30 protein-coding genes (1 of these 30 running past the window's edge) are annotated in these 42,065 nt (G+C 43.9%); 22 read left to right on the top strand and 8 right to left on the bottom strand.

The window, feature by feature from the left end; translation table 11 throughout:
* On the bottom strand, positions 1-1,474 hold a 1,474-nt coding region (locus KO501_RS03125), incomplete at its 3' end, for an Ig-like domain-containing protein (protein WP_216028167.1).
* Positions 1,475-1,724: 250 nt separating this feature from the next.
* Here KO501_RS03125 and KO501_RS03120 point away from each other — a divergent pair.
* The 8 genes from KO501_RS03120 to KO501_RS03085 all read left to right on the top strand — a co-directional run bounded on the left by KO501_RS03120 (position 1,725) and on the right by KO501_RS03085 (position 15,158).
* Positions 1,725-3,656 (top strand): TolC family outer membrane protein, encoded by a 1,932-nt coding sequence (locus KO501_RS03120; RefSeq protein ID WP_216028166.1) that lies wholly within the window; start codon positions 1,725-1,727, stop codon positions 3,654-3,656.
* Between the two features lie 26 nt (positions 3,657-3,682).
* The gene (locus KO501_RS03115) at positions 3,683-5,848 is read left to right on the top strand and encodes a type I secretion system permease/ATPase (RefSeq protein WP_252728070.1); all 2,166 of its coding nucleotides are present in this window, start codon (positions 3,683-3,685) and stop codon (positions 5,846-5,848) included.
* A gap of 3 nt (positions 5,849-5,851) precedes the next feature.
* On the top strand, positions 5,852-7,195 hold the full coding sequence (locus KO501_RS03110; protein WP_216028165.1) for an HlyD family type I secretion periplasmic adaptor subunit: 1,344 nt from the start codon (positions 5,852-5,854) through the stop codon (positions 7,193-7,195).
* Positions 7,196-7,197: 2 nt separating this feature from the next.
* The gene (locus KO501_RS03105) at positions 7,198-7,785 is read left to right on the top strand and encodes a response regulator transcription factor (RefSeq protein ID WP_216028164.1); all 588 of its coding nucleotides are present in this window, start codon (positions 7,198-7,200) and stop codon (positions 7,783-7,785) included.
* A gap of 295 nt (positions 7,786-8,080) precedes the next feature.
* A complete protein-coding gene (locus KO501_RS03100) occupies positions 8,081-9,670 on the top strand; it encodes a hypothetical protein (RefSeq protein ID WP_216028163.1) in 1,590 nt (529 codons plus the stop codon).
* Between the two features lie 68 nt (positions 9,671-9,738).
* A complete protein-coding gene (locus KO501_RS03095) occupies positions 9,739-12,414 on the top strand; it encodes a TonB-dependent receptor (RefSeq protein WP_216028162.1) in 2,676 nt (891 codons plus the stop codon).
* Positions 12,415-12,869: 455 nt separating this feature from the next.
* Positions 12,870-14,486 (top strand): DNA recombination protein RmuC, encoded by a 1,617-nt coding sequence (gene rmuC, locus KO501_RS18525; protein ID WP_216028161.1) that lies wholly within the window; start codon positions 12,870-12,872, stop codon positions 14,484-14,486.
* 330 nt (positions 14,487-14,816) lie between these two features.
* Complete coding sequence (locus tag KO501_RS03085; RefSeq protein WP_216028160.1) at positions 14,817-15,158, top strand: DUF3718 domain-containing protein; 342 nt, start codon at positions 14,817-14,819, stop codon at positions 15,156-15,158.
* Between the two features lie 105 nt (positions 15,159-15,263).
* Here KO501_RS03085 and KO501_RS03080 read toward each other — a convergent pair whose 3' ends face one another.
* Positions 15,264-15,809, bottom strand: coding sequence for a diguanylate cyclase (locus KO501_RS03080; RefSeq protein WP_216028159.1), 546 nt, complete (start codon positions 15,807-15,809; stop codon positions 15,264-15,266).
* 268 nt (positions 15,810-16,077) lie between these two features.
* On the opposite strand from KO501_RS03080, the gene KO501_RS03075 reads away from it, so the two are divergent.
* The 5 genes from KO501_RS03075 to KO501_RS03055 all read left to right on the top strand — a co-directional run bounded on the left by KO501_RS03075 (position 16,078) and on the right by KO501_RS03055 (position 24,157).
* Positions 16,078-16,347 (top strand): Rho termination factor N-terminal domain-containing protein, encoded by a 270-nt coding sequence (locus KO501_RS03075; RefSeq protein ID WP_216028158.1) that lies wholly within the window; start codon positions 16,078-16,080, stop codon positions 16,345-16,347.
* Positions 16,348-16,576: 229 nt separating this feature from the next.
* Positions 16,577-17,848 carry an aminotransferase class I/II-fold pyridoxal phosphate-dependent enzyme gene (locus tag KO501_RS03070; protein ID WP_216028157.1) on the top strand — a complete coding sequence of 424 codons (1,272 nt, stop codon included), beginning with the start codon at positions 16,577-16,579 and terminating at the stop codon, positions 17,846-17,848.
* Between the two features lie 154 nt (positions 17,849-18,002).
* Entirely contained in the window at positions 18,003-18,992 is a 990-nt protein-coding gene (locus KO501_RS03065) for a polysaccharide lyase family 7 protein (protein ID WP_354667803.1), read from the top strand.
* Between the two features lie 430 nt (positions 18,993-19,422).
* Positions 19,423-22,476, top strand: a complete 3,054-nt coding sequence (locus tag KO501_RS03060) for a TonB-dependent receptor (RefSeq protein WP_216028156.1) — start codon at positions 19,423-19,425, stop codon at positions 22,474-22,476.
* A gap of 385 nt (positions 22,477-22,861) precedes the next feature.
* Positions 22,862-24,157, top strand: coding sequence for a porin (locus KO501_RS03055; protein WP_216028155.1), 1,296 nt, complete (start codon positions 22,862-22,864; stop codon positions 24,155-24,157).
* A 49-nt stretch (positions 24,158-24,206) separates the two neighbouring features.
* On the opposite strand, the gene KO501_RS03050 is transcribed toward KO501_RS03055, so the two are convergent.
* The gene (locus tag KO501_RS03050) at positions 24,207-25,352 is read right to left on the bottom strand and encodes an AGE family epimerase/isomerase (protein ID WP_216028154.1); all 1,146 of its coding nucleotides are present in this window, start codon (positions 25,350-25,352) and stop codon (positions 24,207-24,209) included.
* A 630-nt stretch (positions 25,353-25,982) separates the two neighbouring features.
* On the opposite strand from KO501_RS03050, the gene KO501_RS03045 reads away from it, so the two are divergent.
* A complete protein-coding gene (locus KO501_RS03045; protein WP_216028153.1) occupies positions 25,983-26,498 on the top strand; it encodes a DUF3365 domain-containing protein in 516 nt (171 codons plus the stop codon).
* A 102-nt stretch (positions 26,499-26,600) separates the two neighbouring features.
* Here the strand turns inward: KO501_RS03045 and KO501_RS03040 are convergent, their stop codons facing one another.
* A complete protein-coding gene (locus KO501_RS03040) occupies positions 26,601-29,312 on the bottom strand; it encodes a M14 family metallopeptidase (RefSeq protein WP_216028152.1) in 2,712 nt (903 codons plus the stop codon).
* Between the two features lie 201 nt (positions 29,313-29,513).
* On the opposite strand from KO501_RS03040, the gene KO501_RS03035 reads away from it, so the two are divergent.
* The gene (locus KO501_RS03035; protein WP_216028151.1) at positions 29,514-32,366 is read left to right on the top strand and encodes a response regulator; all 2,853 of its coding nucleotides are present in this window, start codon (positions 29,514-29,516) and stop codon (positions 32,364-32,366) included.
* A 1-nt stretch (position 32,367) separates the two neighbouring features.
* On the opposite strand, the gene KO501_RS03030 is transcribed toward KO501_RS03035, so the two are convergent.
* Genes KO501_RS03030 through KO501_RS03020 form a run of 3 tightly spaced genes read right to left on the bottom strand, consistent with a single transcriptional unit; the run spans position 32,368 to position 36,067 of the window.
* The gene (locus KO501_RS03030) at positions 32,368-32,910 is read right to left on the bottom strand and encodes a response regulator (protein WP_216028150.1); all 543 of its coding nucleotides are present in this window, start codon (positions 32,908-32,910) and stop codon (positions 32,368-32,370) included.
* On the bottom strand, positions 32,907-33,968 hold the full coding sequence (locus tag KO501_RS03025) for a hypothetical protein (RefSeq protein ID WP_216028149.1): 1,062 nt from the start codon (positions 33,966-33,968) through the stop codon (positions 32,907-32,909). The genes KO501_RS03030 and KO501_RS03025 overlap by 4 nt, the downstream gene beginning before the upstream one ends.
* 26 nt (positions 33,969-33,994) lie before the next feature.
* Positions 33,995-36,067 (bottom strand): TonB-dependent receptor, encoded by a 2,073-nt coding sequence (locus KO501_RS03020; protein WP_354667802.1) that lies wholly within the window; start codon positions 36,065-36,067, stop codon positions 33,995-33,997.
* A 242-nt stretch (positions 36,068-36,309) separates the two neighbouring features.
* On the opposite strand from KO501_RS03020, the gene KO501_RS03015 reads away from it, so the two are divergent.
* On the top strand, positions 36,310-36,849 hold the full coding sequence (locus tag KO501_RS03015; RefSeq protein WP_216028148.1) for a hypothetical protein: 540 nt from the start codon (positions 36,310-36,312) through the stop codon (positions 36,847-36,849).
* A 415-nt stretch (positions 36,850-37,264) separates the two neighbouring features.
* Positions 37,265-37,648 carry a response regulator gene (locus KO501_RS03010; RefSeq protein WP_216028147.1) on the top strand — a complete coding sequence of 128 codons (384 nt, stop codon included), beginning with the start codon at positions 37,265-37,267 and terminating at the stop codon, positions 37,646-37,648.
* Positions 37,649-37,735: 87 nt separating this feature from the next.
* Here the strand turns inward: KO501_RS03010 and KO501_RS03005 are convergent, their stop codons facing one another.
* Positions 37,736-38,710 (bottom strand): endonuclease/exonuclease/phosphatase family protein, encoded by a 975-nt coding sequence (locus KO501_RS03005; protein WP_216028146.1) that lies wholly within the window; start codon positions 38,708-38,710, stop codon positions 37,736-37,738.
* 266 nt (positions 38,711-38,976) lie between these two features.
* On the opposite strand from KO501_RS03005, the gene KO501_RS03000 reads away from it, so the two are divergent.
* The 5 genes from KO501_RS03000 to KO501_RS02980 form a co-directional block, all read left to right on the top strand.
* Positions 38,977-39,603 carry a BON domain-containing protein gene (locus tag KO501_RS03000; RefSeq protein ID WP_216028145.1) on the top strand — a complete coding sequence of 209 codons (627 nt, stop codon included), beginning with the start codon at positions 38,977-38,979 and terminating at the stop codon, positions 39,601-39,603.
* 137 nt (positions 39,604-39,740) lie between these two features.
* On the top strand, positions 39,741-39,902 hold the full coding sequence (locus tag KO501_RS02995) for a hypothetical protein (protein WP_216028144.1): 162 nt from the start codon (positions 39,741-39,743) through the stop codon (positions 39,900-39,902).
* Between the two features lie 144 nt (positions 39,903-40,046).
* On the top strand, positions 40,047-40,466 hold the full coding sequence (locus KO501_RS02990; protein ID WP_216028143.1) for a hypothetical protein: 420 nt from the start codon (positions 40,047-40,049) through the stop codon (positions 40,464-40,466).
* Complete coding sequence (locus KO501_RS02985) at positions 40,444-41,331, top strand: VacJ family lipoprotein (protein WP_216028142.1); 888 nt, start codon at positions 40,444-40,446, stop codon at positions 41,329-41,331. Before KO501_RS02990 ends, KO501_RS02985 begins: the two co-directional genes overlap by 23 nt.
* Positions 41,291-42,065: the 5' end (the start) of an MMPL family transporter gene (locus KO501_RS02980; protein WP_354667801.1), read on the top strand. It continues 1,691 nt past the right edge of the window; the window shows 775 of its 2,466 coding nt (coding positions 1-775); it begins with the start codon at positions 41,291-41,293; the stop codon falls past the right edge of the window. The genes KO501_RS02985 and KO501_RS02980 overlap by 41 nt, the downstream gene beginning before the upstream one ends.

The following is a 42,065-nucleotide window of genomic DNA, read 5'->3' as shown; positions in this document are numbered from 1 at the left end:
CATCAGTCACGCTGATGGATACCGTTTCACCTGTGGTTAAATTGGTATCGCCAGATATCGTAGGCGTATTATTCGTGGGATCACCTACATTAGTTAAAGTAATTGACGCTTCATTAGTGACGGTGCCCGTTTGGGATATGACGTTTATATTACCCGCATCATCGGTTACCGAGATGTCGGCGATAAAGTCACCCTGAGCCAGATTACTAGGTATTGCAGTGCTAAAAGTACCGTTATCTTGAACTTGAGTGGTAATCGTCTGATTGTTACCTAGTGCATCGGTTAAACTTATGGTAACGATGTCTCCTGAAGGTAAATCTGTATTCCCAGAAATTATTTGAGTGCTTTCATCAGTCGTAGTGACATTATCTACCGTTAATGTCGGCAGAGTTAAGTCAATGGTACCGGTTGCCGTAATGGTGGTGGTGTTTCCAGCCGTATCCGTTGCTGATACGGTTATTGTATAATCTCCTTCAACCATTTCCGATAAAGGGGATGCAGAGAAACTGCCATCATCCGCAACAGGTATAATGATTGTTTGCGCATTTCCGCCAGCATCGGTTATTACAATGGTTACTTCACTTCCCGCTGTAAGGTCAGTTTCACCCGATATTTCAGGAAAGGCGGAGTCTGTCGCGCCAAGTTCATTGACTAAAATAGTGGGGAAAGTCGTATCAATAATTAGTGTGTCGGATACTTCGACTACGTCGCCATTTGGTGCAGGGGCGGAAACCACTAGGTTAAATCTACCATCTTCAAGTGGATCTATCTGAGTTGAAAAAGAACCATCCTCTTGTACTGAGATAACCGTAATCGCCTCGTTCCCTTGGTCATCGGTGATTGTTATAGTAATAGGTGTGCCATTACTGAGATCGGATTCCCCTGAAATGATTGGGGTAGCAGTGTTTGATTCGCCTAGAGGTTGTAGCGTAATTGTACCGCTACCTGCTTCGATGGCATTGCTAGCAAAATCGGTGGTTGGCCTAACTGGAGATGTGGTTTCATAGGCAAATTCCGGTGCTCCAATATTTTCTACAACACGAATAATTTGCACAAAGGAGGAACCGGTATTTTGAACCGTATTATCGGTTTGCTGTAAATCTATCGAAGTTTCCACAAAAACATCTGAAGAACGCTCGCTAAGCGGAACGGGGTCTTGAGTGAATGTGTCTATTGAGGGCAATAGATCTGCATTTTCCAACTGTTGGCCCAACGTGGCCAGACTGTCATCATAAACTATAAATTCGCCGCCCTCGGTAGCGCTTTCTTCCGGTAATGTCGACGCCAAAATAGTTGAACTGTCTGGAGGGATGGATGCTACTTTGCCGTCTGTTGTAACAATGTTAGCAGCCCCATTTTGCGCGTACAGCTGCGCATTATCAGGAATTGAATCCCCTGATTGAACTTGCACAATTTCACCATTTTCATTTTGATAGAATAACTCACCTGACACCGCAGCTAATTGTAAGGCCACAATAAATCTCCACTTAATCGACTATTAATAAACGTAGTCGATAATTATTAGTTCGCTATCGTACTTAAGTCCGATATTGCTAATAAAAGGCTGATTTACAAAAATAAAAATATAGATTTTTTTTACTTTCTGTTTATTTGCGCAATTAAAGATCTGGGTCTAGGCTTGAAATGAAATTTAAATATTCCTTATGTTGGGAGTGCCTATCTTGGTTCGGAAGAGCAGTTTTTCTTTAATAGTAAGTTTCCGATTGTTTTCTTTACTGACGTGTGTGTTAGTAGGTGGTGTAGCTGCAAAAAATGCGTATTCTGCGCCAAGTGATCTCCAGTATGTCCTGAGTCACGCTATAGATAATAATCCTGATGTGCAGCGCAGTTGGCGCGAGTTTATGATTGCTGGAGAAGATAAAAAACAAGTGGAAGCCGGTTGGCGACCATCGGTTGACGTGTCCGCTGGTATCAATTATATCAAACGTAATTATGGCACTGACCGTGGATACGCGTTTAACGATGCGCAAATAACGGTTTCACAATTATTGTTCGACGGTTTTTTTACCTCGAGCGAAATCCAACGCTTTAATGAGGCGAGAAAAGTACGATATTTTGAATTACTCGCAACTATTGAAAATACTGCATATGAAGTTGTGGCCACTTACACAGATGTACAGCAGTTTCGTGAATTGCTTACTATCGCGGAAGAAAACTTGCGCACTCATGTTAGTGTCTATAAACAGATAGAAGAAAGTGTTAACGCTGGTGTAGCTCGGCGTGCTGATCTTGAACAAATCAAAGGGCGTTTATCCTTAGCCGAATCAAATGTGATGACTGCCCAGGCTAATCTTCATGATGTTTCTGCAAGATTTTTACGACTTGTGGGTATGATACCGCCGGAACGTCTTGCGCCACTTAACGTATTCCGTCCTGTAGGCATAGTTGAAGAACCGCTAAAAACTATTATCTTCAAAGCTTACGAGCGAAACCCAACCTTCTTGGCTGCCTATTTCGACATTAATGCGCAACAATACTCGGTCACCGCAGCGCGAAGTAATTATTATCCTAAGGTCAATGTAGTAGCCAGTTATGGTAGTCAAAATAGGGATGATGATGGTTTAGACAATCGCTTGACAGAAGGGAGTATAGGGTTACAACTAACTTACAACCTTTATAATGGCGGAAGCGATAGGTCTCGGATCCGTGCTGCATTATTCGAGGTAGATAGAGCCAAAGATGTCCGTGAAACTGTATGTCGCGATATACGGCAGAGTTTGCAAATCTCTTACAACGAAATACAAAATCTTGAAACCCGTTTACCCGCGTTGAATGAGCATCGCCTTTCATCCCATCGAGTTCGTACCGCTTATCTTGATCAATTTAAAATTGGGCAAAGAACATTGCTTGATTTACTTGATGCTGAAAATGAAGCTTATGAAGCTAGCAGAGCATATAGAGAAGCTGTTTTTACAGAACTTAAAGCGTATTTTTCTATACTTTCCATACAAGGGGATTTGACTCGCACTTTAAATGTGAAGTACCAATTTGCTAAAGATCAACAACAAGAAATTGCTGAAATTGATCCTGCTCCTCGGTATTTTGATCCGGAATTTGTTTGTCCTGCATTAAGCATTAATGCGGCTACTTCCCAGCAAAATATCTTAACCCGAGATTCTGACAATGACGGTATCACAGACCTCTGGGATGAGTGTGCAAATACGCCGACTGGTTACGTTACGGGCGATGATGGCTGTCACCAAACTGAATCCTCTCAAAGCACTTCAACACTATCCAAAAGATCGTACCAACAACAGACTGCACTACAAAAAATTACCATTAGTGTGCCATTTGCTCCCAATTCATCGGTTATTGAACCCTCTTATGAAGCGTTGTTTTTACCTATTATAGAGGCCCTTGAACGTAACCCTGAAGCCGGTGTGATCATTGAAGGGCACGCCTCCTTGGATGGAAGTGCTGCATATAATAAAAAACTGTCTACGCGACGAGCACTTAGCGTTGTTACTTGGTTAGTGGATTACATGGGGGTATCTCCTCACCGGATTACAGGCCGAGGAATGGGAGAAGCACATCCATTGCAAGAAGGAACCGACGTTGCAGCAAATACAATGAATCGGCGCATTGAAGCTCTTATTGTTAATTTAGATGATCATGCTGACATGTTTGAACGCTAAGCATTTTACTATAAGGGTCATACTTTATGTCCAACCATCCTATGGATGAAACTGGCCATCATAGTGGCGGTGTACTTATGGATTGCCTTGGCGTGATTTGTAAGTACCATAAAATACCGATGTCTCGGGATGCGGTGTTAGCAGGTTTGCCTATGAAAAGTGGAACGCTTTCACCTTCCGCACTCGGGAGGGCGGCCACCCGATTGGGATTAACATCGAAAACCACCAAGCGTGAATTAAATCAAATTAATCCCGCTTTGCTGCCGGCTATTTTGATTTTAAAAAATGAAAAAGCCTGTGTTCTGCATGCCTATAATGCCGCCACCCATATGGCTGAGGTGGTGTTTCCTGATTCCAGTGATTCGGTTGAAGAAATTGAGTTAACAACACTTGAATCGGACTTTACACAATATGTGATATTTGTTCGACCTGCCCATCGGACACACCATAAACAAAGTATTTCCGCACGTATTGATAGAACCAATTGGTTTTGGGGCGTCATAAAAGATGTTTCACCACTTTATAAAGACGTAATTTTAGCGTCAGTATTTATTAGTTTTTTATCCATCGCATTACCCCTGTTTGTAATGAATGTATACGACCGGGTGGTGCCAAATGCAGCGATTGAAACCCTTTGGGTGCTTGTGATCGGGGTGTTGCTTGCGCTGATGGCCGACTTTTTTCTTAGAATGCTTCGTCATTTTTTCGTGGAATTGGCCGCCAGTCGTATCGATGTGACGTTATCGTCAGCAATTCTTCAGCAAGTGCTAGGGTTTAAATTAAAAGAACGCCCAAAATCATCTGGTGCTTTCGTTAATCGGGTCCAATCTTTTGATGCCATTAAAGGGTTTCTTAACTCTGTAACATTAGTCTCGGTTGTTGACCTGCCTTTTGCCTTACTTTTCTTAGCGATTATCTGTTTTGTTGACATGTATTTGGCTATTCCAATAGTACTTGGCGGCACATTACTTATTTTATACGGATTATATGTTCAGAAAACCCTAGAAGGGCTTTCAAACGCCATGAGTGATATCACCGCAACGAAACACGGTTTACTTACCGAAGCGATGAATGCGTTTGAGGATGTTAAATACACTGGTGTCCAACATCACCTGCAGTTTGAATGGGAAAAGCAATCAATTTACCTGGCAAAAACCAACGCAAAGCTACGTTTGGCGGCCACTTCAGTGAGCAATTTAGCGTTATATGTGCAGCAATCTGTGGGTGTGGTGATCATGTTGATTGGCGTGTATTTAATTATTGAAGGTCAAATTACGCAAGGAGGGCTAATCGCTGCCTATTTGTTATCAAGTCGGGCCATGGGGCCCTTATCAATGGCTGCAAGTTTACTGGCTCAATATCATCAAGCGAAAACGGCATTAGAAAACCTAGACGATTTGATGATACGAGAACAAGATATTAACCCAGAAAAAAAATGGACTGCGCATCAACCGCTAAATAATGAAATAGAATTTAAACATGTATCCTTTACCTATCCAGAACAACGAATTCCAGCGGTGAAGCAGCTCTCATTAACAATCAAAGCTGGCGAGCATGTTGCCATATTGGGTAAAAATGGTTCAGGTAAAACCAGTATCAATACTCTGTTGATGAAAGGGTATAGTGTGGATAGCGGGTTGATTACCCTAGATGGTATTGATATCGAGCAATATGAGCCGATGGCTCTACGTAAAGCCATCGGCTATATGCCTCAGCAGTTTAATTTATTATCTGGCACGCTAAAAGAGAACATTACCGCATTTGATGATGATGTGGATGAAGCCGTTATCTGGGAAACCTTGGACGCTTGTGGAATGACCGACTTTGTTAATAATCATCCTGACGGACTGAATATGCAAATAGGTGAAAACGGACAATATTTGTCGGGCGGCAGACGACAAGCCGTAGCGTTGGCACGGGCCATGGTACGAAATCCTTCTCTTTATCTTCTCGATGAGCCAACAGCAGCAATGGATTCGGCGACAGAAAAGCAAGTCTGTGCACTTATGAAGCGAAAAATAGCGCATAAAACCCTGATCCTTGTCACTCATCGACAAGCACTCTTATCGCTAGTTGATCGCATTATCGTTGTTGATAAAGGGTGCTGTATCGCTGATGGCGCCAGAGATGAGATATTAGCAAAGTTAACCTCACTGGCTTCGCGGCAAGAACCAACTAAGCAGCGGGCGTAGATTATGGCGAACAAATTACAACGATTGTTTAGAAATTGGATGGCACCACCGCCTGGTCATGATTGGGTGCTTGAGGCTGAGTGGGCACGCATTCAACAGAAGCCGTTAAAAGCAAAGGCGATGTTATATTGCACCGCTTTTTTCCTATTGATGTTGCTCGTTTGGGCTTACTTTGCACCTATCGATGAGGTTGCGCGGGGGGAAGGAAAGGTTATTCCTGCAAGCAAGTTGCAGGTTGTACAGTCATTCGATGGTGGTATTGTTCAGTCAATCTTAGTGAAAGAAGGGCAAGTGGTAGAGGAAGGTGACGTATTACTGAAAATTGATCCCACCCGGTTTTTGTCAAATTTGCAGGAAAACAGTACCCAATACAACGCGGTTGCAGCAAAAGTACAGCGTTTAACCGCGTTACTGCAAGATTTGCCTTTGACGTTTCCTGACCAACTTGCCAGCGACGCATTTACCATTGTAGAAAACGAAAAACGGCTATATGAATCAAGTAAAAATGAATTAAGAGAAGTTATGCGTGGCTTTGACAATCGCATCGCACAGCGCAAACAGGAAGTCGCGGGTACTTCTGCGGAACTTGCGCAATATAAAGAGGCGCTATTGCTGACTCGACAAGAACTTGATGTGACCAAGCCGCTGTTAAGTTCTGGTGCCGTTTCTCAGATGGATATTCTACGTATCGACAGACAGGTGGTGGAATTATCTGGCTCTGTACAGCGTACACTCGCCGTGTTAGCGAGCACCAAGGCCGCATTAAAAGAAGAGATTAATAGTAAAGAAGAAAGTCGCTTGCGGTTCACAAGTAAGTGGAATCAGGAACTGGCGGAATCCCTAGCGAAACTGGCAGGGTTAAAAGAGTCGCAAGCTAGTTTAAGCGATGTGGTTGAGCAAGCGGCACTGCGCTCGCCGGTGAAAGGGACGGTACAGCGATTGCTGGTGAATACAATTGGTGGCGTGGTGACACCCGGTAGCCAAGTAGCCGAGATTATTCCCTATGATGATCAACTGATAGTGGAAGCTAAAATTTCACCGAAAGACATTGCGTTTATTCGAATTGGCCAAAAAGCCATTTTAAAATTCAGTGCCTACGATTACGCAATATTTGGGGGAATGGAGGCACAAGTTGAGCATATTAGTGCAGATACAATCACTGATGAACAAGATAACACCTACTATATTATTCGGCTTCACACGGTTAAAGCCATTTCTGACACCACCATAGATATCATTCCCGGAATGACCGTACAAGTCGATGTCATTACTGGCAAACGAACCGTTTTACAGTTTATTTTGAAGCCGTTGCTCAGGGTAACGTCTTCAGCATTTCAGGAGCGATAGCCATGGAACACAAGTTGATAGCAAATCAAGCGCTAGATCATTGTTCTCTATTAGCCATGGGCGCACATGTTTACCATGATATGGATGAATCCACTGATAGTCATGATGACGTTTTTTACTGGGTGCATACGAGCTCAAACCACTGGCTGGAACAGGTCAACCGCTGCGTTGCTACAGGAAAAGTGGTTATTCTGATGACTGCAAATCTTACGTTAGAAGAGTTACAGCTTGCCATGCAAGCTGGCGCACGAGGATATTGCGCAGACAATATTCCACTAAATGAAATTATTGATTTGATTAGTGCGGTAGAACAAGGCGGAATTTGGATCCCTGGGGGGATGTTAGGCTCGTTAATCGCATTGTTATCTCAACATCCCGCATATTCCCGCGTTGAGGAACACATGTTGCCTTTGTCAGACAGAGAGAAGCAGGTTGTCAACGAAGTGCTTACCGGGGCCTCAAACCTTACTATAGCTAATAATCTTTCTATTACGGTTAGAACGGTAAAAGACCATATGGCGTCGATATTTAAGAAGCTCGCGGTGAAAGATAGAGTACAACTGCTTTTGAAATTAGGGCAGTTTAGATAACTGAAACCTTATTTTGTGTGAAAAAAGGTTTTAAAAGGAGTCCATTTTCCCTCATTGCGCCGAGTGGCGGCCATCCTTTGCCACATTCAAGTAAATCAATAAATTTGTTGATACCTCAAAAAGTCTAGCTAAAACAGTATTTTTTAGCCTTTCTTATGATCCTTCGAAATGGTTCACGATTTTTATATTAAAGTTTTGTGACAGTGAAAAGCTGTAACAAATGTGTCATTTGCCTGCGGTAGCCTACACGCGTTTTCAAATAAAGATTCCAGACTACAGTCTATTGGAGAAGCACATGACACTTAAAGGTTTATTCAACGTATCTACCATCGCTTTAGCTTTATCGCTAGCGGGTTGTGGCGGTGATATTAATGTCACACCAACTACTATTGATAACAGCACGACAACAACGACAAACACAACAGGTTCCTCAGATTCCTCAGATGACGATACTAACCTGTGTGCATCTTATGAAAGCGACGGTGATACGTTACAAGGAGCGTATGATAGCAGTAACGATATCTGCACCTATGATACTAGTTTTGCCAGTGCTTCGAATGCCATCACTGAAGACATTACACTTTCCAATGAAGTCGTACACTATTTCAAAAGCTCACTGGTTATGGGTGAGAGCTGTGATACATCACAGGGATGTTCCATTGAAGTCGATGGCCCGACATTGACTGTGGAAGCTGGAACAACCATCGTTTTTGATAATTCCTCGTCACGAGTTCAAATTAACCGTGGTGCCAATATTGAAGCTGAAGGTTCTTACGACGCGCCAATTACTTTCACCTCGGCAAACACAATTGACGCCCTCGACTCTGTGGGTGCAGGTCCTTCTCCACAAGATTGGGGCGGAATCATGATTGATGGGTTTGGTATTACTGACCAGTGTACAGATGCAGAGCGAGCTGCCGAAAATTGTAATGCAGAATCTGAAGGTGCGGTAACTTACTATGGTGGTTCTGATAACACCGACGACAGCGGTACGCTGAAGTTTGTAAAAATTCACTATGCCGGCGGTTTGCCAGCGGGTGCGGAAACCGGTAACGACCTTAACTCTTTAAGTTTATTTGCCGTTGGCTCTGCTACTGATATTGATTATATCGATATTTATGCAGGTTACGATGACGGCATCGAGTTATTCGGTGGTGCGGTGAACCTGAAGCACATTGTTGTTACCGATACCCAAGATGACTCTATTGATATTGATGCAGGCTGGCAAGGAAATGCGCAGTACTTGTTCATCAAACACGGTACGGTTGTGAACTCTAGTGGTGAAACGATTGCGATGGGTAACGGCGGGTTTGAATCTGACGGTGAAAAAGGTGATACCTCTGCTGAAGCACCCGCTTCCGCTCCTCAGATTGCGAATGTGACGGTGATCACCACGGATGACATCTCTGTTCGTGATAGCGATCCTTCAATTGGTATTAAATTGGACGACGCAATTTCCGCCACCTGGTATAACACTATTCTTCAGAAAGTAGCGGCGACACAAACCTGGTGTATCAATTATTCCAGTGATGCTGCTGATAACATTGTTACTAATACCACAGCCATGAAGACTTCTTATGCAGCCTGTGCTCAGTTGGCCGCCACGGGTAACGAAACCGTTTCTACAGATAGCGGATCGGTTACCATTGAAGGCTGGTTTACTGAAGATGGTACAAGTGTTGTCGGAAACGGTTCTGATACCGTGCTAGCAGACAATGGGTTTTCTACGTCATCTGAATTGGCCATCACTCCTACAGACATGACAACCATTGATGCGGACTTCTTTGAGACTACAGACTTTATCGGTGCTGTTTCACCAACAGACACTTCTTCAGATTGGTACAACTGGGTGAGCGATGCGTTCGCCAACGCAGACGACGAGTAACCAATTTGAATCGAATTAAATAGGCGCCCAGTTGCGCCTTTTTATTCATTAGTGTGTGGGTATGAAAGATGAAGACTCCTTTTAGAGCGAATAAAATTGCAATGGCCATCGGCACCTGCTTGCTCTCTAGTTCTATGCTAGTGCAAGCTCAGGAAGACGAGGTAATTGAAGAAGTTGTTGCCACAGGGACACGTCTGCAAGGTACAGCTGCAGCTGTTATTGAAGAGCGCAAAAATCAGGCATTCGTTGCGGATATTCTCGGTGCCGAGCAAATTTCCCGAACCGGCGATAGCGATGCGGCTTCCGCTTTACGTCGAGTGACTGGTTTAACCTTGGTCGACGGCAAGTTTATCTACGTGCGTGGGTTAGGTGAACGATATTCAAGTGCTCGCTTAAATGGCGCGAGTATCCCAAGTCCAGATTTAACCCGCAACGTTATTCCGTTAGATATTTTCCCATCTAACGTCATTGAAAGTTTGGCGGTCCAAAAAGCGTATTCACCTGATATGCCAGCGGCATTTGGTGGTGGTAATGTAGATATCCGCACCAAATCCATTCCCAGCCAATTTGTTGCTGGGTTTCAATTAGGCATTGAGGGTGATAGCAATAATTCTGATGGCTATACCTATAACCGAAATGATGACGGTCAGCCCCAAGCATTATCCAATGCAATAGTGCATTACCAAGGTGATTTCTCACTGCGAAATATTATCGAACGTGATGCATTAGTGACTAACGAACTTGGTACATCGGCAGAGCAAGCCACTGCCATTAATAATAGCCTGTTACAAAGCCTGCCGCGAAACATCAGCCTTTCTAACGAATCGTTAGATCCTAACTATTCAGCGCAGGCTTACATTGGGAATAGTTTTGATGACGATTATTTCGGTGGCACATTCGGCTTTCTTGCTTCTGTAGCTTATGACAACCGTTGGACTTATACCGACCGTCGTAATGCGGTAATCAGTGCAGATCTTATCGACAACTGTTCTGAACAGTTAGATGACGCTGGCGATGTAATAAATAGTTGTTTTGATAGCTTGGTCGATTCTGAAGTGACCAACCAAAATGAGCGATACAATGGCATGTTTACGGCGGGCTACCGCTGGAAAACCCATAGCATTAGCTACAGTAAAATTTATATTCAAGATAACGAAGACGAGTCTGAAATTTTAGTCTCGCAAAACCCGTCGCAAAACGTGACCATTGCTCAAGATAACACGGCTGAGTATGAACAGCAGTTTACCTTTGAAAAGCGTAACCTTGATGTAGACCAGTTCAGTGGCCAGCATACATTCCTCGACTACTGGGGGATAGGCGTTGACTGGCAGTATACCGAATCGCAAGTAGAAACGGATATCCCTTTAGACGCCACCTATAGCTTTAACAATAATTACGATGGCAACGGTAATTTCGTAAGCTCGGATATCAACGGCGGGAATGGTCAAGCGGAATATACCTTCGTGCAAATGGATGACTTCATGAAGAGCTACGGTGGTAATGTCACTTTGCCCTTTACCGTGGGTCGTTTTGAGGTAGAACTGAAAGGGGGCTGGGACTTTATGGACCGAGCCCGGTATTACACCACCTCCAGTTTCTTTGTAAACAATAACGGCGCCTCTATTGAAGTTATCAATGGTGAAGACGATTTACTTAATGCCGCCTCTTACCTGACCGATAGTTTTATTGATGACAATAACTTACTGATCACCTTCAATGAACCAGAAGCACCTGAAGCGGATGACTATACGGCGGCACAGAAAATTGAAGCAGGTTATGGCGCTTTTGATATTTTCTACGACAATACGTGGCGTATCAGTGGTGGTTTAAGGTATGAATCGTTTAAACAGGTTGCGCTAGAATCTTCCAGTTTGATTTTCGACGCGGATGATCTTGAAACTTTCTACAACGCACAAGACATTGTCGATAGAACCATCAACGATGACGATATCTACACCTCTCTTAGTTTGACTTACATTGGCGGTGAAGATTATCAACTTCGTTTTGGTTATGGTGAAACGGTTGTACGCCCTGATTTACGTGAAGTTGTGCCCGTAGGCTATTTCGATCCGCTGACTGATATCCGTACCACCGGAAGTATTACTCTTCAATCAAGTCAATTAAAGAACTATGACATTCGTTATGAATTGTATGGTGATAATGGGGATAACCTAGCACTGTCCTTATTTTACAAAGACATCACTAATCCAATTGAAACCGTATTGAGCGTAGGTGATTCATCGTACACCGCAAGCTTTACCAACGGAACTTCGGCCGAATTGTACGGTTTAGAAGCAGAATGGTTATATGACTTAGGTTGGTTAGCAAGTGGCTTCTTTACCTCTGGAAACATTACGTTAAGTGATTCTGAGGTTACCATCGAAGCTGCTGATGCAGGAAACTTGACCAATACCGTTAAGCGCTTAAATGGGCATTCACAGTATGTGGCTAACTTGCAGTTGAACTATGATTCAGCCAATGGCGAGCACAGTGCCTCTGTGGTTTACAACGTATTTGGTGAGCGTATTTTGGCATCAGGGATAAATGGCCGTGAAGATGCTTTTGAGCAACCCTTCCATTCATTAGATGTCGTTTACTCTTACTATCCTGATTTCAATAGTACCATTAAGGTTCGTCTAAGAAACATACTTGGTGAAGATCAAGAAGTCACACAAAATGACATCATTGTGCGAAGTCGTACCATAGGAACAACCCTTAAGTTGTCTTATCAATACGAGTTCTAGCATGTATCTAGGTAAGCTCTTAAAACATCCGGTGTGCATGAAACCATCGGATGTTTTTGTTTTACTTACACTGCCATTTCTCTATTAATAGCTTTTGATGCTTGTTGGTTACCTATACCAAAATAATCCATAAAATAGCCGGCATTCAATTTGTCTTGCCATACAACCACAATTTCAAGCAATCGATAACGTTGCAGCAAACCATATCTAAATGGTCATTTCTTTACATACCTGTAGTCTGTGACGATACATTCTGTGCTAATAGAAACACAAAAGGACACGTAAACCATTAATTCTGGCAGGGTTATGTATTGTTACGCGACATGTATATTTTTACAGTTGTTTAAGTGTCGTTATTGGCCACATATAGTAATATGCAAAGAAATAATACATTGTCGTTTTAATAAGTGCGGTGGAAATCACTACATGGAACGGCTTGAAGGAGTGAGTAAATTGTGGATACCAACCTGATTATAATGGTGTTGATTGGTATAGGGTGTGTAGCAACATTGGTATGCATGGGCGCAATAGCAAAGCTATTTTCCTTGAAATCTGCCCATGCGCTGGCGATGCAGTCATTACAGGCAGAGTTAAACACAGTCGCGAGTGCGCTAACCGCCAGTGAGGTCAAAAACACGGAATATGAGCAACAAATCGTCTCGTTGCAGCAAAGTGAAGCCGCTTTAGCCCAAGCGAATATCGTTATTGCAGCACGGAAAGCGGAATTTGAAGCGACGGAAAAAAACCTATTTACTGCCATGGAAGAGCTGAGTGTGGCGAAAGCTAAAATCGCACAGCAAGAGGTATCGTTAACCGAATTCGCTCGTGTAGAAAAAGCACTGCAACTGCAGTTAGAAACCAATACTGACCTACAAGCATCGGTTAAAACAAAAGAGTCACGTATCGAGTCCCTAATTGCAGAGCTTCGAGAGCAAGAACAAAAAGCGTCTAAACTACGTACTCAGCTTGAAAAACAGGCTGAACATAATGAGCAGGTTGTCCGTGACCTTAAAGATACCAAAGCACTGATGTTGCAGGAGTTTAAAGCGTTGGCCAGCGACGTACTTGAACAAAAAGGAAAAGATTTCCGTTCTCAGCATCAGGAGTCATTGGAAAAAATACTGTCGCCATTTAAATCTGAAATCGGCGAGTTTAAACGTCAAGTGGAAGCAAGCCAGAAAGAGGAACTCGTTCATCGCAGTAAACTGGGCGAAGAACTAAAACAGTTGCGCCTGTTAAACCAAAAAATCACCGATGACGCTGATAATTTAACCAAAGCGCTTAAAGGGGAAAAAAAGCTTCAAGGGAATTGGGGAGAAATACAGCTAGAGCGTATTTTAGAGTCCAGTGGCCTAGTTAAGGGGCAAGAGTACGAGCGTGAAGCGAATTTTAAAACCGAAGAAGGGAAAAACCAGCGTCCAGATTTCATCGTTAAGTTACCCGAAGGGAAACACTTGATCATCGATTCAAAAGTGTCGCTAAATGCCTTTTTAAATTACTGCCAAGCGGAAACAGTAGAGGCGCAGGAATTATCGTTAAAACAGCATGTTGGGGCAATGAAACAACATGTAAGAACGCTGAACGAAAAAGATTATCCTTCGCTAACTGGCTTACAATCCCCCGATTTTGTTTTTATGTTTGTGCCCATTGAGCCCGCATTTAACGTAGCACTACAGGCTGACTTTGGCATGTTCGAAGAGGCGTTTGCTAAGCACATTGTGATTGTTACCCCCACCACTTTGCTGGCTACCCTAAAGACCGTAGCAAGCATTTGGACCATTGAAAAACAAAATAAGAAAGCGGCAGAGCTGGCAGAAAGAGCAGGGCATGTGTACGACAAATTACGAGGTTTCCTAGAAAAGATGGAAAAACTCGGAGGACAGTTACATGCAGCCAGAGATTCTTATGATGACGCCATGAAAACCCTTAGAACTGGCAGTGGTAATTTAGTGCGCCAAGCGGAACAGTTTAAAGCACTGGGAGTACGGGTAAAAAAAGACATTCCAGAGGTGATCTTAGCAAAATCCGATATAGCGGATTCACTCACCATGGAGTCAGATGTAGAGTCGTGATTTAAGCGCGGTGACGCTGTTGGCATTTACCGGTTAGTTTGCGCTGTGATAATAACTAAGCGAGAACCGGCTTTTTTCCATTATCGTTATCTAACGGTTAGCCTCCACGAGGTAAAAATGGTGGCCCAACTAGTGTGTGTTAACAATGTGACCATTATTTGGTTATTTACACCATTGGTGGTGGCGAATTTTACCTTCAGTTTGCGCTGGTACGCGTTAGGATTTTCTATGCGACTGATTTAATTGATTATTTAAACTTGGCATCAGGGTTGCCTTATCAATGATGAACGCAACGTTAAACATCTTCATTAATTGATAAAGGAAATAATCATGAACGTAATGACTCGGTCTATGGCTGTTATTGGTGTGACTTTTGGTTTGGTTGGTTTCGCTAACGCTAACACTAACGCTGAATTAGTGGCGGCTGATGGCTCTGCGACATCCAACATTTGTGTGTCAGCTGCTCAGGGTAGTAAATACAAATTAAAAAGTGCAATGGAAACGGCACGGGTCGACAAGGAATACGTTCTTGAAAAACTAAGTTGTAACGGAATGCCGATTGAAGCATTTGTGGAACAATACAGCGAAAACCCAAAAAGTATTATGACGTATATTACAAATGGCCGTTACCGCAGTGATGAATACATTGCACGCATGAATACTAATCTGTAGCGCTACTTTGAATTACTCGAACCCTGCCATGATTTGCTCACATGTTAATTAGTGTGCTGTCATGGAGGGTTTCATTGTATGGGAGAGTTAGCGCCCGCCGCGAAGCTATTTTTTACCTGCCTTATAACACCGATAAAACTCCTCCCCATAAGGCAAAATAGCCACCACACAAACCGCGAACAGTACGGTAAAGATATAACTTGTTGGTAGCGCTGGATCTTTTAGTTCCAGTACCAACGAAGCCTGTGTATTTCCTATTCCGAACAAAGATAAAAACGAGTTCCAATGAGTGGCAATTACCAATATCAGCGCCATAAGCGGGATCATTTCTAAAAAACTATGTACGTGCTGCTCTATGGGGGAAACGTAGCGTTTTTCACTGGCATAACTAACATCCCAGAGGGCCGTCAGCTCGTGGACAATAAACAGCGTTGCAGTAACAAGGATCACCAATGCGTTAACCTCAAAAAAAAGCACCATCAACAAGGGGATCCCTACTTCTGCAAACATCAAAATGTGGATCGCCGATTCTTTTAACCCTGAGGTGGTAGCGATGTGACTGTTGCGATGACAAAGCCAGTCAGCAAACCCCGCAAGCAGCCACACAGGCATAATAAAGTACATAAGAATAATCTGGGTAGGGTCGAGCATAGCAAAGCCTTCATTTTGTGGGTCGTGCTTATTACTACCAACGCCACCGAAAATGGATTACTGCATATTCTTAGACACAAAAGAGGAGGGGTCATTCTCTAGGTCAATCACTCAGGATTACACGTATTTTTGTAATTATTTCATCAAGACTGACCCTTGTTAGGGGCGAATAACCCGGCAGTTACTGGCTTGTACGAAATGGCCTGAGCATTGCTGCTGTGTAAGATAGCAGCATTACTTTGCAATTAATGACTAAAGGAGCCAAGGCATGACTACAAATCATGGTAATCAGATTAAAGATGACAATATGTATGAAACACTGCGTGAAAAAGGATACAGCAAAGAAAAGGCAGCGAGGATAGCAAACGCCCAGAGTGATCCTAGTCAGCATCCAGCGGAAAAAGGCGGACATGGAAAAAAATATGAAAAAAGAACCAAACATGCCCTTTATGAAAAGGCGAAAGAGATAGGCATAGCGGGTCGTTCGAAAATGAATAAAGCAGAACTTATTGATGCCCTTCGAAATCATGGATTTTAAAAGGTTAGTGCGCAAATTTATCATATATGCTTTTTCGTTATCACAGAAGGTAAGAAACACATAGATATTCTCTTTATACTTGATCAATAATGTTAAAAAATTGTAGAAAAACAATCGTCTATGCCACCTTCAATATAGGGTTAAACTGTGTTTTTAAAACGTAACTTCGCAGCCATATCGCTAATACAAGGTGACGACTTAAAGCATGTTGTTCATTTAGAGAATTATTATGAAATTAGAATCTATAGCGTTGCATGAAGGATATAAATCAGAAGAAACCACGAAAGCGGCTGCTGTTCCTATTTATCAGACCACGTCTTACACATTCGATGATACACAGCACGGTGCCGATTTATTTAACCTTGCAGTTCCAGGCAACATCTACACCCGTATTATGAACCCCACGACCGATGTATTAGAAAAACGGGTGGCTGCTATGGAGGGAGGGATTGCGGCCCTGGCCGTGGCTTCAGGGATGTCGGCGATCACCTATGCCATACAGTGCATCACGCAAATGGGCGATAATATTGTCAGTACCAGTCAACTTTACGGTGGAACATACAACCTATTTGCTCATTCGTTACCACGCCAAGGTGTAGAGGTTCGTATGGTCTCTCACGACGACTTTGCGGGGTTTGAAGCGGCAATTGATGACAACACAAAAGCCATTTTTTGTGAGTCCATTGGCAACCCTGCGGGCAATATTGTTGATATTACTCGCTTGGCAGAGATTGCTCATAAGCATGGTATTCCTGTCATTGTTGATAATACCGTTGCCACGCCGTTTTTATGTCGACCTTTCGAGTTGGGAGCGGACATTGTGGTGCACTCTTTAACAAAATATATTGGCGGTCACGGTACATCCATTGGTGGTGCTATTGTAGATTCGGGTAAATTCGACTGGGTGGCGAATAAGAAACGCTTTCCTATGCTCAATGAGCCAGACCCGTCATACCATGACGTGGTTTACACCGAAGCTTTAGGCGAAGCGGCTTATATAGGGCGTTGTCGAGTGGTCCCATTGAGAAACACCGGCGCTGCGATTTCACCAATGAACGCGTTTCAAATTATGCAAGGACTCGAAACACTGGGACTACGCATGGAAAGACATTGTGCAAATGCCGAAAAACTGGCTAATTACCTAAATGATCATCCCAAGGTCGAGTGGGTAAATTATGCCGCATTACCTGCGAGTCCGTATAATGAAACCTGCAAAAAAATCACGAAGGGTAAAGCGTCCGGCATCTTAAGCTTCGGCATTACGGGAGGTTTACCTGCCTGCACACGCTTCATTGATGCGTTACAGATGATTTTAAGACTGGTCAATATTGGCGACGCAAAATCATTGGCATGTCATCCGGCATCAACAACACACCGCCAACTTAATGCTGAAGAATTGGCAAAAGCCGGCGTTAGTGAAGATTTAGTTAGGATCTCGGTTGGTATCGAGCACATAGACGACATTATTGCTGATGTGGCTCAAGCCTTGGATAAAGCTTAATTAAACATACAAGAGGAGCATGTCCATTAACGCTGGCCTGCTCCTTTTTCTGATCAACAAAGGCATACTGGCTTCTGCATAAAAAAAGATTGTGATACGAACATCATTAAGGTAAAACAAATTCGTTTTATTTGTTAACCAATTGAGGTGACCAGTGTCTAAGCGCACACAGTATCATGGATTATTTTGTTTAGTTTTTTGTTTGCTAATGGCCAACCCTGTGTTGTGTTATGGGAAAGTGAGTGCCGAAGCAATTCCAAGTAGTCATCTGGAGCTTACAGATGGTGTGCTGTTAGGCAATGAGAATAGGCTTATTTCGAACGTCCCTCCCTCTTATAACTTTGATCTAAATGATTGGAGTTTGTCCTTACCTATTGATTCAAATAACGACGAAAAAGCCGATCTCATTTACGAAAACGTCCTTTCTGACAGCTTTCAATTAACGCCATTTTTTTATACAGCAAAGGATGGTGGAATGGTGTTTACCTCGCCGAATCATGGGGCAAAAACATCAAAAAATACTAAATACACTCGAACCGAACTAAGAGAAATGCTTCGCCGTGGCAATGTGAAGATTAAAACCCAAGGGGTAACCGAAAACAATTGGGTATTTGATGTCGCTGATCGCGCCACTAAACAAAAAGCAGGAGCCGTAGAAGGCAGTTTAGAAGCAACTTTGGCGGTGAATCATGTGTCGGTGTCTGGCGATAAAAGCAAAGTAGGGCGAGTCATTATTGGCCAAATACACGCTACCGATGATGAGCCCATTCGGTTGTATTATCGCAAACTTCCTCATAACAGGAAGGGCGCAGTTTATTTTGCCCATGAGATCAACGGCGGCGATGATATATGGGTTAATTTAGTCGGCTCACGGCGCAATGGCGCATCAAACCCTGAAGAGGGCATTGCACTGGATGAAAAGTTTAGCTACAAAATAAGTGTTGTTAATTCCACGTTGATGGTCACGCTTATTCGCGAAGGTAAAAAAAATATTACTCGCGCGTTAACGATGCATAAAAGTGGCTATGAAAAACGTGATCAATACATGTACTTTAAAGCTGGGGTCTATAACCAAAATAATAGTGGTGATAAGGATGATTATGTTCAGGCCACTTTCTATTACCTCAATAATATCCATCGCTAACGAGAGTATTTTTATTCATTGAGTAACGCCATGTTCGCCAAGCGCTAAGCCTGGCTTGCTGCCTCCCGTAGGCTTTTGCATCCCTGTATGTAAGCTTGCAACCTTTCTTTCCTATCTACCGCGTTTTAATCAAGTCACAGGGTTGCGTTAACACTTTGTGTCATTCCTTTATTATGTATTGGTAATAAGGTCGTACCTCTTTACAAGGTGAAAATTACATAATTCATGTGAACCAATTGTTACCATAAGATATAAAATTGGTGGAAAATGTTACTTCTTTATGTTTATATACTCCGCAGGTTAACAAAGCTGTCTTAATAATAAGAAAAATTGGTAATACGATTAGGCTTTATTGGTTATGGGTGAAGGACACCTTGGATCGCAAGAAAGCCGTTATCTGAAGGGAAAGACCATAATGGAGATTTTTCACATGTTGTTTAACGTAAAAAATAATAATTCCTTAACAAATAGGAATGCCCGTCGTCCAACGTTTCCGCTAAATCCTGCTGCAAGATGGGTAAAAGCGGCAGTACTAGCTGGTATGGCAGGGTCAACTGCTTTTTCTGTAAATGCCCAGCAAGCGCAGGATGCACAAATTAGCGAGCAAGAAGATGATGGCGTTGAAGTTATTAACGTTGTAGGGACACGTAAAACAATTCAAGACCAAATCGCGATTAAACGTGAGTCGACGACTGTTGTTGATGGTCTCTCTGCAGAAGATATCGGTGATTTGCCTGCGTTATCTATCGGTGAAGCCCTTGAGTCTATTACGGGCGCAGCCTCGCACCGGGAAAACGGTGGTGCCACCGAAATTACCATTCGTGGCTTAGGTCCGTTTTTGAGTGCTACCCATATCAATGGACGAGAAGCCACCAACGGCAGTGGCGACCGTTCGGTTAACTTTTCTCAATTCCCTTCAGAGTTAATGAAGAAGGTGGCCATTTATAAAACCCAAGATGCCTCAATGATTGAAGGTGGTGTTGCGGGTGTAATTTCATTAGAAACAATTCAACCGTTAGATTACGGAAAACAACGTTTCCAAGCTGAGGTCAAAGGTAACTACAACCCTGATGAAGGGAATGTAGAGAACTCTTTACAAGGTGACTTAGGGTATCGCGGTACAATAAGCTATGTAGATCAGTTCGAGTTTGATAACGGCCAGTCTTTAGGGATCTCTGTCGGGTTCCAACGTCAAGACATTAGCCAACCTGAAGCCGAGTATCGTAGCTCAAGCCCTACTGGCTCTTCATTATGGGCGTGTTTAAATGATCCGTCTGTCACTAACGAAGGCTTTTACAAAACGTCGGCTGGCGACTGTGAAGATCAGATTGGCGACAACGCATCTTCTAACCAAGGCTATAACACAACCATCGATCCAGAAACGGGTGAAGCCATTAGTGCAGGCATTCCTTATGCGTGGACGGGCAGTAGCCGTAGTTATCGTCAGAACGAAACCTCTGATGAACGGGATGCATTGTTTGTTGCTGCACAGTTTCAACCATCAGAATATTGGGATGTGAATGTTGACGCCCAATTTTCCAGTCGGACACAAGCGGAATCACGACACGATCTTATCTTCTTGCAAAAGCGTGCCATACCCGGTTTAACTGGCCCTACGTTGGTTACCAATGATGTAGGCGGTATTTTGCACTGGGAAGGACAAGATCGTATTGAATCCTCAGGTGAAGAATTTTCTCGTGAAGAAGATTATCAAGCCTTTGGTATCAACATTGAGCATTTTGCAACAGATAACCTCACTTTGAATTTTGATTTGGGCTATTCAAAAACAGAACGTGAAGAGTTTCAAATATCAAACCGAGCTCGTACGGTGGATCGCCAGTCATTTTCTTGGGACATGGGCGAGAATATTCCTCATTTCACCGTTACTGATCTTGATTTGACAGATATTTCTAACTTCACTGATAGTTTACGTACCCGTATTGACCATGAAAATGCCAGAGATAATGTGGTTAAGTCGGCAAGAGTTGATTTCGATTACCTACTAGATAGCGATGTTTTCGTCAGTATCGAAGGTGGCTTACGTGCTTCAGAGTTAACTTTCGTACAATACGGTGGCTCTCAAGGCAACGGCTCGCGTACAGAGTACAACCTCGATACATCGAATACTGATGCATTAGATGTTCTACAAAACTGTGAAAAAGACTTCCCAGAAAGCGGATTTTTATCCAGTGTTTCAGACGGTAACCTGATAACCAACACGGATAGCAGCGGAAATGTCATTGAAAGTGGTACAGGATCATCTTGGGCCACTTATGACAACGTCTGTTTCTCTCAAGCGGTAGCAGCTTCTAATGGCGGCGCATTTGAATACCCTGAACTGGAATATGTTAACGCCGGTACTATTGATGTAACGGAAAGAACCTACGCGGCGTATCTGATGGCTAACTACGATACTGAGATGATGGGACGTTATATTCGCGGTAATTTCGGTTTAAGGGTAGTAGATACTGATGTTACCTCCATTGGCTTTAGAAATTCCTTTGAAGTCACCGTAGACGAGTTAGGCATACTGACACTCGTGTCAGATGATGCTTTAGAGCGCATTGAAGGTGGCGGTGGATACACCGAATTACTGCCTAGCTTTAACTTCGTGATGGACTACAGCGACGACATTTTATTACGGGCTGGTATCTATCGTGGTATGTCTCGGGCCGATCCTTCTGATTTAGGCTATAGCCGTACCTTCCAAACGGATGATGAAGTGGCACCTACATCAGTGGCTGATCTTATTGTTGGGGTGAACGGGTCTGGTAACCCAGATACTAAACCATTGATGTCTTGGAACTATGATGCTGCCATCGAGTGGTATCCTAACGAAGATTCTATCTTTGCATTCGGTGTATACTTCAAACAGTTTAATGGTGGGTTCCAGCAACAAACAGTACTGGAAGATTTCGTCATTGATGGCGACACCTATGCTCTGCCTATTACTAATTCGGTAACAACAGATAAAAGCAGTAATATTCTGGGGATTGAAACCTCGGTGGCTTATCGTTGGGATAACGGATTAGGCATTAAACTTGGTTACAACTATGCTGACACTGACTTTGAATTTGAAGACAGTAATTATGGTAATACGTACGTAACGGGTTTAGACGGAGAGCTGACGCAACTAACCCAGGGCATTATTCCTGCCGCTTCAGTACCTGGTTTCTCGAAGCATGTATTTAGTTCGCAACTTTATTATCAAATTGGCGATTTAGATGCAGCGGTTATTTACAAATACCGTAGTGAGTACTTCCAGCCATACACCAGTAACGGAACGCGGTTACGTTATGTTGATGCTGTAGGTGTATGGGAAGCCCGTGCATCTTATAAAATTAACGAGCACGTACGTGTGAAGGTTGAAGCCATTAACTTGTTTAGTGCGCCAAAATCTCAAGATTATTACGTACAAGGTAACTTAGGCGAAGTGAATGACTACGGTCCTCGTTTATTCGCAGGTGTTAGCTTTAAATATTAATCTTTATTAAAAATAGAAAAGACGAGAAGGTATTTCTCGTCTTTTTTGTTTTCATTACCGTGCAATCCTGCGGTGATATTTCTTTATTCTTATTCGGGCTATCGCGCTTTTTGTGTAACAGGCAAGGGCGGCGTTTTAGTCGTATTCACCTAGTTTTTGCTGGCATATTCAAGAAGTTGATTGATAATCATGGGTGTGGATATCCCCATTCAATTAAAAAACGAATAATGTTTTTAAATTTGCTTAAATAAACGAGCAAAATTTATCTAATTTAGCGGTTAATTGTTCTTAATTGTTCTAAATATGCGCAAATAAGCGTATTTAGGTTGAACCTTGATGCCCATCAATTTAGTATGCTGGCCGAATTTTTAACCATGAGTTTTTTATGAAGCAACGATTATTTGTACGCACTTCCTTAGCGGTCACATTAACCGGTCTTTTTTCTTCTTCTGTATTTGCAGCAGGATTTCAAGTTAATGAACACAGTGCTAATGGATTAGGTCGAGCCATGGCGGGGCAGGCGGCTTTGCCTGAAAATGCCACTATCCTTGCTACCAACCCCGCCGCGATTACTGCGTTTCGTACTTCCCAGTTTAGTGCTCAAGTAAGCTATTTGGATCCAGAAATTGATATTCGCGGTGAGATGAGCACCAACATCAGTGAACCTGTAGATGCAAGTGAAGAAAATATCGCTGAGTCAGCCATTATTCCTTCATTATTTTATACTTCGGTGATTAACGACAAACTTTCTTGGGGGCTCGGGTTATTCACTAGCTACGGTTTGGCCACAGATTATAGCGATAGCTACAATGCATTGAACTACGCTGATGAAGCTGAGATATTTTCATTCACGGTGAACCCTGCAATCGCCTATAAAGTAACCGACACTTTAAGTCTTGGACTTGGTCTTAATATTACTTATGCCGATGCTAAAATCAGCACCTCTATCCCTCAAGTCTTTGGCACGGCAATAGGTAACGCTGAGCTTGGTAACTTAACTATTGTGGAAATGTCCGGTGACGATATTGGTTACGGCTGGAATGTTGGCGTATTTTGGGAGCCTACCCGTGATACCAACGTCGGTTTAAGCTACCGCGCTGAAACTCAATTAGAGTTGGAAGGCGAGATAAAATCAGATCTCGGTGTTTTGATCCCAGAAGTGGATGCGTTGTATAACCAAGGTGGCTCATTAGATTTGAACTTTGCTGCCATTACTGAACTTGCAGTAAGCCAAAAGCTTAACGAAAAATGGTCTGTACAGGCCAGCGTGAACTACACCGATTGGAGCACGTTTGATAAGTTAGAAGCCAACCTCGATAGTGGTTATACCTTATTGTTGAAAGAAGAAGACTTTGAAGATACTTGGCGTTGGAGTGCCGGTGTGACTTATCAATATGATGAGCAACTGACACTTCGTGCTGGGTATGCTTATGATGAAGGTGCGGTAAGTTATGCGCATCGCTCATTGAGTATTCCTGATACGGATCGTCATTGGGTAAGTGTTGGCGGAACCTACAAAATCACCGAAAGCACCAATGTGGATTTAGCCTATGTTTACATCAAAGGCCGTGAGGCGGATGTCTATCAAGAGGAAACGTTAGGCTCAATTACTACTGCGTTGACGGCAACAGAACATGCAACAGCGCAAATATTCAGTGTGCAGGTCAATACAGCATTTTAACGTTAACTGAAATTAGAAAAGGCTGCCAACGGGCAGCCTTTTTTTTTAATTACGCTTTGGTTACGGCGCGCATAACTTCGTAATGGGCCATGGATAAATGATACAAAGAGCTGGCAGGCATTAATGGGTCAAGGATAGTCCCGTTGGTATCAATACTATCGACATACTGATTAGTACGAGCCGGGTGGCCAAAGCCATCGACGAGGCCATTGATAGCGAGGATGGCATCTTCGCCGTAGTCTTCACTATTTGGGTGACGCTCGGCCATTACTAACGCGGCTTTGATCCATTCTGTCATCGGCCAACAACGACTGGTATTTGCCGGTGATGAGCCGTCGGGTTTTACCGTATCAATTAACCATTTTCCGCCTTCAGGTAATCCGAATTCCTTGGCTTTAGCATAAAGCGCGTCACAGTAAGTCGACATATCTTGACCAGAAATTTGTTCGTACCGATTGAGTAACCATACCCATTCCATTAAATGACCGGGTTCAATGATATCGCCTTTTTCCGGGCTTATTTTCCAGCTCGGTGTGAAGTATTCACGAATAACGCCATACTCACTGTCGAAAAAATGGTTTTCAAATAGCGCAAATATCTTGTCAGCAAATTGTTTCCAATACGGATCTTGTGTAAACAGGTACAACTGCATAAAGGCTTCGAATAAGTGCATATGAGGGTTTTGTCTACGCACATCATGGGCATAAGTCCCTTCTAGCCACCCGCCGTGTTCGCTGGCAAGTGTCTTATCAAAGTGGTCGGTGAGACGACGGGCCTTATCAAGGGCACTGTTATCCCCTAATGCATCAAATTGCCAGGCATAGGCCAGTAAGAAAAAAGCAATGTCGTAAAGGTCAGAATCGTTGTTTTTAATTTGATTGTTTGCGTCTATAGACATGGGATAGTACCCAGGTAGGTAATCGCCGCAAACAGAATCGATATACTTGTTTATGCCTTTAACAAAGGTAGGGCCTTGAGGTAAAAAGCCTTGTTTATAGCCGTAACACATTGAAAATAACTGTCTCGCTTGAACACGAATACGTTTATCTGCTTGCCAGTCTGCTACGCCATCTGCCGTAAAACGCTCAATTGCGGCGCCATTACTGGCAAACCCTTCACTACACCATTTATCGTACACTGACTGGGTAAGCCACTGGTCAAAACGTGTTGCAGCGAGATTAAATCTATTCTCCATAGATACCATATTTAATTGTTACCTTACTATTTCGTCATTGCGCTGTTGGGAAAAACGGTGCGTCAACAGACCGCGCTTGAATTTAGGTTGATAAAACAGGAGTCGGGATGAGTACGCATTTCCTGAACCTAACAAAAGGAGACCGTATTGTTATGAAAAAATACGGTTTATGCAATCGCTTCTGTAGCATTCTATGTTTTGATAAGACTGAGAAAATACGGCGGTTTAATTAGTAATCAATAAATAACTGGCACAAAAAAAAGCCGGGATGAGTACCGGCATAAAAAGTCCTACGATTACGTCGAGGAGAACCCTCTATCATTAAGGCTTACAGTGGAATGCCTCAATGTTCGTTAATCTTAATGCAAATAATTACTATTTGCAACTGTAGCAAGGGATTATATTTCATGAGTCTAGGATAGGGGATTGCTGACTATAGAATCGATAGGGTATTTGCTTATGAGATTTGAAAAATCAGCAAAAATTTAGAGTTGATTATCTTGCTAATTATATATTGGAGGCCAATACTTTATATTAGTAAAAACTAATGTAGAGTGTTGGAGAGATGATATGAACCTGATATACCCTAAGAAAGTCGCTTTGTTTACATGGGGATTGACGATAGCAACAATGGCTTTTAATAGTATTGGCGCCACAAGTGAAGATAACCAAATGGCGCAAGCTAGAGCAAAAGCCAGTGCGCTTGGTGGCAGCTTAAAAAGTGCATTACAAACCGCGATTGCAAATGGGGGAGTTGAAAATGGGATCGTTGTTTGTCATGAGGTTGCCGGTTCATTAGCGGCTAAGCTAAGCGATGAAAATTGGCAAGTAGGGCGCACCAGTTTAAAAGTCCGTAATATTAAAAATACGCCAGAACCTTGGGCCAGTGCTAACTTGCAAGTGTTTGCCGAGCAATTGACTGCAATGCCCTCTCGTATACCCGAGGCAAGCTATCGCGATCCGCAAACAGGACAATTTACCTATATGCGCGCCATTGTCACCCAGCCTGTTTGTACCGCCTGTCACGGCAACGACATTCAAAACAATGTGATGGAGAAAATTCAGTCTCTTTACCCGCATGATCAGGCGACTGGGTTTAAAACCGGAGACTTGCGAGGTGCGTTTATTGTTACCTATACACCTTAAGATGACCCCTAATGTGTCTAGCTAGGCCCTGACTATAGCCTCTATAAAAAGAGGCCATAGGGTAACGAGTTAACAGGTAATGTCTATTGTCATCAACACCGATTAACGATAAGGCGTAGCGTGAGCTGAGGAACGGAAGATGGCATTTAATAGCATCACGTTAAGGCCGTTAAGGAAGGCTCGGCTTGTGGGATCCTGCGTAAACCCAATAACCATGCCATTACCAGTGGGCTGGTATAGTAAGAAGGGTTTGTATGCCAATTGTCGCTGATTTTCTTTCCAAATATATCCAGAAGCAAGGAGGTTTTTTTCTTCTTCATACCAAGCAAGGTTTTTGCCTGAGCTTAAGGTAATTGGTGAGAATATGGTGTTACCTGTGACCAACGCCGTAACCTGAGGGTTAACCCCTGCGGTAAGCCAGTGTTCTTGATCTACTGCGACATTGGCTAAAATACCTGCCACATAATCTGGCACGCGATGATGATCTTCTATACGTTGGATAAACTCCGCTTTACTGGCAATACGACTGCCTTGTACCCAGCCATCAGATGCGCCACCCGGCGGGGGGGGAGCGTCTTCCTCGTTCAGCTGGTATTCCAGTTGAGTCGCCAACAATCCACTTTCGGGAGAGGCGGCGTAGGCGGTAGCATTGGCTAACGTCACTAAAACCCCACCTTGTTCGACCCAACGTTTTAGATTTTCCGCCCCTTGTTTTCCTAATGCGCGGGTGTAGTTACCATCGGGTAAGATAATCACCTGATAATGGTTTAGATTACGGGAAGCAAGCATTGAGGTACGAATGGCGGTAACCGGATAATTGAATTGTTGCTCGAGGATAAAACGAGTACTACCTGCACTAAGTGAGCGGGTTGGCGTATCCCAGGCTATGGCAATATTGGGGGCCACCATGGTCGCTGTGCGAGCACTCCCAAAATTGGGCCCTTGGGTGACCCAGCTGCTATCAATACCAGTGACTATGGCACCACTTTCTAAAGCCAATGCCGCTACTTGTTGATGTATGGCTGGAGTATTGGCTTTGGTTTCGATAACCAATGTGCCTGCAGGGAATGGCTCGCCGCTCTCAAGGGTTATGGCGGCATCCACGCTTTTAAGTTTTACACCCGCTTTTAATGCGCCGGTAAGGAATCGGCCGGCGGCGCTGTCTCCCCAGGGAACCAGGTAGGCAACCTGAGCGTCGGTATTGGTAACGTAACCTTCAAGGGGAGTCTCTGCGGTAACGGTGATGCTATCCACTTTCACCTGCTTGCTACAGGCTGCGGTGTCGATATTAAAAAGTAGCGGCAATGACCATGCGGTTACGTCGTAAATTTGGTCATTGAGTTTTCGAGCCCGTCGACGTTCTTGTTCTTCAATAAAATCGTCAGCCATATCCACTTGTTGGGTAAAGGTGGTTTTAACATAAAGGCCGCGGGGCTGAGCGGTATCAATAATATAGCTGCCTTTGTCATATCGGGTACCGCAGGCTTTAAAGCTTTCGGTTGCCTGGGTGACTTCGACGCCATGTTGGGCCATTAACTGAGCTAGATGGTGGCTACCTGCGCGATCCTGTTGTACGGGAATAATGAAGGTGCGCTCCTCATCTTTTTTGCCCGCATTGATGGCATTAATTTGATACTGGTAGAAGTCGGATAAGATTTTTTCTCGATTAACCGCGGCCGCTTCAAGGGTAGCTAATGAGGCGACAAAGTGTTTTTGTACCGGCTCGCGATAATGATTTACTTTGCCGTCTTTGTCTCGAAAGACCATACCTCGGGTGGAGGCTACTTCATAGGTGGCCGCCGAAGCCCCATAAAATGTTGGCCAACTGTCACCATAACCAGGATAGAAAGCGTCAAATACTTCGCGGGTGAAATAGTCAAAACCAAAGCGGTCGAAGTGCTTGGCGTTGTTTTTACCGATAAGGGTGTTATTTTCCAGTTGCCCTTGTTGCATATGGGGGTTGATAGGGTTTGCCGAAGGTACAAAGAAATAACTGGCGTCGCCGCCCATTTCGTGTAAATCAATCACAACCGTGGGTTTAAAGTGGTTTAATATTGCAATTCGACCCGCGGTTTCCGGTTGGGTAATGGCTAGCCAATCCCGATTCATATCAAAGAGGTAGTGGTTACTGCGACCACGAGGCCAGGGTTCATTTTGATCAACACTTAATCTATCGGCACTGTCTTGCAGGCCCAAGTTGCCATAATAAAAGTTGGTAAACCGTGTGCGGCCATCTGGGTTTTGCAATGGATCAATAAACACCAGGGTGTTGGCGAGTACGGTGTTAACAAGAGGGTCGTCTTGGGCGGCAAGTAAATGATAAGCCGTCATCATCGCCGTGTCGGTACTGCTTAATTCGTTTCCGTGCACACCATGTTCTAACCATACTGACGATGGCAAAGTCGCGATGAGTTTTTTCGCCTCGGCAGATGAGGTGACTCGAGGGTCTGCCAGTTGATTCATTTGTTCGGCAAAGGTATCTAACTGGCCAATATACTGTTTGGCGCCGATGGCCACATAAATCAATTCTCGGCCTTCCCAGCTTTTGCCGTAGGAGGCAACCCTCACCTGTTCAGGCGCCGCTTCTGCTAGGGCATGAAAATAGCGCAACATATCGCTATGGGTGGTGATTCGTTCGCCGATGCGGTAGCCAAGCACTGACTCAATACTTGGGATGGCCGGTGAGTATGTAGCGCCGGGCCACATGGCGTCTTTAATATCAGAAGCGGGCGAAGAATATTCATCTCCAACGGCAGGAAAATTAATAAGAAATAATGTGGCCAAGGTGCAGGCCAGATGACGGAATGTGTGCATGGTTATTTATAATAGTAATGGAAATTAACATTGAGTGTAGCAATTTAAAACTCCGCCACAAAGTCAATACTTTGCCCTGAACAAAGATTTATTATCAAGGAACTAGTTGATGGGTTATGCTTATTAACTCTTGTATGTAAAAGATTTTTTAGGTCAGGATGTAAGTATGCCGATAGCGAGCGGTTTTTAGTGACAGAAATAGTGAAATTGCACACGGGTAGAGAAAAAGTAATCGCTTTTTTTATTATCTCTTTAAGTTACTTGTGCTTAGGGTTGGTGAGCACCTGGATTGCGATTCCACCAGGATACGCTTCTGTGGTTTGGCCCGCGGCGGGCGTTGCTTTACTTGCGACATTATATATTGGTGTACTGTCGTTGCCTGCAATAGCACTAGGTGCCGCACTTTTAAATCATTTTATTTCTTTTCAGTATGCCGATGGAGGAGGCAACCTTCTTCTTTCTTTTATCATTGGCAGTATCGCCGCTTTTCAAGCCTATCTTGGCCGTATTTTAATTTTATCCGCCCTTTCTGCCCCATTTAAATTTAGCCGTATTACCGTGGTTGTTCGGTTTATTATTTGCGGTGCGTTAATCAGCAGTCTCACCAGTGCCACCCTTAGTAATATTGTGTTGTGGTCGCAGGGGATTATTTCTGATGATGAATGGTTTAAAAGTTGGATAAGCTGGTACGTTGGCGATGCCATCGGTATTGTTTTTTCAGCGCCATGGTTGCTTGTGTTATTACCTAAAACCTTATCTTCTGTGGTACCTAAGGGCAGTTTTGTGCTTAAGTGCTTGGTTACCATCGGGGCTTGTACTGCGATTTTGGTGGTACTAATGACGTCCACTGAGAAGGAAAAGCATAAGACGGAGTTAGCCGTCAATTCAGATATTCTAGCCAATGCCCTTAGTGCTCAATTAGATAAAATCACCGATGTTTTGCAAGGTTTGGCAGGCTTTGTTCGTATTCAACATCAAATTACGCCGATGGAATTTCGAGCATACACCCAGGGATTGCTAAAACGAAACAAAGCGATACATGGGTTGTCATGGAATGAACGGGTGGCCCCAGAAGACCTAGACAGTTACCTTGCCACCATGTCAGCGCTGTATGAAAATTTCGACGATGATATTGGCTTTCGCCTTTCCCAGTTTACGCCCTCTAGTAGCGCATTATCAAAGAGCAACGAATCGGTTCACGTCATTGTTTCTTTTATTGAGCCCATCGATCTCAATCGCCGAGCCCTTGGGCTGGACGTCTATTCGCAAACGTCCCGTAAAGCCGCATTGGATCAAGCATGGTATACCCATCAACTTTATCCCACCGCCTCAATTGATTTAATTCAAGGAGAGGGAAGCCAAAAGGGGGTACTGGTCTTTTCGCCCGCCGGTAAAATGCCGTTATCTAATCATGTAGGGTATGCCACAGCCATACTTCGGTTAGAAGATTTGGCGATGCAGGCCTTTGATAAACGGGTTATCGGCCAAACTGGAATGGTGTTGTTTGATCCTGATGCAACATCAAATTCAGCTATTTTATATAGCGAAAATATAGAGGACAGCGAAATAGCAAATCTCACTGCCGGGTGGCGCGCCGGTAATAAAGCCGGAGATATCCAAGCTGAGAGCCCCTTTTCATTGCTGGAGGTAAGACGTATACCCGTTGGTGGGCATAACTGGATCTTGATGCAGGTGAGTCATGATCCATTTCTTTATCAGCCTTGGGGAATACATGTACTGCTTGCCGGGGCGGTGTTATTTGCTGGTTTATTGGGATGGTTTGTGATCATCGTTGCGGGCCATACCGATGAGATTGAATTTGAAGTAGAACGGCGCACCAATGCGTTAACAAAGGCAAATGAGCGCTTAGTGGCATCGGAGCGCGCCCAGGCCGATGCGGTAAAAGAAGCAAAACGTTCAAATAAAGCCAAGAGTGAATTCTTGGCGAATATGAGTCATGAAATTCGCACGCCACTAAATGCCATTTTGGGACTCAGTCGCTTAGGTCTTAACCAACAGCCCGAACCTAGCGTTAGTGAAAAGTTGAGAAAGATCAATCATTCAGGTGAGCTTCTATTAGCCATTATTAATGACATTCTTGATTTTTCTAAGATTGAAGCGCAAAAATTAGAGCTACACAGTGTGGTGTTTTCCGTCAGTGACATCATCAGTCAATTGCGAGACTTGTTTGTAGCGCAAGCTCAGACAAAAGGGATTTCGCTACAGTTTAAATTTGAGGGAAAACCACAACCTTGGTTGAAAGGTGACTCGCTAAGGCTAAGGCAAATATTAGTCAACCTGCTTAGTAACGCCATTAAATTTACTAACCAAGGTCGTGTCAGTTTACTGTGCCGATTTGAAGCCATATCAGATAAACAGTGCTGGCTTGTTATTGAGGTGGCTGATACTGGCATTGGTATGTCTGCGTCCCAACAAAAAGGGATCTTTGACGCCTTTATTCAGGGCGACTCCTCCACAAGCCGAAAATACGGTGGTACCGGCCTTGGTATGTCAATTAGTCATCGTCTCGCTATCGCCATGGGCGGCACTATTACCTGTACGAGTAAGATTACAGAAGGGAGTTTATTTCGCGTTCGCTTGCCCATGGTCATCCCTCAGCACTTTGAAATTAAAATCGCTCAACGGGAAAAGAATATTCTGACCACAACCGAACCGAGCGCGCTAAGAGGTCATATCTTGGTGGTTGAAGACAACGAAATAAATCAAGAAGTGGTGGGAGAACATCTACGCCAACTGGGATTAAACGTTAGCGTTGCTGAAAACGGTGCGCTGGCGGTGGTGGCGGTAAATGAGCAACATTTTGATCTTATCTTAATGGATATCCAGATGCCGGTGATGGATGGGTATCGTGCGGCGCAAAAAATACGTGAGCAAGGATTTAAAACGCCAATTATTGCCCTTACCGCGGCGGCTATGGTGGAAGATCGACATAAAGCGTTAGCATGCGGTATGAACGATCACTTAAGCAAACCGTTTAAAAGTGATGATATGTATCACGCGTTGGTTAAGTGGCTAAGAAAGCCAATGGTATAAGTTAATGTTGCCCCATATCACGCTTAGGTGACATTTTTTGTAATTTACGCTGTAAGGTTCGTCGATGAATGCCTAACGCTTTTGCCGTCGCTGATATATTCCCATCGTGTTCGTCTAATACTCGCTGAATATGTTCCCATTCAGCCTGTGCTGGGGTCATGGGGCGCAAGGACTCTGTATCTAAAGGAATGTCACCATTACCTAAGCGCTGGATAATGGTGCTAGAGTTTACCGGTTTTGTTAGGTAGTCGGTGGCACCAAGCTTCATCGCTTTTACCGTGGTGGGAATACTGGCATAGCCACTGATAACAATAAGGTGGCTAGGGCGAAAATGTGCATTTAACCGCTCAATATAATCTAGGCCAATCTCATCGCCTAACATCATATCTAGCAAGATGCCAAAGACGTGGCGAGTGGGTTCGGCCAGAGCTGCAGCTGCACTATCAAAAGACGAAACACAAAACTGCCCTTCACGGGACAGGCGTCTGGCTAACACCTGAGTCATTCTTAAGTCATCGTCGATGATCATAATTTCTTGTGTCATGTGTTCACCGGTAATGTGACGGTTGTTTCTAGCAAAGGTGACGCAGGCCCCTCTGCAATCCGCCATGTTACGCTACCTTTAAATTTCTCGATGGTCGCATTACTGAGAACTGCCCCCATTCCTGCTCCTTTGTCACTTTCCACAAGCTGAGTTCCTAGCATATTAAGGGCAGTCTGGTTAAGGTTTTGTACTGGGTTTTTTAACACCAGTATCCAGTGATGGGCGGTACTGGCGGTGGCAGCCTGAACCGCACCATGGCCTTCGCTATAGGCGTTTTCACAAGCATTAATAACAATGTTAGTCAGTGCCGGTAAGAGGGTTCTGTCGGCGACAAGGGTTTTGTTTTCGTCTTGAATTAACCAATCAATTTCGGCTTCAGGGCGCGCTAAAGCGAGGCTATAACGCAGTGCGTCAAGCAGCTCATGGCTATGGTAATGAGTGATCCTAGACTCGCGTACATCGTCGGCCACTTCCCGCCATGCTGACAATAGCTGGGTTAACCGGTCTACTTGATCTTGGGTTTCTTTAATGTATGTGGGGTCTTGGGTTTCTTCAAACTCTTCCAGTAAAAGGCTAATGGTTTGAATGGGGGTGGCGGCGTCATGGGTGAGCTGAGCTGCTGCGGTGCCAATGGCCAGCAATTGCTCATTCCGTAGTTGTTGTTCACGAAGCTGTCTGATGGCGCTGTTTTGTTGGTTTAGTTGCCAACGAAAATAGCCAATCACAGCGGCCAATAAAAAGCTTGTGAGTATAAAGCCCCACACCATATTAGCGGCATGTTGAGCCATGCCATGTTGCGTAATTTGACTATCAGTACTTAGCTGAAAAAGCTGTGCCAGGGTACTGACGATGAGGGTAAAGGTTGCACTGGGTAAAGGCAGTAACACCAATCCTACCACCAAAGGCACCAAGAGAATAATGGCAAAAGGGTTGGTTGCAGCGCCATAATGGGCGATAAGGATGTTTACGGCGATGATTTCGGCAATCACCATTAGCAGAGAAAGCCACGCTATGGGTGGCTTTCGTCCGGATATAAAAATATAAAGTAATAAAGTCATCGACGCCGTAATTGGTGCTCAGATTATTAAAATTGCCAGGTTACGCCCACATCAATCGAACGCCCCCGACCAGCAATCTGACTAAAACCATTGCTACTGTCAGCTTTGAATTGTGCGATATTAACACCCCCTAAAGGTTGTTCATAATATTCATCCAATAGGTTTTGAATGTCAAAGCGGAATGTAAAGGACGCAATGTTATACGAGGTGTTGAGGTTAATAACAGAATACGCCGATGTGGTATTTTCTTTGCGGCGCGCATCTACATCGGTTTTGCTATCGGCCCAAAGCCAACTCAACGACGCGGTTAAGGCGTCCATTTCATACTGTACTGTCATTCTGTTTTGTAACGGTAGGATTTGGTATAAATCGCTACTATCGTCTTTGCGCTCGCCTTTTTGCCAGTCGAGCCGGTTTAGTAAGGTAAGACGACCGTATTCGTTATCTACCAGTTCGCCGGCAGCGCTAATACTCGCGCCCATAAGCTTGGCATCTAGGTTAGTAAACTGTAGCAAGTTACGTTCGCCTGAGTCTAAACCCGAACTGTTAAATTGGCCGATGACGTCAGCATCAATATAGTCCTCAACATCGGTATACCAGGCATTGATTTCTGCACGCCATAATTGCTTATCAATTTGATAGGCAGCGGTAACGGTGTGTGCCGTTTCCGGTTTTAAATTAATGTCGCCCACGTAGCCATTGCCGTCGCCAAACCAGCCTATCATTGACATGGCCATGGTGCTGGTGCCCCAGGTGTAGCGTTCATACAGGTTCGGCGCTCGGTTTTTCTGTGCTAGGCCGAATTGTAGTTGGCTGTCATTGGGAAGTTTGCGGGTTGCCGTTAACGTAATGTCTGTTAGGGTGTCAGTTTGTTTGCGTTCGGCTGCATTGAAGGCCTCGGCCGCCGCTACATTACTGCTCATCATCGACATACTTGAGTCGACATAAGGTTGTACTTCACCGGTATCGGTTGTCACATATTCGATACGTGCGCCTGCCAAGTATTGCCAGTTACCTGTGTCGGCTGATTGCCATTCGATAAAGCCAGCTAATCGGGTGCGCTCACCATCGTTAATATTGACATAGTCATTGGGGCCCATCATGGCTGAGCCCTCTACTGCTGGCCACCAGTCATCTAATGAGTTTTTAAACCATTCTTGACCAAACCGCATAAGTGAGCCGTTATCTAACGGTATGTCAAAATGCAAGGTAACGGCATCGTCTCTGCTTTCTGTAAGCATGGGCATCATGCCCGTTTTCTCGTCGCTAAAAAAGCCCATCTCATGATCTACATTGCGCGTGCTTACCATTGCATCAAGGTTAAACAATGAAAATTGCCGTTCATACCGCGCTTTGACCGTAGTGCTATTATTATCCGTCATATCCATGTATTGATTAGGAAAGCCTTGATAAGGAATTGACTGATGATGAATGCTTAGTTGAATGCGTTGTTTTTCATCTCGGTAGCCAGCTGAAACGGCATGGTTTTGCGTTTTATAAAGAGTATCAAGGACTTTATTACCATTGCCGTCTTCGTAACTTTTGGCTTCGACCTGGGCCCCTACGTATTTAATATACCATTGGTCATTAGCGACGATGGCTTCGGCATCAAGGTGATTGGCATCATCGTTACTTTGATAAAAATAGCCTAAACGGCCTGACTGCCAGGTAAATTCAGAGGAATCAGAAAACTCAGGAACTAACGTCGACACCTCAATGACCCCAGCAATATTATCGCCGCCGCGACTTACGGGAGATACGCCGGGTAATACGGTTAAGGCATGCACTTCATTAGCTGCCACATATGAGAGCGGCGGATTCATTTGGTTGCCGCATGCAGCAGTGGTGGGGGCGCCATCGGTCAACAGCTGAATTCTATCTCCCATCATCCCGTTCAATACGGGCAGGGCAGAGGCGCCACCAGCACTTGAAAATTGCACTCCCGATTCTTCTAATTTTGATTGAATGCTATCGTGGTGATTTAGAAATAGAGGGCTGGTGGAAATTTCAATGACTTCCACATCATCGGTAGTCTGAGCCATTGCGCAGGATAAAAACAGCGGAGATAATGAAAATAAAGCAATAGTAGATTGATTCACCGAATATTTCCTGATTATTGAAAAGGCCGGTATTTTAGTGCGCGGATATTGTTCGGGCTATGCGACAGATTGTCGCACCTGTATCATCAAACTCATTGAAACCTATCAGCGTGAACGCCATACTGTTGTAAATTATGAAGTTAAAAACGTTGCGGCTTCGCTATCATACTAAGGGCGACTTGCTGTTTAAGCGATTCCGTTATAGTTTTTAACGATAAACTTATTCCCCCAGGTGTAATGTGGTGTCTTCAGCGAACAATATTCAAATTAAAGTCCTAGAGAAAGAGCAACTTAAGCATGCGGTGGTGTTCTCTGGCATTAGTCCAAAAGCAATGCGTCGGGTTTTTGCTGCTTGGTCTCTTTTTTCGGTAATAGTGGCGATTATCGTTGTACTTGCTCCTGGACTCAGTCAAACATTTCAACTCACAGTGTTTGGTATTCTTATTGCCTTCACCCTGGCCATGTTTGCCCAAAGCCGAATAGCTGAAGGCTGGCCTGCGTTAATCGGCGCAGACAATGAGGTTTGTGTTGTCCGAGATCCCCCTAAGCGAGAATTTATTTGTGTACCCAAAAGCTTGGTGAAGACGATAGAACCTACGCTTATAAAGCCAAATAAAAAAGCCCTGGCGCTTATCTTAGATACGGAACGGTTATCTGAAGAAGATGCCAAAATACTGAACAAAGCGGTTTGGCCTCGAGACGACAGACTTTTGGCTCTTGCTCATTTTATCTCTCGGGATAAAGCTTGTAAGAAAGTCTCTGCATTTTTGGCATTGTCTTAACCCTGCAACGTCATAGATGCTATAACGTTCTTTATCACGCCTTGCACAATAAATGACCATGTTCGGGCGAAATGGTGGCACGATGGCGTATTTGCGCGCTTTTTCTCGTCTCTTTTAGGAAAGTTGTTTTCTTAAATCATTTAATGGTAAGGTTGTCTTACCAATTTTTCTAGGTTTGCATTAGCCTGTATACAAAGCATTTTTTTATTTTTTCTGCGTATAGCGTAAAGAATATTTAAACCTTGTCCTTTCAAAAGGGAAGCGTTTTGTCGAGCTATGTCATATTGGCTTGCATTCTGCTTTAATTAATTCGAGAGTCAAAGCTGAGCGTTGTTTTTGAGCCTTGAGTTTTCTTTAGTAAGGGTGTCTACCCTGTGAAAGATAAGTGTGAGAGAAGAAAAACAAGGAGGCAATAATGACCCCACGTATGATATTGCGAATTCTTGTGGTGGAAGATGATCCTGTACTCGCCAGTCCTTTGACTAGCTACATAGCCGGGTTGGGTTGGGATGTGGATTTCGCCGCCAGTGGTAAATTAGCGCTGCGATTTTGTGCCAAGACAGATTACGATGCGATTGTAGTGGATGAAGCTATGCCAGATCTTTCTGGGGCCGAAATCTGCAATAAAATTAAAGCTCAATCAGATACGCCAGTGTTACTGATGACATCCAACCAACATAGTGAGCAGATGATGTCGTGCAACGCAGACGACTGTGTTGCTGACCCCAGTGATTACAGAGAAATCGCTCACCGTTGCCAGCATCTCAAAGAACGAGAAAAGCTACCCATTTCTGCTTAAAACCCGTTTAACTTACAATTGGGTTTGTCATCACGTAAATTGTTTTTCCCGAATAAGCATCAGCGTATGTTTATTCGGGAACATCGCCTACCTTTTCCCCGTCAATTTTAATTTTGTGTATAGCGGAAAGTGATCAGAGCCGTAGCCGGGTAATCGTTTTATGGTGACTAATTCAAATTCCTTACTGTGAAAAACATGATCAAGTGGCCAGCGTATGATGGGGTACTTAGCATGAAACGTGTTAAAGAAGCCTCGTCCAATTCGAGGGTCTTGAGCACCACTAATTTTACGAAAAATTCGCGTCGTGGGTGACCAAGCGACGTCGTTTAAATCGCCGGTAACGATTACCGGACATGTCTGTTTGGCACACTCATGACCCACTAACTTTAATTCTCTATCCCGTGGCGCTGCCGACTCATTTTCGGTAGGGCTGGGCGGCTTTGGATGGACAAAGTAAACTTTCACCGGCTGTCCCGCTAAGTTAAGGTAAATTTCCATGGATGGCACGTCAGACTCTACGATAAATCTTAGTTTTTCGTCACTGAAAGGCTTTTTGCTGAAAAGGTGCATGCCGTACAAGTTTTCTAGTGGGCAAGCCATTCGATAGGGATAATCCTTTTCAAGTGAGCGAAGGCCTCGCTCCCATTTCTTGTTAGTTTCTAGGGTAACTAAAATGTCAGGTTGATATTGTTCTACCAAGTCAATGAGGCCGGCAACATTGTCATTTGGCATATACACATTGCTTGTAAGAATGCTGAGGGTGTCATCACTGCTGTTACTGTCATCAACCTGTTTTACCTGTTTAGGCCAAATACAGGTATATGGCAGTACCCATGCTAATTGATACCCTAATGCAATCAACAACATCAACTGCATGAACGTCGACAGCAGCGGATAGGGGGCATAGCTAAACATCCACATCAGCAAGGTGGCGGTATAAATAAATGCTAATTGTACACGGGGAAATTCCCATACCCGAATTAGCCAATGCTTACCCGGTAAATGGGGTGCAACAGTGGTAAATAGGCATAAAACCGTTACCACACTAAGGAATATCATCATTACATCAATCTCGGTGAGTTATTATTCAAGTTTGCAGGACAGACCTTCATCTATAGCCTTCAATACCCTGATGCGATCACTTTTTGCTGATAGGGAGGGGGAACATCATACTGAGTAAATACTACCCGGGTTTACGAAATCTTTGCAGGGTAAAGTGATAGATTTCTCTATTCTTACAAGGTTAAATCATTGTTATCAGTAACTTAAGTTTGTTGGTATGGTATTGGCTTTAACTAATGTGCATTGTTAACTAAGGAGAACGAAACATGAAACGTTCAATTTTATCTTTATTAGTAGCAGGTACATTGGCCACCACCGCACATGCCGGTTCTATGAATGACGATAACGCATGGGAAAAAGGTGCGAAAGACGCGTGGATCGATGGTAAAGCAGAGGCCACCCTATTGTTTAACGGTAACCTGAATTCATTTGATATTAATACCGATGTTCAGGACGGTGCCGTTATTTTGACCGGCAAAGTCGAAAATTCTGTGGATAAAAAGCTGGCAGAAGAATTAGTCGCTAACATTGATGGCGTGTCAGATGTAGATAATCAGTTGACGGTCGTGGAAGACATGGGACGAATGAAAAGTCATGACTCAGACGATATGCACAGCGATAGCGCCATGGGGAATGACGAAGACGACACTAGCGAATTAACTGATGCAAAAATCGCTACCGTAATTAAAACCCGGTTACTCATGGATACAGACATTTCGGGATTCGACATTGATGTTGATGTGGAAAACGGTATGGTCACCTTATCGGGTACTGTGGATTCAGATGCAGAGCGAGACCTTGCTGTGGAAATAGCGAAAAACGCTGACGACGTGAAAGACGTGGAAGATAGCCTTACCGTAGAGCGGGAAGAAACCGCTATGCAAACCGAATAGCTTTTATCCTGCCATTAAAAAATAGCGCCTTCGGGCGCTTTTTTTATTGTCTTGGAGAGAGAAATATTGATCACACGTCACTATTATCCCCTAAAGGGATAATGTGTCCTTGCTCTACAGGTGAAAGAACAAATTATATGAAGTTATTTAAACCAAAACCGAAACCTGAACCCGCAACCCATTTCGAACAGCGTCTTCGTAAACAACCGGTGTTTAACTGGTTTGATAGGTATAAAGATACCGATACGCCAACCATGAAGGTGTCCTCTTACGGGTTCTCTGATGTAAGAAGTCAATAGCCTAAATCGGCAATTTATTCCCACCTCGCGTGTTTTTTACTCATCGCTGCGTGTAAGTCGGAAAAAGCTGTAATCATCTGTTTTTTTATATATTAAAAAACAGATGGTTACAGCTTTTTTTAATTGTCTTAGCTGGTACGTTGTATGCAACATTCTGAGGTATCAATAGTGGGTAACAAGCACGGTCATTCGTGCCAGCGAAAGGGGCAAATGATGGATTATCGTAAACTGTTAATTTTCGTGGTTCTTGTAGGGTGCAGTGTGGTGGTTGTGGGCGCTAATACGGATGTTAGCTTGACTGACAGAGGGGAGCAAAATGAACGGCGTCAACCTAAAGGGCCTGCCAAGATAAGTGAATTGGAATCCTATCTTGCACAACTGTCATTCGATGAGGAAAAGAAATTTCATAAAATTCGTCAACAGCGAATTGAGCATTATTTACAGTTGGCACGTAAGTATCAAAAGAGCGATTGGCAATACAATCGGGATGACGCACTTACACGTGCGAAAAACATTCTGGAGCATCATGAAAGGATGACTAATGGCAGTTACGCAAGTTTATAAACACACCTTGCTTGGCGGTATGGTTTTGGCCTTAGTGGCTTGTGCCAACGGGCCAGGGCAGGACCAGACAGAACAAAGCGTGAATCAGTCGACGGGTACTCAGGTACCCGTTTCTCGTGTGGATACCTTATCAAAGGGAAAGTCGGTTACCATTGAAACGAGTCAGGGAAGTCTTGACGTAGCCCCTACCGTGGTGAGTGTAGGCGATGAACAGCAAAACGATCCCAGCGGAGATATTGTCTACAATGACCCATGGGAAAGCGTCAACCGAGCTATTTTTTCGTTTAATCATTTTACCTATCAGTACGCTCTTTTGCCGCTTTCAGACGGTTACCGTTACGTGGTGCCAGGAGGCGTAAGAGATAAAATTGGCAATGCATTTGATAATCTAAGGGAGCCGCTTAATCTATTAAACAATACTTTCTCTGGTGAACTTGATGAAGCAGGAACGAATCTTGGCCGCTTTTTAATTAACTCAACGGTGGGTTTATTAGGCCTTTTTGACCCCGCAACGGACTGGTTTGATATTGCGCCGCAAAAGCAAACCATTGCCAATACGCTACAGCATTACGATATCAACGCTGGGCCTTACCTTGTTCTCCCCATCCTTGGTCCAAGCGATTCTCGGGGAGCATTTTCCACGCTTACCGAAGGGGTCATCCATCCTGTTAATTACGTAGCCGACCCCCCTGAAACTTACCAACTTCGTATTGTTGACGGCGTTGATGATTTTTCCAGCCAATCAGATGTTTATCGCTCGCTCTACGAGCAGGCCGATGATCCATACATTTATTTCAGAAATCAGTACATTCAGGGGCAGCGCCGTGACGAACTCTTCGAACTTAGCGAACAAGAGCAAGAATAACCCTAGTATTACCGCCAAGATAAGCCGAGGCATTGTGACATACCGGTGGTTCATCATCGTAGCGTTTATGCTGCTCGCTGGTGGATTAACACCCTATATTCAGCAATTTAAAATTGACGCTTCGGCTGACACCTTACTGGTTAAAGACAACAAATTGTATATTCAAAGCCAGGTCGCCAATGAAACCTTCTCGCCGGAGGAATTTATTTTGGTGGCCTATGTGCCCAAAAATCATGCTTTATTTAGCCAGCAAACCTTTGACGATATTGCGTTGTTGTCGCAAAAACTCGGTAACATCGAGCGGGTTGCTTCGGTAACCTCGATTTTAAATGTACCGCTTATAGACAGCGCCGATGCCTTATCTGGCTCAGATGACGTAAACGGGTTAACGTGGGAAAAGCAGCGCTACGGGCCTGAGAAAATGCAGTCTCTTATTAGTGGTCATCCTATCTTTACCGATTTACTTATCAATCGGCAGAACACCGCCACAGCCATTCAAGTGGTGTTCAAACCCGATCCGACTTTAGCCCGCATTGACAGCCGGATTACCGAAATTCAACAAAAAGTCCTTGATGATGAGCCCTTATCCGAGGCCGATAAAACTGAAATCGCCTCTTTGAAGCGCGAAGGGGATCCAATTCGCCAAAGGTTAACCATTCAAAGACAGCAAGAAATAGCCCAAATAGAAGAAATTACGGCAAGTGTGGCTGACCGTGCTGATACTTATATGGGGG

It is taken from the genome of Alteromonas sp. C1M14 (assembly GCF_018860965.1).
GTDB lineage: Bacteria > Pseudomonadota > Gammaproteobacteria > Enterobacterales > Alteromonadaceae > Alteromonas.
This window is presented reverse-complemented; position numbering and strand designations above follow the sequence as displayed.

Excerpts from the sequence above, each read along its gene's own strand:
- KO501_RS03115 (WP_252728070.1), top strand. The coding sequence starts at position 3,683 with ATGTCCAACCATCCTATGGATGAAACTGGCCATCATAGTGGCGGTGTA.
- KO501_RS03110 (WP_216028165.1), top strand. The coding sequence starts at position 5,852 with ATGGCGAACAAATTACAACGATTGTTTAGAAATTGGATGGCACCACCG.
- KO501_RS03105 (WP_216028164.1), top strand. The coding sequence starts at position 7,198 with ATGGAACACAAGTTGATAGCAAATCAAGCGCTAGATCATTGTTCTCTA.
- KO501_RS03100 (WP_216028163.1), top strand. The coding sequence starts at position 8,081 with ATGACACTTAAAGGTTTATTCAACGTATCTACCATCGCTTTAGCTTTA.
- KO501_RS03095 (WP_216028162.1), top strand. The coding sequence starts at position 9,739 with ATGAAGACTCCTTTTAGAGCGAATAAAATTGCAATGGCCATCGGCACC.
- KO501_RS03085 (WP_216028160.1), top strand. The coding sequence starts at position 14,817 with ATGAACGTAATGACTCGGTCTATGGCTGTTATTGGTGTGACTTTTGGT.
- KO501_RS03080 (WP_216028159.1), bottom strand. The coding sequence starts at position 15,809 with ATGCTCGACCCTACCCAGATTATTCTTATGTACTTTATTATGCCTGTG.
- KO501_RS03075 (WP_216028158.1), top strand. The coding sequence starts at position 16,078 with ATGACTACAAATCATGGTAATCAGATTAAAGATGACAATATGTATGAA.
- KO501_RS03070 (WP_216028157.1), top strand. The coding sequence starts at position 16,577 with ATGAAATTAGAATCTATAGCGTTGCATGAAGGATATAAATCAGAAGAA.
- KO501_RS03060 (WP_216028156.1), top strand. The coding sequence starts at position 19,423 with ATGTTGTTTAACGTAAAAAATAATAATTCCTTAACAAATAGGAATGCC.
- KO501_RS03055 (WP_216028155.1), top strand. The coding sequence starts at position 22,862 with ATGAAGCAACGATTATTTGTACGCACTTCCTTAGCGGTCACATTAACC.
- KO501_RS03050 (WP_216028154.1), bottom strand. The coding sequence starts at position 25,352 with ATGGAGAATAGATTTAATCTCGCTGCAACACGTTTTGACCAGTGGCTT.
- KO501_RS03045 (WP_216028153.1), top strand. The coding sequence starts at position 25,983 with ATGGCTTTTAATAGTATTGGCGCCACAAGTGAAGATAACCAAATGGCG.
- KO501_RS03040 (WP_216028152.1), bottom strand. The coding sequence starts at position 29,312 with ATGCACACATTCCGTCATCTGGCCTGCACCTTGGCCACATTATTTCTT.
- KO501_RS03030 (WP_216028150.1), bottom strand. The coding sequence starts at position 32,910 with ATGACACAAGAAATTATGATCATCGACGATGACTTAAGAATGACTCAG.
- KO501_RS03025 (WP_216028149.1), bottom strand. The coding sequence starts at position 33,968 with ATGACTTTATTACTTTATATTTTTATATCCGGACGAAAGCCACCCATA.
- KO501_RS03010 (WP_216028147.1), top strand. The coding sequence starts at position 37,265 with ATGACCCCACGTATGATATTGCGAATTCTTGTGGTGGAAGATGATCCT.
- KO501_RS03005 (WP_216028146.1), bottom strand. The coding sequence starts at position 38,710 with ATGATGATATTCCTTAGTGTGGTAACGGTTTTATGCCTATTTACCACT.
- KO501_RS03000 (WP_216028145.1), top strand. The coding sequence starts at position 38,977 with ATGAAACGTTCAATTTTATCTTTATTAGTAGCAGGTACATTGGCCACC.
- KO501_RS02995 (WP_216028144.1), top strand. The coding sequence starts at position 39,741 with ATGAAGTTATTTAAACCAAAACCGAAACCTGAACCCGCAACCCATTTC.
- KO501_RS02990 (WP_216028143.1), top strand. The coding sequence starts at position 40,047 with ATGCAACATTCTGAGGTATCAATAGTGGGTAACAAGCACGGTCATTCG.
- KO501_RS02985 (WP_216028142.1), top strand. The coding sequence starts at position 40,444 with ATGGCAGTTACGCAAGTTTATAAACACACCTTGCTTGGCGGTATGGTT.